This is a genomic window from Pseudomonas sp. NFACC45, assembly GCF_900113505.1.
GTDB lineage: Bacteria > Pseudomonadota > Gammaproteobacteria > Pseudomonadales > Pseudomonadaceae > Aquipseudomonas > Aquipseudomonas tehranensis.
In genome coordinates, this window is the sequence record NZ_FOPO01000006.1 from 57,672 (window position 1) to 115,342 (window position 57,671).

47 protein-coding genes and 1 tRNA gene (1 of these 48 only partly in view) are annotated in these 57,671 nt (G+C 60.5%); 30 read left to right on the forward strand and 18 right to left on the reverse strand.

Annotated features, from left to right (window positions below; genetic code table 11):
• The 14 genes from rpoD to BM132_RS12575 form a co-directional block, all read left to right on the forward strand.
• Positions 1 to 1,182, forward strand: the 3' portion of a protein-coding gene (gene rpoD, locus BM132_RS12510; RefSeq protein ID WP_092400887.1) for an RNA polymerase sigma factor RpoD. 666 nt of this gene lie to the left of the window's left edge; only the last 1,182 of its 1,848 coding nucleotides appear in the window; its start codon lies beyond the left edge, outside the window; it ends in the stop codon at positions 1,180 to 1,182.
• 124 nt (positions 1,183 to 1,306) lie between these two features.
• Complete coding sequence (locus BM132_RS12515; RefSeq protein ID WP_092400884.1) at positions 1,307 to 5,050, forward strand: bifunctional diguanylate cyclase/phosphodiesterase; 3,744 nt, start codon at positions 1,307 to 1,309, stop codon at positions 5,048 to 5,050.
• A 15-nt stretch (positions 5,051 to 5,065) separates the two neighbouring features.
• Positions 5,066 to 5,142 (forward strand) — tRNA-Ile (locus BM132_RS12520).
• 475 nt (positions 5,143 to 5,617) lie between these two features.
• Positions 5,618 to 7,048, forward strand: coding sequence for an alanine/glycine:cation symporter family protein (locus tag BM132_RS12525; protein WP_092455660.1), 1,431 nt, complete (start codon positions 5,618 to 5,620; stop codon positions 7,046 to 7,048).
• A 200-nt stretch (positions 7,049 to 7,248) separates the two neighbouring features.
• The gene (locus BM132_RS12530) at positions 7,249 to 7,710 is read left to right on the forward strand and encodes an Lrp/AsnC family transcriptional regulator (RefSeq protein ID WP_092455661.1); all 462 of its coding nucleotides are present in this window, start codon (positions 7,249 to 7,251) and stop codon (positions 7,708 to 7,710) included.
• Between the two features lie 259 nt (positions 7,711 to 7,969).
• On the forward strand, positions 7,970 to 9,652 hold the full coding sequence (locus BM132_RS12535) for a flavin monoamine oxidase family protein (protein WP_092455663.1): 1,683 nt from the start codon (positions 7,970 to 7,972) through the stop codon (positions 9,650 to 9,652).
• A gap of 12 nt (positions 9,653 to 9,664) precedes the next feature.
• Complete coding sequence (locus BM132_RS12540) at positions 9,665 to 10,459, forward strand: carbon-nitrogen hydrolase family protein (RefSeq protein ID WP_092400873.1); 795 nt, start codon at positions 9,665 to 9,667, stop codon at positions 10,457 to 10,459.
• 55 nt (positions 10,460 to 10,514) lie between these two features.
• On the forward strand, positions 10,515 to 12,953 hold the full coding sequence (gene pqqF / locus BM132_RS12545) for a pyrroloquinoline quinone biosynthesis protein PqqF (RefSeq protein WP_092455664.1): 2,439 nt from the start codon (positions 10,515 to 10,517) through the stop codon (positions 12,951 to 12,953).
• A 171-nt stretch (positions 12,954 to 13,124) separates the two neighbouring features.
• Positions 13,125 to 13,199 (forward strand): pyrroloquinoline quinone precursor peptide PqqA, encoded by a 75-nt coding sequence (gene pqqA / locus BM132_RS12550; RefSeq protein WP_003177660.1) that lies wholly within the window; start codon positions 13,125 to 13,127, stop codon positions 13,197 to 13,199.
• 81 nt (positions 13,200 to 13,280) lie between these two features.
• Positions 13,281 to 14,192 carry a pyrroloquinoline quinone biosynthesis protein PqqB gene (gene pqqB / locus BM132_RS12555; protein ID WP_092400867.1) on the forward strand — a complete coding sequence of 304 codons (912 nt, stop codon included), beginning with the start codon at positions 13,281 to 13,283 and terminating at the stop codon, positions 14,190 to 14,192.
• A gap of 209 nt (positions 14,193 to 14,401) precedes the next feature.
• Positions 14,402 to 15,154 (forward strand): pyrroloquinoline-quinone synthase PqqC, encoded by a 753-nt coding sequence (gene pqqC / locus BM132_RS12560; RefSeq protein WP_092455666.1) that lies wholly within the window; start codon positions 14,402 to 14,404, stop codon positions 15,152 to 15,154.
• Positions 15,151 to 15,426, forward strand: coding sequence for a pyrroloquinoline quinone biosynthesis peptide chaperone PqqD (gene pqqD, locus BM132_RS12565; RefSeq protein ID WP_092455668.1), 276 nt, complete (start codon positions 15,151 to 15,153; stop codon positions 15,424 to 15,426). Before pqqC ends, pqqD begins: the two co-directional genes overlap by 4 nt.
• Entirely contained in the window at positions 15,398 to 16,567 is a 1,170-nt protein-coding gene (pqqE, locus tag BM132_RS12570) for a pyrroloquinoline quinone biosynthesis protein PqqE (RefSeq protein WP_092455670.1), read from the forward strand. The genes pqqD and pqqE overlap by 29 nt, the downstream gene beginning before the upstream one ends.
• Positions 16,533 to 18,362, forward strand: a complete 1,830-nt coding sequence (locus tag BM132_RS12575) for a S9 family peptidase (RefSeq protein WP_092455672.1) — start codon at positions 16,533 to 16,535, stop codon at positions 18,360 to 18,362. The genes pqqE and BM132_RS12575 overlap by 35 nt, the downstream gene beginning before the upstream one ends.
• 131 nt (positions 18,363 to 18,493) lie before the next feature.
• Here the strand turns inward: BM132_RS12575 and BM132_RS12580 are convergent, their stop codons facing one another.
• The 11 genes from BM132_RS12580 to bioB all read right to left on the reverse strand — a co-directional run bounded on the left by BM132_RS12580 (position 18,494) and on the right by bioB (position 31,589).
• Entirely contained in the window at positions 18,494 to 18,652 is a 159-nt protein-coding gene (locus BM132_RS12580; RefSeq protein ID WP_092400858.1) for a YqaE/Pmp3 family membrane protein, read from the reverse strand.
• A gap of 332 nt (positions 18,653 to 18,984) precedes the next feature.
• Positions 18,985 to 20,763: an acyl-CoA dehydrogenase C-terminal domain-containing protein gene (locus BM132_RS12585; protein ID WP_076383422.1), complete on the reverse strand. Its 1,779-nt coding sequence runs from the start codon at positions 20,761 to 20,763 to the stop codon at positions 18,985 to 18,987.
• 218 nt (positions 20,764 to 20,981) lie between these two features.
• Positions 20,982 to 22,778 carry an acyl-CoA dehydrogenase C-terminal domain-containing protein gene (locus tag BM132_RS12590; RefSeq protein ID WP_092400855.1) on the reverse strand — a complete coding sequence of 599 codons (1,797 nt, stop codon included), beginning with the start codon at positions 22,776 to 22,778 and terminating at the stop codon, positions 20,982 to 20,984.
• Between the two features lie 91 nt (positions 22,779 to 22,869).
• Complete coding sequence (locus BM132_RS12595) at positions 22,870 to 24,159, reverse strand: GGDEF domain-containing protein (protein WP_092400853.1); 1,290 nt, start codon at positions 24,157 to 24,159, stop codon at positions 22,870 to 22,872.
• A 330-nt stretch (positions 24,160 to 24,489) separates the two neighbouring features.
• Positions 24,490 to 26,295 carry a phenylacyl-CoA dehydrogenase gene (locus BM132_RS12605; RefSeq protein WP_047228111.1) on the reverse strand — a complete coding sequence of 602 codons (1,806 nt, stop codon included), beginning with the start codon at positions 26,293 to 26,295 and terminating at the stop codon, positions 24,490 to 24,492.
• Positions 26,296 to 26,570: 275 nt separating this feature from the next.
• Complete coding sequence (locus BM132_RS12610; protein ID WP_092400848.1) at positions 26,571 to 26,867, reverse strand: pyrroloquinoline quinone biosynthesis protein PqqE; 297 nt, start codon at positions 26,865 to 26,867, stop codon at positions 26,571 to 26,573.
• 108 nt (positions 26,868 to 26,975) lie between these two features.
• On the reverse strand, positions 26,976 to 27,659 hold the full coding sequence (gene bioD / locus BM132_RS12615) for a dethiobiotin synthase (RefSeq protein WP_092400845.1): 684 nt from the start codon (positions 27,657 to 27,659) through the stop codon (positions 26,976 to 26,978).
• Positions 27,656 to 28,468: a malonyl-ACP O-methyltransferase BioC gene (bioC, locus tag BM132_RS12620; RefSeq protein ID WP_092455674.1), complete on the reverse strand. Its 813-nt coding sequence runs from the start codon at positions 28,466 to 28,468 to the stop codon at positions 27,656 to 27,658. The genes bioD and bioC overlap by 4 nt, the downstream gene beginning before the upstream one ends.
• A complete protein-coding gene (locus BM132_RS12625) occupies positions 28,461 to 29,192 on the reverse strand; it encodes an alpha/beta fold hydrolase (RefSeq protein ID WP_092455675.1) in 732 nt (243 codons plus the stop codon). Before BM132_RS12625 ends, bioC begins: the two co-directional genes overlap by 8 nt.
• A complete protein-coding gene (bioF, locus tag BM132_RS12630; RefSeq protein ID WP_092400835.1) occupies positions 29,185 to 30,363 on the reverse strand; it encodes an 8-amino-7-oxononanoate synthase in 1,179 nt (392 codons plus the stop codon). Before bioF ends, BM132_RS12625 begins: the two co-directional genes overlap by 8 nt.
• Positions 30,364 to 30,533: 170 nt before the next feature.
• The gene (gene bioB / locus BM132_RS12635) at positions 30,534 to 31,589 is read right to left on the reverse strand and encodes a biotin synthase BioB (protein ID WP_092400832.1); all 1,056 of its coding nucleotides are present in this window, start codon (positions 31,587 to 31,589) and stop codon (positions 30,534 to 30,536) included.
• A gap of 91 nt (positions 31,590 to 31,680) precedes the next feature.
• On the opposite strand from bioB, the gene BM132_RS12640 reads away from it, so the two are divergent.
• From BM132_RS12640 to rarD, 5 genes are all read left to right on the forward strand, one after another.
• Positions 31,681 to 32,421, forward strand: a complete 741-nt coding sequence (locus BM132_RS12640) for a ComF family protein (protein WP_092455676.1) — start codon at positions 31,681 to 31,683, stop codon at positions 32,419 to 32,421.
• A gap of 59 nt (positions 32,422 to 32,480) precedes the next feature.
• The gene (locus BM132_RS12645) at positions 32,481 to 33,257 is read left to right on the forward strand and encodes a TOBE domain-containing protein (protein WP_092401004.1); all 777 of its coding nucleotides are present in this window, start codon (positions 32,481 to 32,483) and stop codon (positions 33,255 to 33,257) included.
• Positions 33,258 to 33,323: 66 nt separating this feature from the next.
• Positions 33,324 to 35,219 carry a PhoX family protein gene (locus BM132_RS12650; protein ID WP_092455677.1) on the forward strand — a complete coding sequence of 632 codons (1,896 nt, stop codon included), beginning with the start codon at positions 33,324 to 33,326 and terminating at the stop codon, positions 35,217 to 35,219.
• Between the two features lie 189 nt (positions 35,220 to 35,408).
• Positions 35,409 to 36,383 (forward strand): serine/threonine protein kinase, encoded by a 975-nt coding sequence (locus BM132_RS12655; RefSeq protein WP_092400823.1) that lies wholly within the window; start codon positions 35,409 to 35,411, stop codon positions 36,381 to 36,383.
• 222 nt (positions 36,384 to 36,605) lie between these two features.
• Positions 36,606 to 37,493 carry an EamA family transporter RarD gene (gene rarD, locus BM132_RS12660; protein ID WP_092400820.1) on the forward strand — a complete coding sequence of 296 codons (888 nt, stop codon included), beginning with the start codon at positions 36,606 to 36,608 and terminating at the stop codon, positions 37,491 to 37,493.
• Positions 37,494 to 37,710: 217 nt separating this feature from the next.
• Here the strand turns inward: rarD and BM132_RS12665 are convergent, their stop codons facing one another.
• Positions 37,711 to 38,229 (reverse strand): glycine cleavage system transcriptional repressor, encoded by a 519-nt coding sequence (locus BM132_RS12665; RefSeq protein ID WP_092455680.1) that lies wholly within the window; start codon positions 38,227 to 38,229, stop codon positions 37,711 to 37,713.
• A gap of 541 nt (positions 38,230 to 38,770) precedes the next feature.
• On the opposite strand from BM132_RS12665, the gene BM132_RS12670 reads away from it, so the two are divergent.
• Positions 38,771 to 40,948, forward strand: a complete 2,178-nt coding sequence (locus BM132_RS12670) for a malate synthase G (protein WP_092400814.1) — start codon at positions 38,771 to 38,773, stop codon at positions 40,946 to 40,948.
• A 148-nt stretch (positions 40,949 to 41,096) separates the two neighbouring features.
• Here BM132_RS12670 and BM132_RS12675 read toward each other — a convergent pair whose 3' ends face one another.
• The gene (locus BM132_RS12675; protein WP_047228125.1) at positions 41,097 to 41,543 is read right to left on the reverse strand and encodes a response regulator; all 447 of its coding nucleotides are present in this window, start codon (positions 41,541 to 41,543) and stop codon (positions 41,097 to 41,099) included.
• A 251-nt stretch (positions 41,544 to 41,794) separates the two neighbouring features.
• Here BM132_RS12675 and BM132_RS12680 point away from each other — a divergent pair, with 251 nt between their 5' ends.
• From BM132_RS12680 to BM132_RS12715, 8 genes are all read left to right on the forward strand, one after another.
• The gene (locus tag BM132_RS12680; protein ID WP_092400811.1) at positions 41,795 to 43,735 is read left to right on the forward strand and encodes a putative nucleotidyltransferase substrate binding domain-containing protein; all 1,941 of its coding nucleotides are present in this window, start codon (positions 41,795 to 41,797) and stop codon (positions 43,733 to 43,735) included.
• Positions 43,732 to 44,439, forward strand: a complete 708-nt coding sequence (locus BM132_RS12685; protein ID WP_092455682.1) for a 3'-5' exonuclease — start codon at positions 43,732 to 43,734, stop codon at positions 44,437 to 44,439. Before BM132_RS12680 ends, BM132_RS12685 begins: the two co-directional genes overlap by 4 nt.
• A 243-nt stretch (positions 44,440 to 44,682) precedes the next feature.
• On the forward strand, positions 44,683 to 45,201 hold the full coding sequence (locus BM132_RS12690; protein ID WP_092400806.1) for an RNA polymerase sigma factor: 519 nt from the start codon (positions 44,683 to 44,685) through the stop codon (positions 45,199 to 45,201).
• Positions 45,198 to 46,178 carry a FecR domain-containing protein gene (locus BM132_RS12695; protein ID WP_092455684.1) on the forward strand — a complete coding sequence of 327 codons (981 nt, stop codon included), beginning with the start codon at positions 45,198 to 45,200 and terminating at the stop codon, positions 46,176 to 46,178. The genes BM132_RS12690 and BM132_RS12695 overlap by 4 nt, the downstream gene beginning before the upstream one ends.
• Before the next feature lie 214 nt (positions 46,179 to 46,392).
• The gene (locus BM132_RS12700; RefSeq protein WP_092455686.1) at positions 46,393 to 48,831 is read left to right on the forward strand and encodes a TonB-dependent siderophore receptor; all 2,439 of its coding nucleotides are present in this window, start codon (positions 46,393 to 46,395) and stop codon (positions 48,829 to 48,831) included.
• A 65-nt stretch (positions 48,832 to 48,896) separates the two neighbouring features.
• Complete coding sequence (locus BM132_RS12705) at positions 48,897 to 50,027, forward strand: PepSY-associated TM helix domain-containing protein (RefSeq protein ID WP_092455688.1); 1,131 nt, start codon at positions 48,897 to 48,899, stop codon at positions 50,025 to 50,027.
• Positions 50,024 to 50,203, forward strand: coding sequence for a hypothetical protein (locus BM132_RS12710; RefSeq protein WP_092455690.1), 180 nt, complete (start codon positions 50,024 to 50,026; stop codon positions 50,201 to 50,203). The genes BM132_RS12705 and BM132_RS12710 overlap by 4 nt, the downstream gene beginning before the upstream one ends.
• A 190-nt stretch (positions 50,204 to 50,393) precedes the next feature.
• Positions 50,394 to 51,023: a glutathione S-transferase gene (locus tag BM132_RS12715; RefSeq protein ID WP_092400792.1), complete on the forward strand. Its 630-nt coding sequence runs from the start codon at positions 50,394 to 50,396 to the stop codon at positions 51,021 to 51,023.
• A 183-nt stretch (positions 51,024 to 51,206) separates the two neighbouring features.
• On the opposite strand, the gene creD is transcribed toward BM132_RS12715, so the two are convergent.
• From creD to BM132_RS12735, 4 genes are all read right to left on the reverse strand, one after another.
• Positions 51,207 to 52,577 carry a cell envelope integrity protein CreD gene (gene creD, locus BM132_RS12720; RefSeq protein WP_092455692.1) on the reverse strand — a complete coding sequence of 457 codons (1,371 nt, stop codon included), beginning with the start codon at positions 52,575 to 52,577 and terminating at the stop codon, positions 51,207 to 51,209.
• 177 nt (positions 52,578 to 52,754) lie between these two features.
• Positions 52,755 to 54,173, reverse strand: coding sequence for a two-component system sensor histidine kinase CreC (gene creC / locus BM132_RS12725; RefSeq protein WP_092455693.1), 1,419 nt, complete (start codon positions 54,171 to 54,173; stop codon positions 52,755 to 52,757).
• Positions 54,173 to 54,853 (reverse strand): two-component system response regulator CreB, encoded by a 681-nt coding sequence (gene creB, locus BM132_RS12730; RefSeq protein ID WP_092455695.1) that lies wholly within the window; start codon positions 54,851 to 54,853, stop codon positions 54,173 to 54,175. Before creB ends, creC begins: the two co-directional genes overlap by 1 nt.
• Positions 54,854 to 54,922: 69 nt before the next feature.
• Complete coding sequence (locus BM132_RS12735; protein ID WP_092455697.1) at positions 54,923 to 55,426, reverse strand: retropepsin-like aspartic peptidase RloA2; 504 nt, start codon at positions 55,424 to 55,426, stop codon at positions 54,923 to 54,925.
• A 196-nt stretch (positions 55,427 to 55,622) separates the two neighbouring features.
• Here BM132_RS12735 and BM132_RS12745 point away from each other — a divergent pair, with 196 nt between their 5' ends.
• The gene (locus BM132_RS12745; RefSeq protein ID WP_092455700.1) at positions 55,623 to 56,510 is read left to right on the forward strand and encodes an acyltransferase; all 888 of its coding nucleotides are present in this window, start codon (positions 55,623 to 55,625) and stop codon (positions 56,508 to 56,510) included.
• On the opposite strand, the gene BM132_RS12750 is transcribed toward BM132_RS12745, so the two are convergent.
• On the reverse strand, positions 56,511 to 57,092 hold the full coding sequence (locus BM132_RS12750) for a DUF2780 domain-containing protein (RefSeq protein ID WP_092455702.1): 582 nt from the start codon (positions 57,090 to 57,092) through the stop codon (positions 56,511 to 56,513).
• A gap of 318 nt (positions 57,093 to 57,410) precedes the next feature.
• Between BM132_RS12750 and BM132_RS12755 the strand changes: the two genes are divergently transcribed.
• Positions 57,411 to 57,623, forward strand: coding sequence for a cold-shock protein (locus BM132_RS12755; RefSeq protein WP_092456029.1), 213 nt, complete (start codon positions 57,411 to 57,413; stop codon positions 57,621 to 57,623).
• The last annotated feature ends 48 nt before the right edge of the window (positions 57,624 to 57,671 follow it).

Genomic DNA, 57,671 nt, shown 5'->3' on the forward strand with positions numbered 1-57,671 from the left:
TTCGGCGCTGTGGCCGACCAGATGGAAATCACCCGCAAGGCGCTGAAGAAGCATGGCCGCAACAACAAGCAGGCAATTGCCGAGCTGTTGGCACTGGCCGAGCTGTTCATGCCGATCAAACTGGTGCCAAAGCAATTCGAAGGCCTGGTCGAGCGTGTCCGCGGCGCCCTGGATCGTCTGCGTCAGCAAGAGCGCGCGATCATGCAACTGTGCGTGCGTGATGCCCGCATGCCACGTGCTGATTTCCTGCGTCAGTTCCCTGGCCACGAAGTCGACGAAAGCTGGACCGATGCACTGGCCAAAGGCAAAAGCAAATACGCTGAAGCCATTGCCCGCCTGCAACCGGACATCGTCCGTTGCCAGCAGAAACTGACCGCGCTGGAGGCCGAAACCGGTCTGACCGTCGCTGAGATCAAGGACATCAACCGTCGCATGTCGATCGGTGAGGCCAAGGCCCGCCGCGCGAAGAAAGAGATGGTCGAAGCGAACTTGCGTCTGGTGATCTCCATCGCCAAGAAGTACACCAACCGCGGCCTGCAATTCCTCGATCTGATCCAGGAAGGCAACATCGGCCTGATGAAAGCGGTGGACAAGTTCGAATACCGTCGCGGCTACAAGTTCTCGACTTATGCCACTTGGTGGATCCGTCAGGCGATCACTCGCTCGATCGCCGACCAGGCCCGCACCATCCGTATTCCGGTGCACATGATCGAGACCATCAACAAGCTCAACCGCATTTCCCGGCAGATGTTGCAGGAGATGGGTCGTGAACCGACCCCGGAAGAGCTGGGCGAACGCATGGAAATGCCCGAGGACAAAATCCGCAAGGTATTGAAGATCGCCAAAGAGCCGATCTCCATGGAAACCCCGATCGGTGATGACGAAGACTCCCATCTGGGTGACTTCATCGAAGACTCCACCATGCAGTCGCCGATCGATGTCGCCACCGTTGAGAGCCTCAAGGAAGCGACTCGCGAAGTACTCTCCGGTCTCACTGCCCGTGAAGCCAAGGTACTGCGCATGCGTTTCGGCATCGACATGAATACCGACCACACCCTTGAGGAAGTCGGGAAGCAGTTTGACGTAACCCGCGAGCGGATTCGTCAGATCGAGGCCAAAGCCTTGCGCAAATTGCGCCACCCGACGCGAAGCGAGCACCTGCGCTCCTTCCTCGACGAGTGACGTTAAAAACCCCCGGCCCTGCCGGGGGTTTTGTTATGTGCAGATAAAATCCCCCCGTTACGCCCCCCCGCCCTATTGCCCGTCTACACTCGAAACATCCTCCCCAAGCCATGACGAGACCGTGATGCCCAGACTGACGGCCGTGATTTTGCTGTCATTGATGACCTGGACCGCAACGGCTGGCGCGCTGACGCTCACCGAAGAAGAGCGCCGCTGGCTCAAGGACCACCCCGACCTGCGCCTGGGTGTCGACGCCTCCTGGCCACCGTTCGAGTTTCGCGACGATCAGGGGCGATATCAGGGCCTGGCCGCCGACTACGTGGATGTTATCCGCGAGCGGCTGGCTGTCACGCTCACGCCTATCGAGCCCGTCAGTTGGACGATGGTGCTGGAGCAGGTCGCACAGGGCAAAATCGATCTTTTACCCGGCATCATGTCCACGCCCGAACGTCAGAACTACCTGGCCTTCACCCGCCCATATCTGGACTTTCCCATCGTCATCCTGGCCCATCATGGCGGTGCAGAACCTCATAATCTTGAGGATTTGTACGGGCTGAAAATCGCCGTGGTGGAAAACTATGCGCCCCACGAACTGTTGCGCAACCACCATCCCGACCTGAATCTGGTGGCGCTGCCCAATGTCAGCTCAGCCTTGCAAGCCTTGGCCACAGATAAAGTGGATGCGGTGGTGGGCGATCTGGCTTCCAGTGTCTGGAGCCTGCGCCAACTCAAGCTAGACGGGCTCTATGTCAGCGGAGAAACACCCTATCGCTATCAACTGGCCATGGGCGTCCCCCGGGAGAACAAGATACTGGTGGGCATCCTGGACAAGGTGATAGCGGACATGACCCCGGCCCAAATCAGCGAAATTCAGGAGAAATGGGTCGGCAATGTCCGAGATTACCGAAGGTTCTGGTCAGACCTACTGGTTTACGGCTTGCCTGCACTGCTCCTCTTGAGCGGCATACTCGCGGCGGTGATCCGCATCAATCGCCGCCTCAGCTCAGAGATCGCGCGGCGAGTCGATCTGGAACAAGAACTGCGCAGCAGCGAATACCACTATCGCGGGCTGGTGGAGAGCCTTTCAGCAATTGCCTGGGAGGCAAGGGTCAGTGACTTCACCTACAGCTACGTGTCCCCTCACGCTGAAGAACTGCTCGGCTATCCCCTCTCCCACTGGTTGATTCCAGGGTTCTGGCGCAACATTATTCATCCCGCCGATCTGATCCGCGCCCAGACCTATTGCGACCATGAAGTGCTGGCGGGCCGCGACCATTGCATCGATTACCGCGTGATCACTGCTGACGGCCGCTGCCTGTGGGTGCGCGATATTGTCAGCCTCATCCAACACGGGCACGAACCGGTGATGCGCGGGTTGATGATCGACATCAGCGAAGCCAAACGTACCGAGGAAGCGCTGCGCCTTTCCGAGCAAAAATTCGCCTCGGTATTCCGTCAGTGTCCGGACATCCTGGTGATCGCGCGCCTGCTGGACGGTTGCCTGCTGGAGGTCAACAAGGCCTTCGAGGAGCAGATTGGCCTGGGCGCCGCGGAGGTGGTGGGCCGGACCGCGACCGAACTGAACATCTGGGGCATCCAGGACGTCGGCCCGAGCCTGCTGCAACGATTACAGGCCGGCAGCATCCGCAATCTGGAGATGCCTTTTCGCCGCAGCAATGGCCAGGTGTTCACCGGGCTGATCTCGGCCGAACCCTTCGATCTCGACACCACCCCAGCGCTGGTCGTGGTCGTCCGTGACATCAGCCAGCTCAAGGAAACCCAGCAGCAGCTGCAGACCTCCGAAGAGAAGTTCGCCAAGGCTTTTCATGCCTCGCCCGACGGCCTGCTACTGTCCCGGCAAAGCGACGGCCTGCTGATTGAGGTCAACGAAGGCTTCAGTCGCATTACCGGCTTCAACAGCGCCTTGTCGGTGGACCGCTCCACCCTGGACCTGGGTATCTGGGTCAACCTCAATGAGCGCAAACAGATGCTCGACCTATTGCAACGAGACGGTTATGTCAGGGACTTCAGGTGTCATATCCGCCGTAACGATGGACAGATACGGCTCTGCGAAGTGTCCAGCCGCCCTCTGCCCATCGGCGACGAAGACTGCATGCTGACCATCGCCCGGGACATCACCGAACGCCACCTCATGCAGGAAAAACTGCAACAGGCCGCCACCGTGTTCGAGAGTACCGCCGAAGGAGTGCTGATCACCGATACGCAACAGCACATCAGCGCGGTAAACCGCGCCTTCAGCGAAATCACCGGCTATAGCGAAACCGAAGCCTTGGGTCACACACCGCGGTTGTTGGCTTCCGGCCTGCACGACAGCGCGTTCTATGCCGCGATGTGGCACCAGTTGACGGCCGAGGGACACTGGCAGGGGGAGATATCCAACCGGCGTAAAAACGGCGAGCTGTATCCCAGTTGGCTGACCATCAGCGCGGTGCGTAACCGGGATCGGGAAATCACCCATTTCGTTGCGGTCTTTGCCGATATTTCCAGCCTCAAGCACGCTCAGGCCCGACTCGATTACCAGGCGCACCACGACCCGCTCACCGGCCTGCCGAATCGCACATTGTTCGAAAGCCGATTATTGATGGCGCTCAACAGCCAGCAGGAAGATGGCGGTCAGGGTGCGGTGCTGTTCCTGGACCTGGACCGCTTCAAGCACATCAATGACAGCCTGGGGCACCCGGTGGGGGATCTGCTGCTCAAGGGTATCGCCGTGCGCCTGCGTGAGCAGTTGCGCGATATCGATACCGTGGCGCGCTTGGGTGGCGACGAATTCATCATCCTGCTGCCAGGCCTGCAACAACCCAGCGATGCCGAACACATTGCCCAAAAGCTGTTGAATTGCTTTGCGGCACCGTTCCAGGCTGGCGAACATGAATTTTTCATCAGCGCCAGCATCGGCACCAGTCTGTACCCCCAGGATGGCTGCGACGTTGCCACGCTGGTCAAAAATGCCGATGCGGCGATGTACCGCTCCAAAGCCAAGGGTCGCAACCGGGTTGAAAGCTACACCCGCGACCTCACCGCCCAGGCCAGTGAGCGGGTGGCACTGGAGCACGAGCTGCGACGCGCCATCGAGCGCAACGAATTATCGTTGTCCTTCCAACCCAAATTCAGCCTTGCCGACAATCGCCTGGTGGGTGCCGAGGCGCTGATTCGCTGGACCCACCCCACGTTTGGCGACGTACCGCCGGAACATTTCATCCCGCTGGCTGAAGAAAACGGCATGATCCTGCAGATTGGTGACTGGGTACTGGAACGTGCCTGTCGGCAACTGTCCGAATGGAACGCCGCCTACGAAAGCCTCGGCCCGCTGTCAGTCAACCTGGCCGGAGCCCAATTGCGCCAACCCAACCTGCTGGGGCGTATCGAGCAACTGCTGCGTGAGCACCATCTCAAGCCCGGCTTATTACAACTGGAAATTACCGAAAACTTCATCATGAGCCAGGCCGAAGAAGCCCTCGCAGTGCTGCACCAGCTGAAAAAACTCGGCGTGCAACTGGCGATAGACGACTTTGGCACCGGCTACTCCTCCCTGAGCTATCTCAAGCGTTTGCCATTGGACTTCCTCAAGATCGACCAGTCCTTCGTCCGTGGCCTACCCGATGACCCGCACGACGTGGCCATCGTGCGGGCAATCATCGCCCTGGGCCGCAGTATGCAATTCACCATCATCGCCGAAGGCGTCGAGACCCTGGCCCAACAACAATTTCTGGCTGAAGAAGGGTGCGAACAGATTCAGGGCTACATCGTCAGCCTGCCCCTGTGCGCCGAAGAGTTCGCCGCAACGTTTCTTCGTATGACCGTATCGGATTTTTCGGATAGCACAGCCGAGAAACCGTCGCTATAATCCGCGGCCTACTGAGGGCCTATAGCTCAGTTGGTTAGAGCAGAGGACTCATAATCCTTTGGTCCACGGTTCGAGTCCGTGTGGGCCCACCATACAAAAAGCCGCGCATTGCGCGGCTTTTGCGTTTTTGAGCGGCGAGACTGGGCGCACTGGCCAAAGGTCTTCATAGACGGTTGCACAATAAGGACGTCATCCGTGCGGTGTTTACCCGCCCAGCTATAGTGAATTGCGCCTATACCGGATGTTTAGAAGATCAAACCGGCAGTAGCACTCAACTGAACAGGCATTGGGCAGCCCCTGAGGCTGATTAAGCACAACTCTCAGGGCGCCGAAACTACCGCTCTGTAGTACAGTTGCGCCCGCCAGGGCCCGGCCACTGCCAGTGATAAAGGCCGGTGCTGCCCTCGAACGACTCGACGGTGCCATATTGCGGGTTTTCGGATCGGGAACGGTCGGCGGCATCGAAACGTCCGAAGACGCGAAATCGGATGTAAAACCAGGCATAAACTGATCGCGGAACGCTCAAGAGAGCGGCTCCGCCGATAATAAGAAATATAGGAGAAACAGATGGAATTCCTGCAAACGCTGTTTGGGTATGTCGACAGCCTCACGTGGGGGTGGTCGCTCATACCCATTCTCGTAGTCTTCGGCGTGTTCATCACGATTATGTCGGGTTTCGTCCAGTTCGAATTCTTCGGCCGGATGTTCCGCGTGCTCTCAGGCAAGAACCAGAACAGCGACCCCAACAACCTCAGTGCGCGACAGGCGCTGCTGGTATCTGTGGGCGGTCGTGTGGGCGGCGGAAACATTGCCGGTGTAGCCGTCGCGATTACGCTCGGTGGGCCCGGCGCGGTTTTCTGGATGTGGTGTATCGCGCTCGTCGGCATGGCGACCAGTCTCGTCGAATGTACGCTTGCCCAGGTTTATAAGCGCACTGACGGGGAGCACTCCTTCCGTGGCGGCCCAGCCGACTACATCCGGCACGGCCTCGGGTCGAACTACAACTGGCTTGCGATCGTTTATGCAGTCTGCCTGCTGGCGGCCTTCGGCCTTGGCTTCAACGCCTTTCAAGGCAACACTGTGGCCGGCGCGATGCAGGATTCGTTCGGGATCAGCCGCTTGGTGACCGGAGCGCTCCTGGTGCTTGTCACCGGGTTTGTGATCTTTGGTGGAATCAAGCGCATCGCCAAGGCGGCCGATGTCGTGGTTCCCGTCATGGCGTTGGGTTACCTGGCGCTTGCCCTGATCGTCATCGTGATGAACATCGGTGAAATTCCGGCGCTCTTCGTACGCATCGTCTCCAGTGCCTTCGGCTATGAAGAAGCCATTGCCGGCGGCATGGGGGCGGCGATTGCACAAGGCTTGCGCCGCGGCCTGTTCTCAAACGAGGCGGGGCTTGGTTCCGCACCGAACGTCGCAGCGACTGCGCTGGTACATCACCCGGTCAGCCAGGGCATCACCCAATCGTTCTCAGTCTTCATCGACACGATCGTGATTTGCTCGTGCACGGCTTTCATCATCCTGCTGGGTGACGTCTATGTTGCCGGTGCCACAGGTATTGACGGTGTCGTGCTGACACAGCAGTCACTGGCCAACCATTTTGGTGAGTGGTCGCGCTACGCGTTGAGCCTGGCGATCCTGCTCTTCGCCTTCTCGTCCATCATCTACAACGTCTACCTGGGCGAAAACGCACTGGCAGCCATCACCCCATCCAAACCGGCCCTGCTGGTGCTACGCGTGTTTATCCTGGGCTTGATTTTCCTCGGCGCCGCGGCCCCGAACGCCACCTCGGTGTTTTTCTTCTCAGACCCGATGATGGGCATTCTGGCACTTGTGAACCTGATTGCGATTCTGATGCTGTTCCCTACTGCAATACGGGTGATCAACGACTTCCGCGCGCAGTTGAAAGCCGGTGTGGCAAGGCCGGTATTCGATCCGGCAAAATTCCCCGATCTCGATCTCGACCGCAAGGCATGGGATATCAATCGCTGGAAATGACCCTGGCCCGGTCGCAGCCTGGATTGGGCTGCGGCCACATCTGAAACGGGTTGATACCCGCATCGTCAACTCTGCGGATACTGCCGCCATGGCCAACGTCATGGCGGCAGGCATTTCCCGACCGCGTCCCAATGGAGTAGGTGGCAAAGGCATGCGAGCCTGTAACATGCCAGCCACCGATATCCACGCCGGAGCCCATCTTGTCTGACACCCGCCCTCCCGTCCTCGACGAAATCGACCGCCAACTGATCGCCGCCCTGCAAATCAATGCCCGGGAAAGCGTCGCCATGCTCGCCCGACAATTGGGCATCGCCCGCACCACGGTGACGTCGCGGCTGGCGCGGCTGGAAAAAACCAGGGTCATTACCGGATACGGCGTGCGTTTGGGGCAGCGGGTGATAGACGGCGGGTTACAGGCTTATGTCGGCATCAAGGTTCAACCGCGCTCCGGCAAGGACGTGCTGCGGCGCTTGAGTGCGATGGCCCAGGTCCAGCAACTGTGTGCGGTCAGCGGCGAATTCGACTATGTGGCCTGGCTGCGCACGGATTCACCGGAGCAGCTGGATCAGTTACTGGATCAGATTGGCAGCGTGGATGGGGTGGAGAAAACCACCACTTCGATCATCCTCAGCAGCAAGATCGATCGAGGGCAGCCGGTCTAGAGTGTGCGACTCAACGTGCACGCGATGCCGTCGGGCCGGCTACGTCTCCATGACCGGCATGCCGCTATCGCGTGACGGTTCGCTCCCCCCGAGCTGCGTTTCGTCATTAAGATCAATGAACACATCAAAATGACTATAAATCATCCAAATCGACGACACATTGCGTCTTATTAACGTGTTTCTCCCTCTCTAAAATGGCTGGCATCTTTCCTATACTCAGACGCGAAAGTCGCGTCGAGTCGCCCAATCAAGGTCAGCCATGAACAAGAACAATCGCCACCCAGCAGACGGCAAGAAGCCCATCACCATTTTCGGGCCGGACTTTCCTTTCGCTTTTGACGACTGGATCGAGCATCCCGCCGGCCTGGGCAGTATTCCCGCCCACAACCACGGGGCGGAAGTCGCGATTGTCGGTGCCGGGATCGCCGGCCTGGTGGCGGCCTACGAGTTGATGAAGCTGGGCCTCAAGCCGGTGGTCTACGAAGCGTCGAAAATGGGTGGGCGCCTGCGCTCACAAGCGTTCAACGGCGCCGAGGGTGTCATTGCCGAGCTGGGGGGCATGCGGTTTCCGGTGTCGTCCACGGCGTTCTATCATTACGTCGACAAATTGGGCCTGGAGACCAAACCGTTTCCCAACCCTTTGACCCCGGCCTCGGGCAGCACGGTCATTGATCTGGAAGGCCAGACCTACTACGCACAAAAGTTGGCAGACCTGCCGGCATTGTTCCAGGAAGTGGCCGACGCCTGGGCGGATGCGCTGGAGGACGGTTCGCGCTTCGGCGATATCCAGCAGGCGATTCGCGACCGCGACGTGCCACGCCTCAAGGCACTGTGGAACACCCTGGTCCCCCTGTGGGACGACCGCACTTTCTACGACTTCGTCGCCACCTCCAAGGCGTTTGCCAAACTCTCGTTCCAGCACCGTGAAGTATTCGGCCAGGTTGGTTTCGGCACCGGCGGCTGGGATTCGGACTTTCCCAATTCGATGCTGGAAATCTTCCGCGTGGTGATGACCAATTGCGACGATCATCAGCACCTGGTGGTTGGCGGTGTCGAGCAGGTGCCCCATGGCATCTGGAAACATGTGCCGGAGCGCTGCGCGCATTGGCCAGAAGGTACCAGCCTCAACTCGTTGCACCTGGGCGCCCCGCGCAGCGGTGTGAAGCGCATCGCGCGCGCCGACGATGGCCGGTTCAGCGTGACCGACGTGTGGGACAACACCCGCGAATATGCTGCGGTGCTGGTCACCTGCCAAAGCTGGCTGCTGACCACTCAGATCGAATGCGAAGAGGCGCTGTTCTCGCAAAAAATGTGGATGGCCCTGGACCGCACCCGCTACATGCAATCGTCGAAGACTTTCGTGATGGTCGACCGACCGTTCTGGAAGGACAAGGACCCGGACACCGGCCGCGACCTGATGAGCATGACCCTCACCGATCGCCTCACCCGTGGCACCTATCTGTTCGACAACGGAGACGACAAGCCAGGGGTCATCTGCCTGTCGTACTCGTGGATGAGCGACGCGCTGAAAATGCTCCCCCATCCGGTGGAAAAACGCGTGAAGCTGGCGCTCGATGCCTTGAAGAAGATTTATCCCAAGGTGGACATCGCCGCACGGATCATCGGCGATCCGATCACCGTGTCCTGGGAAGCCGACCCGCATTTCCTCGGCGCATTCAAAGGTGCTCTGCCCGGCCACTATCGCTACAACCAGCGCATGTACGCACATTTCATGCAGGACGACATGCCGGCCGAACAGCGAGGGATCTTTATCGCCGGCGATGACGTCTCATGGACACCGGCCTGGGTTGAGGGCGCGGTACAAACCTCACTCAATGCCGTGTGGGGAATCATGAAGCACTTCGGCGGTGAAACTCACCCCGAGAACCCGGGGCCAGGTGACGTGTTCGACGAAATCGGTCCGATCGCCCTGCCCGAATAAAAGGAGTTTTTGATGCGTGTAGCCCTTTACCAATGTTCACCGCTGCCGCTGGATCCGGCCGCCAACCTGCAACGCCTGCATCAGGTGGCGCTGGAGGCCAGGGGTGCCGATGTGTTGGTGTTGCCGGAAATGTTCCTGACCGGCTACAACATTGGCGTCGACGCGGTGAATGTATTGGCCGAGGTCTACAACGGCGAATGGGCGCAGCAGATCGCTCGCATCGCCAAGGCGGCCGGTCTGGCGATCGCCTATGGCTACCCGGAACGTAGCGAAGATGGGCAGATTTACAACGCGGTGCAACTGATCGACGCCCACGGCGAACGCCTGGCAAATTATCGAAAAAGTCACCTGTTTGGCGATCTGGACCACGCGATGTTCAGCGCTGGCGATAGCGAACTGCCCATCGTCGAGCTTAACGGCTGGAAGCTCGGCTTTCTGATCTGTTATGACCTGGAGTTTCCGGAAAACGCCCGGCGCCTGGCCCTGGCCGGCGCCGAACTGATCCTGGTGCCCACCGCCAACATGCAGCCCTACGAGTTCATCGCCGATGTCACCGTGCGCGCCCGGGCCATCGAGAACCAGTGTTTTGTGGCTTACGCCAACTATTGCGGTCATGAAGGTGAATTGCAGTACTGCGGCCAAAGCAGCATCGCCGCCCCGGATGGCAGCCGCCCTGCCCTTGCCGGGCTGGACGAGGCCTTGATCGTAGGTGACCTGGATCGGCAACTGATGGAGGATTGCCGTGCGGCCTACAACTACCTGCATGACCGCCGCCCTGAGCTTTACGACGACTTGAACAAACACTGATTGAGAACGCCCCCTAATCCGCTAGCATGAGCGCTTCTCTGTTCTGGAAACGCTCATGTCGGCCGTCGATTCCTTTCGCCCCCACACTGAAACCCTGGCCAACGGCTTGCGAGTGACATTGCGCCATGTCCCCGGCCTCAAGCGCAGCGCTGCGGTGTTGCGGGTGGCGGTCGGCAGCCATGATGCGCCGCTCGCCTGGCCGGGACTGGCGCACTTGCTCGAACATCTTTTCTTCCTCGGCACTGAGCGGTTTCCCACAGAGCAGAACCTGATGGCCTACGTGCAACGGCATGGTGGCCAGGTCAATGCCCGCACCAGCGAACGCACCACCGATTTCTTCTTCGAATTACCGCCGGCGGCCTTTGCCGGCGGTCTGGAACGACTGGGGGACATGCTCTCCCATCCGCGCCTGGATGAAGCCGACCAATTGCGCGAACGGGAAGTGCTGCACGCGGAATTCATCGCCTGGTCCCAGGATCCAACGGCCCAGCGGCAGGAGGCCTTGCACGAAGGACTGTCCGCAGCTCATCCATTGCGGGGTTTCCATGCGGGCAATCGCGACAGTCTCGCGGTGCAACAGGCCAAGTTCCAAAGGGCACTGCAGGACTTTTATCGAAGGTTCTACCAGAGCGGCCAAATGACGCTGAGTCTGGCGGGCCCGCAAAGCATCGACGCCTTGAAGGCACTGGCCGAGCAGTTCAGCTGCGATGTGCCTGCGGGTGAAGCGGTCACCCGGCAGCCAGCGCCGGAGCTGATGGCATCGCACCAGGCCGGTTATCAACAGGTCAGTACAGGACGACTCGACCTGCTGTGCGCCTTCGAAGGTTTACCGGTCGCCTCGCCGCAAGCCATGGACTTTCTCTGCACCTGGCTGAACAACAGTAAACCGGGCGGCCTGCTCGCGACCTTGCGTCAGCGCGGTCTGGCTGACAGCCTCAAGGCTTCGACGCTGTACGAGTTTGCCGAGCAAGCGCTGTTGCACATCGAGTTCAAACTCGACAACGACCAAACGCCGAACGACATTCGGCCATTGCTGCACGATTGGTTGGGTTTTTTCGCTGCCCAGGACGACTGGGCGCCCTTGCGCAATGAGTTCACCGCACGGCTGCAACGTTGGCAGGAGACGGCGACGGCCTTGCAACTGGCCCGTTGGGACAATGAAGATCGCGATGTTCGACTGTCGGAAAACGATCTGTCACGGCTCAGGGAAATCCTCAAGCAATTGCACGCGGCGCAGAGCGTCACCGGGCAATGGCAACTGCCCGCGCCCAACCCGTTCCTGCAAATGGCCAGCGAAGCCCCCCGTACCGGGTTGATACGCGGCCAGACCAGCGCCCATCGCGGTCTGCGCACCTTCGCCCAGGACCGTTCCCGCGGCCGACGGGAACGCTCCCCCATGCAGTTCAGCCAAGGGCTGGCGGACAACACCCCGCAAGGCGCGGTGTACCTGCGCTGGCGACTGACGACGCTGCCCCCGCTCGACCTCTCGACCAGACTTGATCGGCATCTGCAGGATCTGCGTGAAGATGCGCGTCAGGCCGGCGTGGAAGTGACCTTTGAGCCCTGCGCCAACCAATGGCTGCTGAAGCTGGTTGGCCTGCAGGCACCGATGCCCTTGGTGCTTGAGCACATTCTGACGAAGCTGGAACAACCGCTGCCGCCGACGCCAGCGAGGAACGAAACGCCGCTGATGCCGATTCGGCACCTGTTGAAGGAGCTGCCGAATCATTGCCAGCGAAACGCCCAATCATCAGCCTTGGCGCTGACCGAGAGCGCCCCCAACGTGTGGACGACGGCGCAATGGGACGGACTGGCCATCGGCCTGTCGGCCGCCACCCAGGGAGCAATGGGCCCGGCGCTGGCCCGGGTGCCCGGCATTGCCGCCCAGCAAGCCCAACCGACCTCCCCTTGTGGGCAGCCGATCTGGCACACCCTTCAGACCAATGGCGACGAACAGGCCGTGTTGTTGTTTTGTCCCACGCCTACTCGAACCCTGCCCGACGAAGCCGCATGGCGGTTGCTGGCACAGCTGTGTCAAACACCGTTTTACCAACGCCTGCGGGTCGAGTTGCAGTTGGGTTATGCGGTGTTCAGCGGTGTGAAGCAGATCGATGGGCAAACCGCTTTGTTGTTTGGTGTCCAATCACCCAACACCTCGGCGGCCCAGTTGATCGCCCATATCGACCAGTTCCTGAGCGGCCTGCCGGACCTGCTCCGGCAGCTCGACGATTCGACGCTAGCCAGTCAGCAGCAGGCCCTCGCCGCCCAGTTCCAGAGCGCCACCCTGCCCTGCGCCCAAGCGGCCGAACTGCTCTGGCAGGGCAAACTCGCTGGCCACCCGTCGGATTATCTTGAGCAATTGTCCGATGCCATCATGCGTGTGGATCGAAAACAGCTGATGGACGCCGTGCGGCATCTGCTTAGCGCTGAAAGTGCACGCTACTGCCTGACTAATGGAGCCTGCCCTGGAGAGCCCTGGAACGCGGTGCCGTGATCATTACCGTCTGTGCAATGAGCTTTCTCAGAGAATTGCGGCCAACGAATATGTCAGATTTAGTAACATAGCCGCCTAAGCATCTGAACATCTCCCTTCGGAGGTGGACTATATGTATAGGTCTCAACCGACCCATCCTGATGACAACATCCCACCTAAAGGAGTATTTCCATGTCTTGGTCCAAACCCGCATATATCGACCTGCGTATCGGTTTCGAAGTCACCATGTACTTCGCCAGCCGTTGATTGCTGCAGGCGGTTGAACGCGCAGCACAACGCCTCGGTCAGCCGGGGCGTTTTTTATTTCGGTTTGCAAATGGAGCGGCCATGTTTGTCCAGATTCTAGGTTCCGCCGCCGGCGGCGGTTTCCCTCAGTGGAATTGCAACTGCGCCAATTGCGCAGGTTTTCGCAACGGCAGCCTGCGAGCCCAGGCACGCACCCAGTCGTCCATCGCCATTTCCGATGATGGCGTGAACTGGGTGCTGTGCAATGCCTCCCCGGACATTCGCGCCCAGCTCCAAGGGTTCGCCCCGATGCAACCGGGTCGGGCACTGCGGGACACCGGTATCGGCGCCATTATTCTGATGGACAGCCAGATCGACCACACCACCGGCCTGCTCAGCCTGCGCGAAGGCTGCCCGCATCAAGTCTGGTGCACCGACATGGTTCATGAAGACCTGAGCACGGGTTTTCCGCTGTTCAACATGCTGACCCACTGGAACGGCGGGCTGAGCTGGAACCGCATCGAACTCGACCAGCCGTTCACCATCCCGGCCTGCCCGAACCTGCGCTTCACTCCCCTGCCGCTGCGCAGCGCCGCGCCGCCCTATTCACCGCATCGCTTCGATCCGCATCCGGGCGACAACATCGGCCTGATCGTCGAAGACCTGCGCACCGGCGGCAAACTGTTCTACGCCCCGGGCCTGGGCAAGGTCGACGGGCCGTTGCTGGAGATCATGGCCGCCAGCGATTGCCTGCTGGTGGACGGCACGATGTGGGACGACGATGAAATGCAGCGTCGGGGCGTCGGCACCCGCACCGGTCGGGAAATGGGCCACCTGGCACAGAACGGGCCTGGCGGGATGATCGAAGTGCTGGAGCAACTGCCCAATCAGCGCAAGGTCCTTATTCATATCAACAATACCAACCCGATTCTCGACGAAGACTCGCCCGAGCGAGCTGAGCTTGTACGTCGAAAGATCGAAGTGGCTTACGACGGAATGAGTATTGAGTTGTAGGACGGGCGCGACGATTGTGGGAGTGGGTGCGCTGTGTCAGCCAATCGCTGCTGGCTGATGAGACGCCATCGCGAGCAGGCTCGCTCCCACAGTAGTTTGAGTCGTACCGGATATTTCATGCGCTACAGATCGAGTGTGGGAGCGAGCCTGCTCGCGATGGGACCAACCCTGACGCCACAGAATCCACGGGAATTACCCGGAGAACCGAAATGACTGACACCCCCCTGTCCCCCGCCGAGTTCGAAGCGGCCCTGCGTGCCAAGGGCGCGTATTACCACATTCATCACCCGTATCACGTGGCGATGTATGAAGGCCGCGCCACTCGCGAGCAGATCCAGGGCTGGGTCGCGAACCGTTTTTACTACCAGGTGAACATCCCGCTCAAGGATGCCGCGATCCTGGCCAACTGCCCGGACCGGGAGATCCGCCGCGAGTGGATCCAGCGCCTGCTCGACCATGATGGCGCGCCCGGCGAAGACGGCGGCATCGAAGCCTGGTTGCGGCTGGGTCAGGCGGTTGGCCTGGATCCCGATCAACTACGCTCCCAGGAACTGGTGCTGCCAGGCGTGCGCTTCGCGGTGGATGCCTACGTCAACTTCGCCCGCCGCGCCTCTTGGCAGGAAGCCGCCAGCAGCTCCCTGACCGAAATGTTCGCACCGCAGATCCATCAGTCGCGCCTGGACAGCTGGCCGCAGCATTACCCCTGGATCGACCCCGCCGGCTACGAATACTTCCGCACCCGCCTGGGCCAGGCCCGGCGAGACGTGGAGCATGGCCTGGCGATTACCTTGCAGCATTACACCACCCGCGAAGGCCAGGAGCGCATGCTGGAGATTCTCCAGTTCAAACTGGACATCCTCTGGAGCATGCTCGATGCCATGAGCATGGCCTACGAATTGAACCGCCCGCCCTATCACAGCGTGACCGGGCAACGGGTGTGGCACAAAGGAATTAGCTTATGAGCTTCGACCGCAGCAAGACCCCACGCTGGCGCCCCGGCTATCGTTTCCAGTACGAGCCGGCACAGAAGGGCCACGTGCTGCTCTATCCTGAAGGCATGATCAAGCTCAACGACAGCGCTTCGCTGATTGGCGGCCTGATCGACGGTGAACGGGATGTGGCCGCCATCATTGGCGAGTTGGCCAAACAGTTCCCCGACGTGCCGGAACTCGGTGACGACATCGAGCAATTCATGGAGGTCGCCCGTGCAGAGCATTGGATCGAACTTGCCTGAAGTCCCTGGCTTGCCACCCAAGCCAGAAGTCGGCCTGCCGCTGTGGCTGCTGGCCGAGCTGACCTACCGCTGCCCGTTGCAATGCCCGTACTGCTCCAATCCGCTGGACTTCGCCGAGCAGGGCAAGGAGCTGAGTACCGAGCAGTGGTTCAAGGTGTTTCGCGAGGCTCGTGAGATGGGCGCCGCTCAATTGGGCTTTTCCGGCGGCGAGCCGCTGGTGCGCCAGGACCTGGCCGAACTGATCGCCGAGGCGCGCAGGCTGGGTTTCTACACCAACCTGATCACCTCCGGCATCGGCTTGACCGAGCAGAAGATCAGCGATTTCAAAAAGGCCGGCCTCGACCACATCCAGATCAGTTTCCAGGCCAGCGACGAACAGGTGAACAATCTACTGGCCGGTTCAAAGAAAGCCTTCGCGCAAAAACTGGAAATGGCCCGGGCGGTCAAGGCCCACGGCTATCCGATGGTGCTGAACTTCGTCACCCATCGGCACAACATCGACAAGATCGATCGCATTATCGAGCTGTGCATCGCCCTGGAAGCCGACTTCGTCGAGCTCGCCACCTGCCAGTTCTACGGCTGGGCGCAGCTCAACCGCGTCGGCCTGTTGCCCACCCGGGAGCAATTGGTGCGTGCCGAGCGTGTCACCAACGAGTATCGCGCCAAGCTGGAAGCTCAAGGCAATCCGTGCAAGCTGATCTTTGTCACCCCGGACTATTATGAAGAACGCCCCAAGGGCTGCATGAACGGCTGGGGCAGCATTTTCCTGACCGTCACCCCGGACGGCACCGCACTACCCTGCCACGGCGCCCGCCAACTGCCGGTGCAATTTCCCAACGTGCGCGACCACAGCATGCAGCACATCTGGTACGACTCGTTCGGCTTCAACCGCTTCCGCGGCTATGACTGGATGCCCGAGCCATGCCGCTCGTGTGATGAAAAAGAAAAGGACTTCGGCGGCTGTCGCTGCCAGGCCTTCATGCTCACGGGCGATGCCAGCAATGCCGACCCGGTGTGCAGCAAATCCGAGCATCACGGGATGATTCTTAAGGCTCGGGAAGACGCCGAGCATGCCACTCAGACGATTGAACAACTGGCCTTTCGCAATGAACGAAACTCACGCCTCATCGTTAAAGGCTGATTCTTTCAGCGCCACCCAGGCCGTTGCGGCAGGTATCGATTTCGCTGAGCTGCAGGCCGGGCCCCTTGGACTGTTCTGGAATGAATACCGTCCCCAAGACGGTGCCTGCCGGATCTGGCACTGGCAGGAGGCCAAGGCCCGATGCCTGACCCCGGACGGGTTCAGTGCGCGTAGCCGGGTTTATGAGTATGGCGGCGGAGCGTTCTGCCTGAGCGACGACGGTGTGCTGTTCGTCAATGAAGCCGACCAACAGGTGTACTACCAATCGCTGGCCGGCGAACAGCCCGTGGCGCTGACCTCAGGGGAGTGTCGATATGGTGATCTTCACTTCGCTTGCGGCCAGGTGCTGGCGGTGGAGGAGCAGGCCAATCAGCATCGCCTGATCGCGATCGGCCTGGCAGATCGTCAGCGCCATCTGCTGGCCGAAGGTGCGGACTTCTACGCTGCGCCGACCTTGAGTCCGGATGGTCGACGGCTGGCCTGGATTGAGTGGAGCCGCCCCCATCAACCGTGGACGTCAACGAGACTGATGCTGGCCGAGCGCAACGCGGGTGCCTGGGGCGAACCGCGTTGCGTAGCGGGCAGCGCTAACGAGGAGTCCATTCAGCAACCGCGTTTTGATGATTGCAGTCGCCTCTATTGCCTGAGCGATCGTGACGGTTATTGGCAGCCCTGGATTGAATCCGCCGACGGCCTGGAGCCGCTGCCCGCCGCCGAAGCCGATCACGCCCCTGCGCCCTGGCAACTGGGCGGCTGTACGTGGCTGCCGCTGGGCGAACGAGATTACCTGGCGAGCTGGACCGAGGCGGGGTTCGGACGACTGGGCCTCTGCCGCAGCGACGGCGTATACGAGGATTTCACCGGCCCCTATTCGCGTTTCCGCAGCCTGGCACTCGATGAGCGGTTCATTTATGCCATCGCCGCTTCGCCAGTCAGCCCGTCGGCGGTGATTGCCATTGACCGGCAAAGCCATGCAGTGGTGACGCTTGCCGGTGGCGTCGCACCGCTGCCCGCCGAACACATCAGTCGCCCCCGAACCCTGCGCTATCCCTCGGCTTCCAGCCTAGCCCACGGGTTCTTTTACCCGGCCATGAACGCCGAAGAAAAGCCGCCGCTGGTGGTGTTCATCCATGGCGGACCGACCTCGGCGTGTTATCCCATCTTTGATCCGCGCATCCAGTACTGGACCCAGCGCGGCTTTGCCGTCGCCGACCTCAATTATCGCGGCAGCAGCGGTTACGGCCGAGCCTATCGACAGGCGCTGTATTTGAACTGGGGCGTGGTGGATGTCGAGGATGCCTGTGCCGTGGTTGCATACCTGGAGGAGCAAGGCCTGATCAATGGCCGTTGCGCGTTCATTCGTGGCGGCAGTGCCGGGGGCTATACCACTCTTTGCGCCCTGGCGTTCCATGACGTGTTCCGTGCCGGCGCCAGTCTCTATGGCGTCAGCGACCCCATCGCCCTTAGCCGCGCCACGCACAAATTCGAAGGCGATTATCTGGACTGGCTGATCGGCGACCCGCAACAGGACGCCGCACGCTACCGGGACCGCACACCACTGCTGCACGCTGATCAGATCCGCGCCCCAGTGATATTTTTCCAGGGTGAACTGGATGCCGTGGTCGTGCCACAGCAGACACGCGATATGGTCGAGGCACTGGAGGACAACGGTATCGCGGTAGAAGCACATTACTACGCCGATGAGCGCCATGGCTTTCGCAAGGCGATCAACCAGGCTCATGCGCTGGAGCATGAATGGTTGTTCTATCGCAGGGTGATGGATGGGCCCCTATAGGGCAAATGCAAAACCAAATGTGGGAGCGAGCCTGCTCGCGATAGCGGTGGATCAGTCCATGGAGATGTTGACTGGATCTACCGCTATCGCGAGCAGGCTCGCTCCCACAGGTTATCTACAGCTATGAATTCTCAACGCTTGGCGATGATGTACACCGCGTGCACGATGCCCGGGATGTAACCCAACAGAGTCAGCAGAATATTCAGCCAGAACGCCCCGGCGAAACCGACTTGCAGAAACACACCCAACGGCGGCAGCAGAATGGCGATGATGATTCGAATGATATCCATGGATGACTCCTGAGGGGCGATGGCCACATTGCCATATAGCTCATGGACACCCGACCGCTCGTCAGGGTTCAGTGAGAAGCCATCCAGAAGGGATAAAGCGCGGAAAAATAAAAACGCGGACAAAAGAAAACCCCGCCGAAGCGGGGCTTTGCAGACTGTTTCCCTGACATCCATTTCGCTCCGCCATCCTGGCAGAATCCTACGTGTCCGTGTTGTTGCTTTGCGCATCCTGCGCGACGTCCATGTGAAGTAGATTAGCCCTGGATCCAATTGGCCGATAGAGGGAAAACGCCAGCACGCGATGTAAGCATTTGCTTACATCGCGGTGAATTTCAGAATTGCCCAGCGTCCAGCAGGAACAGCGACTCGCTACCCGCCTTCACTGAAGCACTCAACGAATGAATACGCGGCAGCAAGCGGGCGAAGTAGAACCGCGCCGTACCCAATTTGCTCGCATAGAAATCATCCTGCGCTTCTTTGCCCAAGGCGGCCTTGGCCATCAGTGCCCACATATAGGCATAGGCGGTGTAGCCGAACGCCTGGAGGTATTCCACTGAAGCCGCGCCGATTTCGTTCGGGTTGCTTTTGGCCCGGTCCAGCAGCCATTCGGTCAGTTCATCCAGCGTACCGACAGCGTCGTTCAACGGCTTGGTGAACTCGGCCAGATCACTGCTCGCGGTAGCCGTGAAGTGGCGGATTTCGTCAGCGAACAGCTTGTAGAACACCCCGCCACTGCCGACGATCTTGCGCCCTACCAAATCCAGCGCCTGGATACCGTTGGTGCCTTCGTAGATCTGGGTGATGCGCACGTCACGCACCAGTTGCTCCTGACCCCATTCGCGAATGTAACCGTGACCGCCGAAAATCTGCTGGCCATGGACAGTGGTTTCCAGTCCCAGATCCGTCAGGAACGCCTTCGCCACCGGGGTCAGCAAGGCCACCAGATCTTCGGCGCGCTTGCGGGTGGCCGGGTCTTCGCTGAACTTGGCGGTGTCCAGTTGCATCGCCACGTATGTGGAAAATGCCCGGCCACCTTCGTTCGAGGCTTTCATGGTCAGCAACATCCGGCGCACGTCCGGGTGGACGATGATCGGGTCAGCGACTTTGTCTTTGTTCTGCGCACCGGTTGGCGAACGACTTTGCAGGCGGTCACGCGCGTATTCGATGGCGTTCTGGTAGGAACGTTCACCGGTGGCCAGGCCTTGGATACCCACACCCAAACGCTCGTAGTTCATCATGGTGAACATCGCCGCCAGGCCTTTGTTCGGCTCGCCCACCAGATAACCCACGGCGTCGTCAAAGTTCATCACACAGGTGGCGGACGCCTGGATGCCCATCTTGTGTTCGATCGACCCGCAATTGGCCGCGTTACGCGCACCCAGACTGCCGTCGGCATTGACCATGAACTTGGGCACCAGGAACAGCGAGATGCCTTTCGGGCCTGCCGGTGCGTCCGGCAACTTTGCCAGCACCAGGTGGATGATGTTTTCGGTGAGGTCGTGTTCGCCACCCGTAATAAAGATCTTGGTGCCGCTGACCTTGTAGGAACCATCGGCCTGAGGTTCGGCCTTGGTGCGAATGATGCCCAGGTCTGTACCAGCATGCGGCTCGGTCAGGCACATGGAACCGGCCCAGACACCGGCGTACATGTTCGGCAGGTAGGCTGCTTTGAGCTCTTCACTGGCGTGGGCATTGATCGACAGGCAAGCCCCGGCGGTCAGCATGGGATACAGGCCGAAGGACAGGCTGGCGGAGTTGACCATTTCTTCGACCTGAGCCGAAACAGCCTTGGGCATGCCCATGCCGCCGTAGGTCGGATCACCACCGACGCCGACCCAGCCGCCTTCGGCGTAAGTCTTATAGGCCTGTGGGAAACCGGCGGGCGTGGTGACGGCACCGTCAGCCCAGTGGCAACCTTCTTCGTCCGCCGCACGGCTGAGGGGGGCGACGCTTTTGCTGGTGACTTTGCCGGCTTCCTCGAGAATCGCCTCGACGGTTTCAGCATCTACGGTCTCGGCCAGCGCCGGCAGTTGAGCCCAGAGTTTCGCGACCTCGAACACTTCATTGAGGACGAAGCGCATATCGCGCAGGGGCGCTTTGTAGTCAGCCATGGCAAACCTCGCAGGATCTAAACAATTGGTTCGTAAGAAAACGGTTTTTGCAGTGGTCCGAGTGTACCCCAACAACTTTTGCGACACATAGGGTCAGCCAGTGACTGTTTTGTTATTTTTAGTCATTACGGAAAAGATCGCAGGCTTCGCCAGCTCCTACAGAAGAGCGCGTACTCCCTGTAGGAGCTGGCGAAGCCTGCGATCCTTGTCCCCTCATATCAGAGGGCAAACAACTCCGCTGGCAGCTTCATCAAGCAATCGCTCCCCGCCTCAACCGCGGCCCGATGAGCGGCGGTCCTGGGCAGCAGGCGCTTGAAGTAAAACTCACAGGTCGCCAGTTTGCCCCGACAGAAATCCGCGTCACCTTCGCCCGCGTCAAGTTGCGCCTGGGCCACCAACGCCATGCGCAACCACAGATAGGCCAGGATGATGTAGCCGCTGTACATCAGATAGTCCACGGAGGCGGCACCCACTTCATCCGGATTCTTCATGGCCGCCATGCCAACCCGGGTGGTCAGTTCGCCCCATTGCTGGTTGAGCCCGTTGAGTTGCGCGACGTAATCCTTGAGCTGCGAATGTTCAGCGTTGGCGGCGCAGAACTTATGGACGATTTTGGTGAACCCTCGCAGCAACTTGCCCTGGCTGCCCAACACTTTGCGCCCCAGCAAATCGAGCGCCTGGATACCATTGGTGCCTTCGTAGATCGGCGCAATGCGACAGTCTCGCACCAGTTGCTCCATGCCCCATTCGCGTATGAAGCCATGACCGCCAAACACTTGCATGCCGTGGTTGGTCACCTCCAACCCCGTGTCGGTCATGAAGGCCTTGCAGATCGGGGTGAGGAACGCCAGCAGGTCTTCGGCCTCCTGGCGGGCGGTTTCGTCGCTGCTCAGGTGGGCGATGTCCAACAGTTGCGCAGTGAAGTAAGTCAGTGCCCGGTTGCCTTCGTTGAAGGCTTTCATGGTCAGCAACATCCGGCGCACATCGGGGTGGACGATGATCGGATCGGCGGCTTTTTCCGGCGCCTTGGGACCGGTCAGCGAGCGCATCTGCAAACGGTCGTTGGCATATTTGATTGCGCCCTGGAAGCTCGCTTCCCCGAGGCACAGGCCCTGCATGCCGGTGCCCAGCCGGGCATGGTTCATCATGGTGAACATGCAGTTCAGCCCCTTGTTCGGCTCGCCGATCAAGAATCCCTTGGCCCCGTCGAAATTAAGCACGCAGGTGGCGGAAGCCTTGATGCCCATTTTGTGTTCGATCGACCCGCAGGAAACGCCATTGCGCGGTCCCGCTTCGCCATTGGCGTCAGGCAGGAACTTGGGCACGATGAACAGCGAGATGCCCTTGGTCCCGGCAGGTGCATCCGGCAGTTTGGCGAGCACCAGATGAATGATGTTGTCGCTCATGTCGTGTTCGCCGGCGGAAATGAAAATCTTGCTGCCGGTAATCGCGTAGCTGCCGTCGGCCTGAGGCAAGGCGCGGGTTTTGATGATGCCCAGGTCCGTGCCGCAATGAGCTTCGGTGAGGCACATCGTGCCGGTCCATTGACCGGCCGTGAGCTTGGTGAGGTAGGCCTGTTTCTGTTCTTCGGTGCCGTGGGCATGAATGGCCGACATGGCACCGTGGGTCAGGCCTGGGTACATGCCCCAGGACGTGTTGCTGGAGCCGACCATTTCGCTGATGACCAGGCCCAGGGAACTGGGCAATCCTTGGCCGCCGTAAGCCGGGTCCGCCGCCAGCCCGTGCCAGCCGCCCTCCACGTACTGTGCAAACGCCTGCTTGAAGCCGGTAGGCGTGGTGACCACGCCATTGTCGAAATGGCAGCCTTCTTCGTCACCGGAGCGATTGAGCGGCGCCAGCACGTTCTCACAGAACCTGGCGCCCTCTTCGAGAATGGCGCTGACCATGTCCGGGCTGGCATCGCCGGCTCCCAGTTCAGCATAGCGGCCATGGAAATCGAAGACGTGATCGATCAGAAAGCGCATGTCGCGCAGCGGGGCTTTGTACTCGGGCATGGTGGTCTTCTCCGGTAACAGGTCGTTCAAACCTACTGCCGGCCACCGAGGCTCACAATCACAGTCCAGACGCTGAATGCGCCGTCATCACTCAACCCGCGGCAGCTTCCATGCGTACCGCACCGCGACGGTTCTGCCCATAGGCCATCACACAGTTACGCCCGGCCCCCTTGGCGTTGTAGAGCGCCTGGTCGGCGGACTTGAGCACTTCTTCGGGGGTGCGCTGTTCGATGCGTTCGGCCACGCCGATGCTGACCGTCACCGATACACTGGATGCCCCGGCACCGGCACGACGCTGGCGACCTTGTTGATCATCCTGGGGACGACTGTCGGGATTGCGTAGTTGGATGCTGTAGTTCGCGATGGATTCGCGAATGACCTCCAGATGAGGCATGCACTCCTCGATGGTCTTGCCTGCAAATACCAGCGCAAATTCCTCTCCACCGTAGCGATAAGCCCTACCGCCGCCGCTGATTTTCGACAGTTTGCTGGCGACCAGCCGCAGCACCTGATCACCCACGTCATGGCCGTGGGTGTCGTTGAATTTCTTGAAATGGTCCACGTCGCTCATCGCCAAAACATAATTGCGACCCAGGCGCTGCATGCGCTCATTCAGCGCCCGACGCCCCGGCAGGCCGGTCAGTTCGTCACGGAACGCCATCTGATAAGCCTCGTGGGCGACCGCCGCCGCGATCATCAGCATCACCTGGCTGCACATGATGTTCAGGGTAAATGGCAGGATGAAGGTCTTGGGCAACATCCAGAACACCCCGAGCAAACCCACCAATTGCGCGGCATGCAACGGTCGCGGATGGCGCCAGTATTGCCAGGCCAGCAACACAAAGGCTGCGATGAACACCGGGTAGGACAACTGGATCAGGCTCATCCAGGCACCGTGCAACGCCGGCCAGCGGATCTCGGAAAGCCACAACAGCAGAGCCTGGGGATAACTTTGTTCCAGGGCCAGCGCCACGCTGCCAAAGATCAGCAGCACCGCGAACCGCGCCACCATGTCCTGGAACAAATGAGTCCGCTCCTGCCACGCGGCGAACAGGCCAAACAACAGCGGCAACAACAGGCAGACGAGGTGAAACACCACCGCTGCGTCTTCGCGCACCTTGCCGTTGTCGCGGTAGAAGTCGGTCTGGGTGTCCAGCAGGAAGTAGGCGATGTACACCGTGATCATCAGAAACAGCTCACGCTGACGTCGGTAAACGGCGCAATACGCACCTCCTAGCAACAACACCAATGTAGGAAGGACGTTGAACAGGGAGGTGAAAAAGACATTGAGATCCTTGACGTAGGCAGCCGCAAGCCCCGCCAGCAACAGCACCAATGACGGTAGGAAATGACTGAGACGTACAGCGGAAGAACGCGGCAAGGGTAAAGCTCCGACCCGGCTGATCAAAGATGGCATTGTGCCTGCTACTGGAGCATTAAGGCACGCGAGATGTGACAGATATCACACTGCCATCCTTGTAACGGCAGGAAGGAGTGATTTCTTAGGGTTCAGTTTGATGAATGTTTTCCCATGGCTGCGCAGATTCTCTGTGGGAGCGAGCCTGCTCGCGATAGCTATAGGTCAGTTGATACTAATGTGTCTGACCCACCGCTATCGCGAGCAGGCTCGCTCCCACAGGAGGACGGAGGCGGACATAAAAAAAGCCGCTGCTCCCGAAGAAACAGCGGCCTGTGAAGAATCGCTTAAGGCTTAGTAGCCCAGTGCGAAGTCTTCTTCTTTCATGTCCATCAGGTTGTTGGCGCCCGACAACATGGTTGCCACGTGAGTGCGGGTACGTGGCAGGATGCGCTGGAAGTAGAAGCGCGCGGTCTGCAGCTTGGCGGTGTAGAAAGCTTCTTCGGTGGTGCCGGCGGCGAGTTTTTCCGCCGCCAGGCGCGCCATGTCAGCCCAGAAGTAGGCCAGGCAGGCGTAACCGGAGTACATCAGGTAGTCCACCGAGGCCGCGCCAACTTCTTCGCGGTCTTTCATGGCCGCCATACCGACCTTCATGGTCAGTTCGCCCCATTCCTTGTTCAGCGCAGCCAGAGGTTCTACGAACTCTTTGACCGCGTCGTTGCCTTCGTTGCTTTGGCAGAACTTGTGAACGATCTTGGTGAAGCCCTTGAGCGCTTCGCCCTGGGTCATCAGCACTTTGCGGCCCAGCAGGTCGAGGGCCTGGATGCCGGTGGTGCCTTCGTACAGCATCGAAATGCGGCTGTCGCGAACGTTCTGCTCCATGCCCCACTCGGCGATGAAGCCGTGACCACCGTAGATCTGCACACCGTGGTTGGCCGATTCGAAGCCGACTTCAGTCATGAACGCCTTGGCGATCGGCGTCATGAACGCCAGCAGCGCATCGGCTTTTTTCTTCTCTTCTTCGTCGACGCCGTATTTGACGATGTCCACTTGCTTGGCAGTGAAGTAAACCATCGCCCGGTTACCTTCGGCGAAGGCCTTCATGGTCAACAGCATGCGACGCACGTCAGGGTGCACGATGATTGGGTCGGCGGCTTTGTCCGGCGCTTTCGGGCCGGTCAGGGAACGCATTTGCAGGCGGTCACGGGCGTACTTCAGGCCACCCTGGAAACCGATTTCGGCGTGGGCCAAGCCTTGCAGCGCGGTGCCCAGGCGTGCGGTGTTCATGAAGGTGAACATGCAGTTCAAGCCTTTGTTCGCCGGGCCGATCAGGAAACCGGTGGCCGCGTCGAAGTTCATCACGCAGGTGGCGTTGCCGTGGATGCCCATCTTGTGTTCCAGCGAACCGCAGCTCACCGCATTGCGCTGACCGATGGAACCGTCTGCGTTAGGCAGGAACTTGGGAACGATGAACAGCGAGATACCTTTGGTACCGGCCGGGGCGTCCGGCAGACGTGCCAGAACGATGTGGACGATGTTGTCGGCCATGTCGTGTTCGCCGGCCGAAATGAAGATCTTGGTGCCGCTGACCTTGTACGAACCGTCGGCCTGTGGCTCGGCCTTGGTGCGCAGCATGCCCAGGTCAGTGCCGCAGTGCGGCTCGGTCAGGCACATGGTGCCGGTCCATTCGCCGGAAACCAGCTTGGTCAGGTACGCCTCTTGCTGCTCGGGCGTACCGTGCTCGGAAATAGTGTTCATCGCACCGTGGGACAGGCCTGGGTACATGCCCCACGACCAGTTGGCTTCGCCGACCATCTCGCTGACCGCCAGGCCCAGGGACTCCGGCAGGCCTTGACCACCATGCTCCACGTCGTGGGCCAGGCTTGGCCAGCCGCCTTCGACGAATTGCTTGTAGGCTTCCTTGAAGCCGCTCGGGGTCTTCACACCGGATTCGCTCCAGGTGCAGCCCTCAATGTCGCCCACACGGTTCAGCGGTGCCAGCACCTGCTCACAAAACTTGGCACCTTCTTCAAGAATGGCGTCAACCATGTCTGGAGTTGCGTCCTGGCAAGCCGGAAGGCTCTGATAGTGCGCTTCATAGCCAAGCAGTTCGTCACGAACGAAGCGAATATCACGCAAGGGGGCCTTGTAGTCAGGCATAGCGATAAACCTCTGCTGATGTAACCGGGAATGAACGACCGCATGGATTTGTTGTGACGGTCAAACAGTTGTTTGAAACATACGTTTACGCCTAAATCTTGTCAAGCGCCGATCTTTTGCCGTTCGTCATCGTCCCGGAAAAAATCCCAGGCACAGCCATTCACCGCAGCGAAACACTCACAGCGTCCGTAGGAAAAGATTAGTTGAGCCAGAAGGAGTTAGAGACGAAAACGCCGCGAATAATCGCGGCGTTTTGACAAACCTGAGGTGGGGAATCAGGCGAAAGTGTCGATCAACGTACCGAGCATTTCATCGGATGCCTTGGCCACGTTCACGCCCAGTTCGACCTGAAATTTGCCTTGGGACATTTCAACCATGTTGCTGGCCAGGTCCGATTGCTGGCTGCGATCCACCGACCGCAACCGATCAGCTTGCAGTTCGGACGACTGGCTGGTGACCGAACGCTCGATGGTATTGTTGGCGATCTGGCTCGAAGCCTGATCGACACGGTTCTGCCCTGTCTGAATCGTGCTCAGACCGGCATAGAACGCGGTATTTCCTGAGATTTCCATGGCAGAACTCGTCTTCTTGAAGGGTAGACAGCGGTCATTGAAACAGAAGCCTGGGTAAAAGGCCCGACAAAAACACTAATGGCACAGTGCCTCGCCATAGTGAAAACCTTAGTAGTCCAGCAAATCCAGGTGCAGATGCGCAGCCACGGCTTCGGCAGTGACACCCTTGATTTTCGGCACGCGCCCCAAACATGGCGCCGGCAGGCGTTCGGCCAGGGTCGCCAGATTTTCTTCCAGGCGCGATGTCTTTGGGTCGATGATATTGGCCACCCAACCGGCCAGTTGCAGGCCGTCCCGGGCGATGGCCTCGGCGGTCAGCAGGGCGTGACTGATGCAGCCCAGACGCACGCCCACCACCAGGATCACCGGCAGCCCCAGCGCCATGGCCAGGTCCGAGAGGTTGTCCTGATCGGCCAACGGAACACGCCAGCCGCCTGCGCCTTCGATCAGCGTGAAATCGGCCTCCAGGGCCAACACTTCACGCATCGGTCCCAGCAACGATTGCACGGTCAGGGCCACGCCGGCTTCCCGCGCGGCCAGGTGAGGCGCGATGGCCGGTTCGAACGCCAGCGGATTGACCTGGGCATACTCAAGCGGCACCGAGCATTCGGCCAACAGCGCCAAGGCATCGGCGTTGCGCAGGCCCTTGGGCGTTACTTCGCAACCGGAGGCCACGGGCTTACCCGCAGCGGTGCTCATGCCAGCCTGTCGCGCAGCATGCAGCAGGCCAGCCGCGACGGTGGTCTTGCCCACGTCGGTGTCGGTACCGGTGATGAAATAAGCCTGGCTCATAGCGGTTTCTCCAGCACGGCGTAAACCACCCGGTAGGTCGCGGGCAAACCCTGTAGCTGACGAAACTGTTCGTAAGCGTCAACCAGCGCGAGGATCCGCGCCCTGCCCGTCAACCCACCGGGCCGGCCGGGGTTCAGATTGTGGGCGCCGAGGGCTTTCAATTCATGGGTCAGACCGCGCACGTCCGGGTAATACATCACATGGGGACGGTTTTCCAGGCTGATAACGTTCAGCCCGCTGGCCGCACATAGCTGTCGATAGGTTTCAAAACCGCGAAAACGGTTGACGTGCACCAGGCCATCCACCTGACGCCAGCTGTCGCGCAATTCGTACAACGTGCCGACGCAAAGGCTTGTGAAGGCAAACACGCCACCGGGTTTCAAAATCCGATGGACTTCGTTCAACACCGAGGCAAAATCCGCGCACCACTGCACCGCCAGGCTGGAGAACACCAGATCGCAGCTGGAGGCCTGCAAGGGCAAGTGCTCGGCATCACCGGCTATAAAGTGCGCAGCCCCGCCCTGAGGGCGAGCATGGTTGAGCATACCTTCGGCGATATCCAGCGCCAACCCGGTCGCCTCGCCGAAGCGCGTACCCAGCGCCCGCGTGAAATAGCCGGTGCCACAACCCAGGTCCATCCAGCGCTCAGGCACGATCGAAGCGGTCAACCGGTCCAGCAACTGCTGGCCTACGTCGCGCTGCAGCTCGGCCACGCTGTCGTAACTGGTCGCAGCCCGGGAAAACGAGGCTGCCACCTGGCGCTTATCCGGCAAGGCACCAGGCAATTTGGCAACAGACAAATCAGTCATCATCGGACTCATGCAAAAAAGCCTGAATCGCCCCCGCCACACCGTGGGGGTCTTCCAGAGGGAATCCGTGGCCGGTCTGCTCGATCAGACCGATTTCAACATCTGGCAGCAACACCAGCAATTCAGCCGCTGCCTCAGCCGGTACCAGGGCGTCGAGCCCGGCAAACAAGTGAAGCTGCGGGCCACCGAAGCCCTGCAAGGCGGCGCGGGTATCCAGTTGCGCCAGCAGCTCGAGCCCAGCCATCAACACATCGGGCGAAGTGACAGGCGCACCCGCCAGCAACAATCGCGACAGGCCGCGCGGATCGCTGCAGCCTTGGGCGCACAACAGACTGAAGCGCTTGAGGGTCTGACGCGGGTCGGCGGCGCACCCGGCGAGAAACCCATCAAAGGTTTCACCGGCCATCGCGCTCGGCCATTGATCATGGGCAACGAAAGAGGGGTTGCTCGCCAGGGTCAACAAGCCGCAACAGCGCTCGCCCCGACGCGCCGCCAGCTCGCTGGTCAGCATGCCGCCCAGCGACCAGCCACCCAACCAGGCATCCTGGGGCAATGTGGCGTCCAGCTCCTCGAGCCATTCATTGAGGTCGCTTGAGGCCAGGGCCGGCAACGGCTCGATCTCGACCCGCAAATGTTCATCGAGCCCTTGCAGCGCAGCCGCCAGAGGCTCCAGCGGGGAAACGCCCAAGCCCCAACCAGGCAGCAATATCAGTCGATCACGCATGGCTTGGCTCCGGTCCCAATTGTGCAAAACACTCGGCCAATGCCTCCAACAGCAGCTGCACCTGAGCCTCACTGTGAGCGGCGGTCAAGGTCACGCGCAGACGGGCGCTGCCGGCTGGCACGGTGGGTGGGCGGATCGCAGTGACCATCAGTCCCCGCTCACGCAGCATCTGCGACAAGCGCATCGCTCGCCCCGCATCGCCGATCAGGATCGGCTGGATCGGCGTGAAACTGTCCATCAATTGCAGGCCGATCTGCTCGGCACCGTGGCGAAACTGGCGGATCAGCACCTGCAAATGTTCACGCCGCCAATGCTCGCTGCGCAGCAGCTCAAGGCTCTTGAGCGTAGCGCAGGCCAGGGCCGGCGGTTGACTGGTGGTGTAGATGTAGGGACGAGCGAACTGGATCAGGCTTTCGATCAGGTCTTCACTGCCGGCGACAAACGCGCCGGCAGTGCCGAAAGCTTTGCCCAGGGTGCCGACCAATACCGGCACGTCATCCTGGCTCAGGCCAAAATGTTCGACGATCCCGCCACCATTGGCCCCTAACGGGCCGAAACCGTGGGCATCATCGACCATCAGCCAGGCGCCCTTGGCCCTGGCTTCACGGGCCAGGGCCGGCAGATCGGCGATGTCGCCGTCCATGCTGAACACACCATCGGTGACCACCAACGTATTGCCGGTGGCTTTCTCCAGACGGTTGGCCAGGCTCTGGGCATCGTTGTGCAGGTAACGGTTGAAGCGCGCGCCGGACAGCAACCCGGCGTCGAGCAACGAAGCGTGGTTGAGCCGGTCCTCCAGCACCGTATCGCCCTGCCCCACCAGTGCGGTGACAGCGCCAAGGTTAGCCATATAGCCGGTGGTGAACAGCAGCGCCCGCGGGCGGCCGGTCAAGTCAGCCAGGGCTTCTTCCAGGGCGTGATGTGGACCGCTGTGGCCGATCACCAGATGGGAAGCCCCGCCTCCGACGCCCCATCGCGCCGCACCGGCGCGCCAGGCTTCGATCACTTGCGGATGATTGGCCAGGCCCAGGTAATCATTGTTGCAGAACGCCAGCAGCGGCTGGCCGTCCACCACCACCTCTGGCCCCTGCGGGCTTTCGAGCAGCGGGCGTTGGCGATAGAGGTTTTCGGCACGACGGGCAGCCAGGCGTGCGGCGAGATCGAAGGGCATGCAGGCCTCGGGGTGAATCGTTAATCAAGACTGGATGAGATCCATTGTGGGAGCGGGCTTGCTCGCGAAGGGGCCATCACATTCAACATGTGTGCTGACTGTTACACCGCCTTCGCGAGCAAGCCCGCTCCCACAGGGTTCTGCATTTCAAACAAAAGTCGATGGAGTATTCAAACAGCCGCGTTATAGAACTGCTCGCTGCTCTTCTGCTCCACCAGCGCCTGTTCAATAGCCGCCTGATGCACTTCGTCGGCATGTTCTTCCCGGGCTTCGGGCTGGATACCCAGGCGAGCGAACAGTTGCATGTCCTTGTCGGCTTGCGGGTTGGCAGTGGTCAGGAGTTTGTCGCCATAAAAAATCGAGTTGGCACCGGCGAAAAATGCCAGGGCCTGCATCTGTTCGTTCATCGCTTCGCGGCCGGCGGACAGGCGCACATGGGACTTGGGCATCAGGATCCGCGCCACGGCGAGCATGCGGATGAAATCGAACGGATCGACGTCTTCGGCGTTTTCCAGCGGCGTGCCGGCGACTTTTACCAGCATGTTGATCGGCACCGATTCCGGGTGCTCTGGCAGGTTCGCCAGTTGGATCAGCAGGTTGGCGCGATCGTCCAGGGACTCGCCCATGCCCAGGATGCCACCGGAGCAGATCTTCATCCCCGAATCTCGCACGTAAGCCAGGGTTTGCAGGCGCTCGCTGTAGGTACGAGTGGTGATGATGCTGCCGTAGAACTCCGGCGAGGTGTCGAGGTTGTGGTTGTAGTAGTCCAGGCCGGCCTGGGCCAGGGCTTGGGTCTGGTCCTGATCGAGGCGGCCCAGGGTCATGCAGGTCTCCAGGCCCATGGCCTTCACGCCTTTGACCATTTCCAGTACGTAAGGCATGTCCTTGGCCGACGGATGCTTCCAGGCCGCGCCCATGCAGAAACGGGTCGAGCCGATGGCCTTGGCACGGGCGGCCTCTTCGAGGACTTTCTGCACTTCCAGCAACTTTTCTTTTTCCAGCCCGGTGTTGTAGTGGCCGGACTGCGGACAATATTTGCAATCTTCCGGGCAGGCGCCGGTCTTGATCGACAGCAGCGTGGACACCTGAACGCGGTTGGCGTCGAAATGCGCGCGGTGCACGGTCTGCGCCTGGAACAACAGGTCATTGAAGGGCTGGACGAAGAGAGCTTTGACTTCGGCCAAAGACCAGTCATGACGCAGGTTGGCAGTGGTGCTGGCGCTCATGGGCATTTCCTTGATTATGCTTGGCTGGCACCTGGGGACATGGAATACCCACAGGCGCGACACGGATGTTCGGCATATTTAAGGAAGAGTCATGCGCTGTCAACCACGATACGATAGACTGGTTTACATCTGGTTAAAAAACAAACAATCTTGCCTGTTGTGTGGCGAAACCACCGACACGCCCCAGCCCATTTGCACCCCCTGCGAGAGCGAACTGCCCTGGCTGGGTGACCAGTGCAGTATCTGCGCCTTGCCATTGCCCATGGCCGGGCTACGTTGCGGTCAGTGCGCCAGGCAGCCGCCGGCCTTCGAGCGGGTCCTGGCGCCATGGGCCTACGACTTTCCTATCGATAGCCTGATCGCACGTTTCAAACATCAGGCCAAATGGCCGCTGGGGCGATTGATGGGCGAACTGCTGGCGCAGTCCCTGCAACATCACTTCAATGAAGGGTTGGAGCCACCGGACGCACTGGTGCCGGTGCCGCTTGCCAATCGGCGCTTGCGTCAGCGCGGCTTCAATCAGGCCTCAATGCTTGCCCGTTGGCTCAGCGCGACATTGAAGATCCCTTGCGAAGAGCAACTGCTGCGGCGCGTCCAGGACACCCCCGCTCAGCAGGCACTCGATGCCAGGGCTCGGCGCCAAAACCTGCGCCAAGCCTTTGCCGTCACACCCCACGCGGTGCTTGGCAACCGGCATCTGGCGTTGGTCGACGATGTGCTCACTACCGGCGCCACGGCCCAGGCACTGGCTCGCCTGCTACTGGATGCCGGTGCTGCCCGGGTTGATGTGTATTGCCTGGCCCGCACGCCGAAACCCGGTGAGCCGGCTTGACGCGCCGCTTGCGAGGCGCCAACGTCCAACTCCATGATTCCTTTGCACAGTTGTCCATCATGTCATTGCCCCCGCTCCTGACCCAGCACATCGTCCGGCGCCCACAACGCATCGCCTTGTTGCAGCACATCGCCGAACAAGGCTCGATCACCCGCGCCGCCAAAAGCGCCGGCCTGAGCTACAAGGCGGCGTGGGATGCCATCGACGAATTGAACAACCTGGCGGACCAACCGCTGGTGGAGCGTAGCGTTGGAGGAAAAGGCGGTGGCGGTGCGAAACTGTCCGAGGAAGGGCTGCGTGTGCTGCGCCTGTATCAGCGCCTGCAAGCCTTGCAGGCGCAGTTGCTGGAGGCGAGCGAAGATGCCGGGGATCTGGGCCTGCTCAGTCGCTTGATGCTGCGCACCAGCGCGCGCAATCAGTTGCACGGCAAAGTCCTGAACATCGAGACTCAGGGTCATAACGACCGAATTTACCTGGAACTCGCTCGGGGCCTGGTCATCCAGGCGCAGATCACCCATGACAGCACGGTACGCCTGGAACTGGGTATCGGCACCGCCGTAGTTGCCCTGATCAAGGCCGGATGGCTGGAATTGCACCCTGTCGATCCGCCGGAAAAAGCAGGCAACAACCCTGGGAAAAACGCTCTGCGCGGCGTCATTGAACACGTTGCCGCCGCCCAAGACGGCCCCAGCGAAGTGCGCATCGGCCTGCCCAACGGCCAAACGCTGTGTGCCTTGGCCGATCCGCTTCATCTGCACGCGCGAAAGCTGGCTGCCGGCTCACCGGTGCAAGTGGAGTTTTCGGCGACAAATGTGCTGCTCGGCACACCGTTGTAGCGCGCTGCAACAAAAGCGTCATCGACCGGCTTTAAGGTGGCTGCCAAAACCAGCAGGGAGCCTCAGATGAGCCTTTTAGAAGAAAACCAATCCACCGACCTGGAAAAGATCGTCGGCCTGAGCCGTCGAGGTTTCATTAGCGCAGGTGCCCTGTGCGGCGCGGCGATGTTTCTGGGCGGCAACCTGCTGAGTCGCAGCGTACTGGCCGCCGCCGTCAGCGAAGGCAACAGCAAGCTGCTGGGCTTCGAAAGCATTGCCGCCGCCACGGCCGACACCCTCACTCTGCCGCCGGGCTACAAGTCCTCGGTGCTGATCAGTTGGGGTCACCCCCTGCAGAAAAATGCACCGGCGTTCGATCCAAGTGGCAATGGCACCGCCCGCGCCCAGGAAGTGCAGTTTGGCGACAACAACGACGGCATGAGCCTGTTCCCGTTTCCCGGCGACGACAACCGCGCGCTGATGGCGATCAACAACGAATACACCAACTACCAATACCTCTTCCCCCATGGCGGCCAGCCGAAGTCGGCCGAAGACGTGCGCAAGGCCCAAGCCTGTGAAGGTGTGTCGGTGATTGAAATACGGCGTCAGGGCGGACAATGGCAGTTCGTCCAGGACTCGCGCTACAACCGCAGGATTCATGGCAATACCCCCATTGACCTCAGCGGTCCCGCCGCCGGCCATGACTTGATGAAAACCAGCGCCGACAAGAGCGGCAAAAAAGTGCTGGGTACTTTCCAGAACTGCGCCAACGGCATGACGCCGTGGGGCACCTACCTGACCTGCGAAGAAAACTTCACCGACTGTTTTGGCAGCAGCAAGGCGGACTTGCAGTTCGATACGGCGCAGAAGCGTTACGGCGCCACCGTCGCCAGCAGCGAAATCGACTGGCACCTGCACGACCCGCGTTTCGACCTGGCGAAAAACCCCAACGAACTCAATCGCCATGGCTGGGTGGTGGAGATCGACCCGTTCGACCCTAAATCCACCCCGATCAAGCGCACGGCCCTGGGTCGCTTCAAGCACGAGAACGCCGCCCTGACACAAACCAGCGACGGTCACGCCGTCGTGTACATGGGCGATGACGAGCGCGGCGAGTTCATTTACAAGTTCGTCAGCCGGGACAAGATCAACCACAAAAACCCCAAGGCCAACCGCAACCTGCTGGATCACGGCACCTTGTACGTGGCGCGCTTCGATGCCGGCGACGCCAACCCGGACCATCCCAAAGGCATGGGCCAGTGGATTGAGTTGACCCATGGCAAGAACGGTCTTGACGCCAGTAACGGTTTCGCCGACCAGGCCGAAGTGCTGATCCACGCGCGTCTGGCCGCCACCACTGTCGGCGCCACTCGCATGGACCGTCCGGAGTGGATAGTCGTCAGCCCCAAAGACGGCCAGGTCTATTGCACCCTGACCAACAACTCCAAGCGCGGCGAAGCCGGTCAGCCGGTGGACGGGCCCAATCCCCGGGCCAAGAACGTCTACGGGCAGATCCTGCGCTGGCGCACCGACCGCGACGATCACGCTTCCAGTACTTTCGCCTGGGATTTGTTTGTGGTCGCCGGCAACCCGGTAGTACACGCCAACACGCCAAAGGCCGGCTCGTCCAATATCAACCCGCAGAACATGTTCAATAGCCCCGATGGCCTGGGTTTCGACAAGGCTGGGCGGCTGTGGATTCAGACCGACGGTGATTTCAGCAATACCGGGGACTTCGCCGGCATGGGCAACAACCAGATGCTCTGCGCTGACCCCGACAGTGGTGAAATCCGTCGATTCCTGGTCGGACCGGTGGGTTGTGAAGTAACCGGGATCAGCTTCTCGCCGGACTACAAAACCCTGTTCGTCGGCATCCAGCATCCCAGCGGCGGCTCGACGTTCCCTGAGCATCTGCCCAACGGTAAGCCGCGCTCGTCGGTGATGGTGATTACCCGTGAGGACGGTGGGGTCATCGGCGCCTGATCGGGCCTTATCGCGAGCAGGCTCGCTCCCACATTGATTCCAGTGCACCTACAATCTACGGTGCGCCACAAAATCCAGTGGGAGCGAGCCTGCTCGCGATGGCATCAGTACAGCCGTCACCTATCTCCCTCCGTCTGCGCTACCATGCTGGGCCGGACGCGGCAGCCCTGCCGCTGCGCAGGAGTCAGCATGTCCCATCCGTTTGAAACCCTCACACCCGATCTGGTGCTCGATGCTGTTGAAAGCATGGGCTTGCTTAGCGACGCCCGTGTGCTGGCCCTCAACAGCTATGAAAACCGTGTCTATCAGGTGGGTATCGAAGACGCCGAGCCGCTGATCGCCAAGTTCTATCGCCCTCAGCGCTGGACCAACGAAGCGATTCTGGAAGAGCACCGCTTCACCTTCGAACTGGCCGAATGCGACGTGCCGGTGGTAGCGCCGCTGATTCACAACGGCGTCAGTCTGCACGAACACGCCGGGTTTCGTTTCACCCTGTTTCCCCGTCGCGGTGGCCGCGCGCCTGAGCCGGGCAACCTCGACCAACTCTATCGCCTGGGGCAACTGCTCGGGCGCCTGCACGCGGTTGGGTCGACCCGTCCGTTCGAACATCGTGAAGCGTTGGGGGTAAAAAATTTCGGCCATGATTCGCTGGCCACCGTGCTGCAAAGCGGTTTCGTGCCCCGCAGTCTGCTGCCGGCCTACGAGTCGGTGGCCAGGGATCTGCTCAAGCGGGTCGAAGAGGTCTATGCCGCCACGCCCCATAAGAACATCCGTATGCACGGCGATTGCCACCCCGGCAACATGATGTGCCGCGACGAGGTTTTTCATATCGTCGACCTGGACGACTGCCGCATGGGCCCGGCGGTACAGGACTTGTGGATGATGCTCGCCGGTGACCGCCAGGAATGTCTGGGGCAGTTGTCGGAATTGATGGACGGTTACCGCGAGTTTCATGACTTTGACCCGCGTGAACTGGCCTTGATCGAGCCACTGCGCGCCCTGCGCCTGATGCACTACAGCGCCTGGCTGGCGCGCCGTTGGGACGATCCGGCGTTCCCGCGCAGCTTCCCTTGGTTCGGCAGCGAACGCTACTGGGGCGACCAGGTGTTGGCGCTGCGCGAGCAACTGGCGGCGCTCAATGAGGAGCCGTTAAAGTTGTTTTGATTGGGCTGGGTTCCAACAACCACTGAAACCCTGTGGGAGCGAGCCTGCTCGCGATAGCTGTGGAGCAGTCGCCATTTATGTTGACTGACACATTGCTATCGCGAGCAGGCTCGCTCCCACATGAGGACATGGGTGGAACTACTTCCTAACAAGGTTCACAGCACAATCTGACAAATCTCCTTACAATCACTCTTTTGTTAGCTGCCTAAGCAAGGATTCTGCATGCAAGCCGCCAACCCGCGTCGCGGGTATATCCTGGGCCTGAGTGCCTACATCATCTGGGGTCTGTTCCCGATCTATTTCAAAGCCATCGCCAACGTGCCGTCCGTGGAAATCATCATCCACCGGGTGCTGTGGTCGGCGCTGTTCGGCGCGGCGTTGCTGATGGTCTGGAAACACCCGGGCTGGTGGCGCGAACTGCGGGACAATCCACAACGGCTGGCAATCCTGGCCCTGAGCGGTACGTTGATCGCGGCCAACTGGCTGACCTATGTCTGGGCGGTGAACAACGGGCGCATGCTCGAAGCGAGCCTGGGGTACTACATCAACCCGCTGGTGAACGTATTGCTCGGCATGTTGATCCTGGGTGAACGGTTGCGGCGCATGCAGTGGCTGGCAGTGGGATTGGCCGCGGTCGGTGTGGCGCAGCAGGTCTGGCAAGTGGGCAGCCTGCCGTGGGTGTCGCTGATGCTGGCGCTGACCTTCGGCTTTTATGGGCTGATCCGCAAACAGGCCCCGGTCAAGGCTTTACCCGGGCTGGTGGTGGAAACCTGGATGCTGGTACCGATCGCCGTTGCCTGGTTGTTGTTCAACCCGGCGGCGACCAGTGCCCAAGCCGTTTTCTGGACCACTTCCGAAGCCTGGTGGCTGGTGGCGGCAGGGCCCGTGACACTGGTGCCACTGGTGTGTTTCAACGCCGCTGCACGGCACTTGCCGTACACCACGCTGGGTTTTTTGCAGTACATCGCCCCGACGCTGGTGCTACTGCTGGCGGTGTTGCTGTTCGACGAACACCTGTCGTCCAGCACGTTAGTGGCGTTCCTGTTCATCTGGGCCGGGCTTGCGGTGTACAGCATCGATGCCGTGGTGAGCATGCGCCGACGTAATTGATCAAAAATCGAACAACCCTGCGCAGGCCACAGACGACGTGGTCTGCGTCGATCCGCCCCAAGGTTATCCACAGCCTGATCCCCGCCGTTTGTGCACAAGCCATTGAAAACTGGTGATTTTTTAATCACTCATCATCAAGCCCCGGCCCGTATGGGCTGGCGGCGTGTCTCTACAGGTTATCCACAGGCAGGCGCAGTTTTTCCTTGGATAACCCGTATCAGCTTTCGTCGCTGAGTTTCAGCTCCACCATCAGCTCATCGGCCAGGGTTTCCAGACGCTCCTGCAACGTCTCCAAGGACAGGGTCACCGGCACCCCGAGAAGCGCTTCGGCATGAAACAGCAACTCGCTGCTCATCGGCGCCGGCCGCACGTCCGTGACCAGTCGTTCGACGTTGACGCCCTGCTCACTCAGCAAGCGCGTGATGTCGCGCACGATGCCAGGGCGATCATTGCCCACCAGTTCCATCGCAATAGGCTTCCACGTGCAGGACTCTTCGACGATGCCCTCGGCGATCAGCACGCGGATGTTGTGGGCCGATAGCCCTTGTAGAGCTTCGATCAGTTCATCATGGGACTCGGCCGGAACACTCAGGCGCAGGATGCCGGCAAATTGTCCCGCCAGACGGGACATGCGGCTTTCCAGCCAGTTACCGCCGTGCTCGGCGATGCAAAGGGCGATTTGCTCGACCAACCCAGGCTTGTCCGGGGCGAAAACAGTGATGACGAGATGGTCCATGGCGCGAGCCCTCTGGTTGTGGAAAGAAGAGTATAGGCAGGTGGTCGCGGACAGGCTGGTGGCCTAAAGATATATACCTCGCCCCTGGGGGGGCAAAGCTTGCTCGCGATGAAAACAACTCGGTCCTTCTGAAACCACGGCGCCTGTATCGCGAGCAAGCTTTGCTCCCACGGGACTGACGCGCCAACATTATCGTGTACAACTTTAAATATTTAACTGGAACAATCTGTCATTTTTTTGAGAACATTCCGTGCCTCGTTGTGACCGTAGCACTTTAGTGGGTCGCGGAACGACGCAATTAGTCTAATTTTCACAACCGCAATTGATCATGTAGTATGCCGCGGCGCGCACTACATAACGTTGTAACGATGTCTGCCCTGGCGCAGTCGCATCCCTGAAAAGCCCCGTCAGCAAGGCTAAAAACCCAGCCGCCAGCGATGGCATGTACTGGTTCCGGGGTTTGTGGTTTAAATGTCCCGAGGCTTCATTGTCAAAATCGAAGAGCTGAAAAGCGAAATAGCTGAGCAGAGTGAGGCAAGCAATGACTGAACACGTTCAAGTCGGTGGCCTTAAGGTCGCCAAAGTCCTGTTCGACTTCGTGAATAACGAAGCCATTCCCGGAACCGGCCTCACCGCCGATGCGTTCTGGGCCGGTGCCGACAAAGTCATCCACGACCTGGCCCCGAAGAACAAAGCCCTACTCGCCAAACGCGACGATTTCCAGGCGCAGATCGATGCCTGGCACCAGGCCCGTGCCGGCCAGGCCCACGACGCCGTGGCTTACAAAGCCTTCCTGCAAGACATCGGTTATCTGCTGCCAGAAGCGGCGGATTTCCAGGCCACGACCCAAAATGTCGATGACGAAATCGCCCGCATGGCCGGCCCGCAGCTGGTCGTCCCGGTGATGAACGCCCGCTTCGCCCTCAATGCCTCGAACGCCCGCTGGGGTTCGCTGTACGACGCACTGTACGGCACCGATGCCATCAGCGAAGCCGACGGCGCGGAAAAAGGCAAAGGCTACAACAAGGTTCGCGGCGACAAGGTCATCGCCTTTGCCCGTGCCTTCCTCGACGAAGCGGCGCCGTTGGCGGCCGGCTCTCATGTTGATTCCACCGCTTACAAGATCGTCGATGGCAAACTGGTGGTTGCCCTCAAGGGCGGCAGCAACAGCGGCCTGCGTGACGACGCGCAACTGATCGGTTTCCAGGGCGACGCTTCGGCACCGACCACCGTGCTGCTGAAGCACAACGGCCTGCACTTCGAAATCCAGATCGACGCCAGCACCCCCGTCGGACAGACCGATGCCGCCGGCGTCAAAGACATCCTGATGGAAGCCGCGCTGACCACCATCATGGACTGCGAAGACTCGGTCGCCGCCGTCGATGCCGATGACAAAGTGGTGATCTACCGTAACTGGCTCGGCCTGATGAAGGGCGATCTGTCGGAACAGGTCTCCAAAGGCGGTCAGACGTTTACCCGCACCATGAACCCCGATCGTGCGTACACGACGGTCGACGGTTCGGGCCTGACCCTGCATGGCCGCTCGCTCCTGTTCGTGCGCAACGTCGGTCATCTGATGACCATCGACGCGATCCTGGACAAGGACGGTCATGAAGTACCGGAAGGCATCCTGGACGGACTGATCACCAGTCTGGCAGCCATCCACAGCCTCAACGGCAACACTTCGCGGCGCAACAGCCGTACCGGCTCGGTGTACATCGTCAAACCGAAGATGCACGGGCCGGAAGAAGCGGCGTTCACCAACGAACTGTTCGGTCGCGTCGAGGACGTGCTGAACCTGCCGCGCAACACCCTCAAGGTCGGGATCATGGACGAGGAGCGCCGGACCACGGTCAACCTCAAAGCCTGCATCAAGGCCGCCAGTGAGCGCGTGGTGTTCATCAACACCGGCTTCCTGGACCGCACCGGCGACGAAATCCACACCTCCATGGAAGCCGGCCCGATGGTGCGCAAGGCTGATATGAAAGCCGAGAAATGGATCGCCGCGTATGAAAACTGGAACGTCGATATCGGCCTGAGCACCGGCCTGCAGGGTCGCGCTCAGATCGGCAAGGGCATGTGGGCCATGCCGGACCTGATGGCGGCGATGCTGGAGCAGAAAATCGCTCATCCCATGGCGGGTGCCAACACTGCATGGGTTCCGTCGCCGACCGCTGCCGCCCTGCACGCGCTGCATTATCACAAAGTCGACGTGTTCGCCCGTCAGGCGCAACTGGCCCAACGTGCTCGCGCCTCGGTGGACGACATCCTGACCATCCCGTTGGCCGTGAACCCGAACTGGACGCCAGAGCAGATCAGGAACGAACTGGACAACAATGCCCAGGGCATCCTCGGTTACGTGGTGCGCTGGATCGACCAGGGCGTAGGTTGCTCCAAGGTGCCGGACATCAACGATATTGGCCTGATGGAAGACCGTGCGACGCTGCGTATTTCCAGCCAGCACATCGCCAACTGGCTGCGCCATGGCATCGTCAGCCAGGATCAGGTGATGGAAAGCCTCAAGCGCATGGCGCCGGTGGTGGACCGCCAGAACGCCAGCGACCCGCTGTACCGGCCATTGGCGCCGGACTTCGACAGCAACATCGCCTTCCAGGCGGCGGTGGAGTTGGTGATCGAAGGCACCCGGCAGCCTAACGGCTATACCGAGCCGGTGCTGCACCGTCGTCGTCGCGAGTTCAAGGCAGCCAATGGGTTGTGATTGAGGGGTAAAAACGCAGCACAAGAAAAAGCCCTGGTCGAAAGATCAGGGCTTTTATTTTCGGAGCCAGATCAAAAGATCGCAGCCTCCGGCAGCTCCTACAAGGGACCGTGCTCGTCTGTAGGAGCTGCCGAAGGCTGCGATCCTTTCAAAGATCCATCCCCAACTCATGCTTGACCAGACCCAGCAATTTTTCCGTATCAATAGGCTTGAGCAAAAAATCCACTACGCTCAGGTGCATCGCTTCGATGGCGTCCTTCACGTCGGCATCGCCGGAGACGAGGATGATCGGCAGCGCTGCCCGCTCCGACTCACGGACCAGGCGGACCAGTTCAAGGCCATCGACATTGCCCATACGCAAGTCAGTGATCAACAGGCCAATCGACGGCTTGGTTTCCAGCAACTTGAGCGCCGTTTCACCGCTGGCGGCGGTCATGCAGTGAATACCGTCCAGGGCCAGAATTTCCGAGAGCAGCTCACGGGCGTCCTTGTCGTCATCGACAATCAAGACTCGTTGCGGCGGCAGGTCGGGTTCCAGCATGACGGCACTCAGCGCCTCGCGCTCGGCGTCACTCAAAATATCGTGGTCGGACATGGTGCTCTCTACGTTCTTTAATCGATCCCCTGGCACAGTGGTCAGACATCGTTCTGCGTCGCTTCAATGTGCACTTCGTCGGATTTTTTTCCAAGTACATTTATTGCAGGCTTCGGATAGACCACACCCAGGATTTTTCTATCGTTCCCAGCCTTTTGCGTTGACCTAGACTTACGTCCAATGGGCACCCTACCCTCAGGGGTTGACCATGGGGACAGATCCGACCACAACAATTCAAAAAAGACTGCGCCATGGTGATGAAAAAAACGGACGCCTTTACCCAGGCTGGGAAAACCGCGGTGTTGCAGAACATCCAGGGAACGCTGCAATTCCTTCAGCGTTTTCCCCCGTTCAACCAAATGGAAAACGCTCACCTGGCTTATCTGGTGGAGCAATGCCTGCTGCGTTTTTACGCGCCGGGGGAAACCATCATCAAACCGGCCGACGGCACGGTGGAACACTTTTATATCGTCAAGCAGGGCCGGGTCGTGGGCGAGCGTCCGCATTCGGCAAAAGGTGGCACCGAAACCACCTTCGAAATCACCACCGGCGAATGCTTCCCCCTTGCTGCGCTGCTGGGTGAGCGGGCTACGCGCACCGAACACCGTGCCGGCGAGGACACCTTCTGCCTGCAGTTGAACAAGCAGGCATTCATCAAGCTGTTCGCCCTGTCGAGCCCGTTTCGTGATTTCGCGCTGCGTGGAGTCAGCAGTCTGCTCGACCAGTTCAATCAGCAAGTCCAGCAGAAATCCGCGCAAACCCTCGGCACCCAATATTCCCTCAACACCCGGCTGGGCGAGCTGGCGATGCGTCATCCAGTGAGTTGCAATCCCGACATGCCCCTGCGCGAAGCCGTGAAACTGATGCACGAACAGCAGGTCGGAAGCATTGTGGTGGTGAACGAGCAAAAAGCGCCGGTAGGGATTTTTACCCTGCGCGACCTGAGGCATGTGGTCGCCGACGGCTCCGGGGACTTTTCCGAAGCCATCGCCGCGCACATGACCCCGACACCCTTTTACCTCTCGCCGGACCACAGCGCCTTCGACGCGGCCATCGCCATGACTGAGCGCCATATCGCCCATGTTTGTCTGGTCAAGGACCATCGCTTGTGCGGCGTGGTGTCCGAGCGCGATCTGTTTTCCCTGCAGCGGGTCGACCTGGTGCACCTGGCACGGACCATCAGCAGCGCCCCGAAAGTCGAGAGCCTGGTGGCCCTGCGCGGCGAGATCGGTCAATTGGTCGAGCGCATGCTGGCCCATGGCGCGTCATCGACGCAGATCACCCAGATCATCACCCTGCTCAACGACCACACCGTGTGCCGGGTCATCGAACTGACCCTGGCCGACAAGGGTGACCCGGGCGTGCCGTTCAGTTGGTTGTGTTTCGGCAGTGAAGGCCGGCGCGAGCAGACCCTGCACACCGACCAGGACAACGGCATCCTGTTCGAAGCCCGGGACGCCGCCCATGCGGCGCAGATCCGCGGGCTGCTGCTGCCCATCGCCCAACAGATCAACCAGAGCCTGGCCCTCTGTGGTTTCACCTTGTGCAAGGGCAACATCATGGCCGGCAACCCGGAGCTGTGCCTGTCCCGCGCCGAATGGGCCCGACGCTTTGCCGCCTTCATTCGTGAAGCGACGCCGGAAAACCTATTGAGTTCGAGTATTTATTTCGACCTGCGGGTGGTCTGGGGCGATGAGCAAGGCTGTGAGCAGTTGCGCCAGCAAGTGCTCGAACAGGTGGCCGATAACCGTTTGTTCCAGCGCATGATGGCCGAGAACGCGCTGCGTCATCGTCCACCGGTGGGACGCTTCAGGGATTTCGTGCTCAGCCGCAAGAACGGCGAAAAAGCCACCCTGGACCTGAAAGTGCAAGGCCTGACGCCTTTTGTCGACGGCGCCCGCCTGCTGGCCCTGGCCAATGGCATCGAAGCCAACAATACCCTGGAGCGCTTGCGGCAACTGGTCATCAAGGACGTGATCCAACCGCTCGATGGCGCGGCCTATGAAGAGGCCTATCACTTCATCCAGCAAACCCGCATGCAACAACATCAGCTGCAAACCCGCGAAAACCTGCCCTACTCCAACCGGGTCGATCCCGACAGCCTTAATCATCTGGACCGGCGCATTCTGCGCGAATCCCTGCGCCAGGCCCAACGGCTGCAAAGCAGCCTGACGCTGAGGTACCAGTTGTGAGCATTTTTTCCTGGTTACGCCCGGTCCAACCGATGTTGCCTGAAGACGTGCAACAGCGCCTGGAACGCCTACCAGCCCCCGCGCCCCTGGGTGAATGCAGCCTGAGGGAGCAACGCTGGGTAGTGCTGGATCTGGAAACCACGGGGTTGAACCTGAGCAAGGATCAGGTGCTGTCCATCGGGGCCGTGGTCATAGAAGACGGCGCCATCGATTTCAGCCAACAGTTCGAACGCACCTTACAGTGCGACAAGCAGAAGCTGGGACCGAGCGTATTGATCCATGGCCTGGCGCCGAGTGAAATTGCCGCCGGCAGCGACCCCGCCGAGGCGCTGCTGGCGTTCATGGAATTCGTCGACGACAGCCCTCTGCTGGCATTTCATGCGCCGTTCGACTCCCACATGCTCGGGCGGGCACTGAAGGATTACCTCGGTTACCGCTTGCAGCATTCGTTTCTGGATGTCGCTGACCTGGCACCGATGCTCTGCCCTCAAGCGCACCTGCGCAAGGCCGGCCTGGACGACTGGATCGACTGGTGCAAACTGCAAGTCTTCGACCGTCATAACGCCAGCGCCGACGCCCTGGCCACCGCCGAACTGGCGCTCATTCTGTTCAGCCGTGCCCGTCAGCAGCAGATCCATAGCCCACTGGATCTGCAACAGCGCGTAAGCCAATGGAAGCGACGGCAACGGGCACCTTCGCTCTAAATCCTCTGCTCCGAGGGTGGTTTACCTGTGGGAGCAAGGCTTGCCCGCGATGGCATCGCCTGGTTTGACAGCCAAACCGAGTCGCCTGCATCGCGGGCAAGCCTTGCTCCCACAGACCTGTTTAGGCCCACAGACTTATTTGGGCCCACAGACCGGGTCCCGACCAGCGCCAATTGCTTTCCCTCCCCCGCCTCTGCGACAATCGCGAACAATTCTCGTTACTTAAAACGTCGGTGATGCTTCGTGTCGTCAGTCCCAAGCCCCCACAGTGATCTGGTTGGTGCGTTGTACCGTGACCATCGCGGGTGGCTATTGGCATGGCTGCGCCGCAACGTGGCCTGCCCACAGCGGGCAGAAGATCTGAGCCAGGACACCTTCGTGCGCCTGCTGGGCCGGGAGGAACTGACAGCGCCCCGGGAGCCCAGGGCGTTTCTGGTGGCGATCGCCAAGGGACTGCTATTCGATTATTTCCGTCGGGCAGCGCTGGAGCAGGCCTACCTCACCGAGCTGATGCTGATCCCGGAAAACGAACAGCCGTCGTTGGAAGAGCAGCAACTGATCCTCGAAGACCTCAAGGCGATTGATCGGCTGCTTGGCAAATTGTCGAGCAAGGCTCGCGCTGCTTTTCTTTATAACCGCCTCGACGGCCTCAGCCATGCAGAAATCGCCGAGCGCCTGGGGGTTTCCGTGCCCAGGGTGCGGCAGTACCTGGCCCAGGGCATGCGCCAGTGCTACATCGCCCTTTATGGTGAGCCGACATGAGCACGCCTTCTTCCAAACCCGTCTCGACCGGGGTTCTGGATGCGGCCATTGCCTGGCAACTGTCCCTGGACTCAGGCGGCGGTAGCGCCCAGGAGCGTGAAGCGTTCGCCCAATGGCATGCCGCCGACGAAGAACATGCCCGGGCCTGGCGGCAACTGGGCATGCTCGACCAACGCTTCAGTGTCGCCAATGGCCCTGGGCGAGCCGCGTTGTTGCAATCCAGAGCAAACATTCGTCGCCGGGTGCGCAAGCTCGGCAGCAGCCTGGCCAGCATTGTTGCAGTGATCGGTCTGGCGTTGTTTGCCGGGGATCGTTACTTGCCGCTGGATTACTGGCTGGCCGACCAACGCACCGCCACCGGCGAGCAACGCGTCCTGCGCCTGGCCGACGGCACGCTGATCAACCTCAACACCCACAGTGCGCTGGACGTGCGTTTCGATGACAAGCAGCGACGCATTGTCCTGCAAGAAGGCGAGATCCTGGTGGAAACCGGCCACAACGATCCGCGTCCGTTTATCGTTGAAACCCGCGAAGGCAACATGCGCGCCCTGGGCACCCGGTTTTTGGTCAAGCGAGAAGCAGAAGGCACGCGCTTGAGCGTGTTGAAGTCGGCGGTGGCGGCGCATCCACAGGCCACCGACGAAGAGCAGATCCTGCGTGAAGGCCAGCAGGTGTTGATGCGCCGCGACGGTCTCGGACCGACGATGGCCCTCAGTCCAGGCGCCGATGCCTGGACCCGCGGCATGCTGGTGGTGGACAACGCCCGCCTCGAAGACCTGGTCCATGAGCTGGGGCGTTACCGTCGCGGCTACCTGGGCGTCGAGCCACAAGTGGCAGACCTGCGCATCACTGGCAGCTTCCCGCTGCACAACACCGATCTGGCACTCAGCGCCCTGCTCCCGACCTTGCCGGTGCAGGTCGAGCATCACACGCGCTGGTGGGTGGTGGTGGGGCCGAGGGTCGAGACTAAGCCTTGAGGGCGCCATCGCGAGCAGGCTCGCTCCCACAGGGGTTCACTGAAGATCAAATGTGGGAGCGAGCCTGCTCGCGATGAAGCCGTCCCGATCCGAAGACCCGTTGGACACCTCACCCACAATCTGAATCTAAATTATTTTCATCCAGCCCTATCACTTTTGAATTTTCATCCGGCACCAAGGCAATTGAGAAATATTTCCATTCAGGAGCCGCCGTATGTCCCGCCCGCTAGACACCCTGTTGCGCCCCAGTCTGTTGGCCGTTGCCATCGCTTTTGCCGCCCCGTTGGTCAGCGGCCCGTCGCTGGCCGCCGAACAAGCCACAAGCGTGCGCACCTACAACCTGCCCGCCGCACCATTGGCCAGCACCCTGAACCAGATCGCCAGTCAGGCCGGGCTCGCCCTGAGTCTGACCCCGTCCCTGGCCTCGGGCAAAACCTCGGCACCGGTCCAGGGCCAGTTCGATGCCATTGGCGCATTACGTGAGGCCTTGCGCGGCACCGGCCTTCAACTGCAACAAAGCAGCGCCGGCACCTACAGCCTGGTGGCCGTGCCCGAGGGCGTAATGGCTTTGCCGGAAACCAGCGTGATCGGCGCCGGCCTCAGCGAAACCGCGTGGGGTCCGACCGACGGCTATGTCGCCACCCGCACGGCGGCCGGCACCAAGACGGATACGCCGATTGTCGAACTGCCGCGCTCGGTTTCCGTGGTCACACGCCAGCAGATGGAAGATCGCTCGGTCCTCAACCTCAATGACGCCCTGCGCTACACCGCTGGCGTGCAGAGCAGCGGCTACGGCTCGGACTCACGCAACGACTGGTTGCTGGTACGCGGCTTTGTACCGACGCAGTTCCTCGATGGCCTGCCGCTGCCCAAAGGCAACTACGTCACGCCGAAAATCGAGCCCTGGAACCTCGAACGCATCGCCGTGCTGCGTGGCCCAGCGTCTTCGGTCTACGGCCAGACACCACCCGGCGGCATGCTGGACATGGTCAGCCGTCGCCCGCAAGCTGAAAGCAGTCACGAGGTCGAACTGCAAGCCGGCAGCTACGAACACAAGCAGATCAACTTCGACAGCACCGGCAAGGTCGATGACGAAGGCCAGTTCCTGTATCGGGTCAGCGGCACGGTGCGCGACAGCAACGCCCAGGTCGATCACATCCCGGACAAACGCTACAACATCGCCCCAAGCCTGACCTGGAACATCAACGACGACACCCGACTGACATTCCTGTCTCAATACACCCGCGACGACACCGGCATCACCGGGCAATTCCTGCCGCTGCAAGGCACCAAGCTGTCGTCGCCGGCCGGCAAGATTTCCCACCACAAGAACCTGGGTGACCCGGACTGGGAATTCTACGACCGCACCTACTACGCCCTCGGCTATGCGTTTGAACATCGTTTGAACGACACCTGGCAGTTCCGCCAGAACCTGCGCTATACCAAGAGTGACCTGGAGTTCCAGGGTATCACTGCGGGCGGGCAGATCTGGCCGGCCGGCCCCGACGAAGCGGTCAGCGCCGACGGAACCGTGCAGCGAACAGCGGGTATCGTCGATGAAGACGTCAGTCAGTTCGCCGTGGACAACAACTTCCAGGCCGACTTCCAAACCGCAGCCCTGAGCCACACCTTGTTGCTGGGCCTGGATCACCAGCGCTCCAACAGCAACTCGCGCTGGCTGTGGGGCTCGACCGGCGTACCGGCCAGCAATATCCACAACCCGATCTACGGACAGGATTTTTCCAACGTTCAGTATTTCACCATGTACGACTACAACCAGAAGACTCAGCAAACCGGTCTCTACGTCCAAGACCAGATCGCCCTGGACAACTGGCGCCTGACCCTTGGTGGTCGTGAAGACTGGATCCACACCGGCACCGAGTTCCACAACCAGGCCGGTGCGACCAACACCCAGCGCGACAAGAAATTCAGCGGCAACGCGGCGCTGAGCTACGTCTTCGATAATGGCGTGACGCCGTACATTTCTTTCGCCCAGTCCTTCCAGGCAGCGGCCGGCACCAACGTCAACAGCACCGATGCATTCAAGCCGACCGAAGGCGAACAGTACGAAGCGGGCATCAAGTACCAGCCGCCCGGTACCAAAACCCTGCTGACGGCGGCGGTGTTCGACCTGACCCAGAAAAACAACTCCGTCACCGAAAACAGTGTGACCCGCCAGGTGGGCGAAGTGCGCGTTCGCGGCCTGGAACTGGAAGCCTCGGGCGATGTGACCGACAACCTGAAACTGGTCGGCTCCTACACCTACAACGACAGCGAAATCACCAAAGGCACCGCGGCGGAAGAAGGCAAGCGCATGGCCCAGGTGCCGCGTCACCAGGCTACCGCGTGGGCCGATTACACCTGGCACAACGGCCCGCTGGACGGCTTTGGTGTCGGTGCGGGTGTGCGTTACGTCGGCGACACCTATGGCAACACCACCAACACCGACTGGGGACATGTCGGTTCCTATACCGTGTACGACGCCTCGGCCCATTACGACTTGGGTCGCCTGAACAACTCGCTCAAAGGGGTATCGGTGGCGGTGGATGCAAAAAACGTCTTCAACAAGGACTACCTGTCCACGTGTGACGGTTTCTACTGCTACTACGGCGACCAACGCAGCGTCGTCGCCAGCGTGAATTACAAATGGTAAACGGTTAGCATTTGCGCAAACCTTTTGAAGGGCCACCTGTGGCCCTTTTTGCATTCGGATCAATCATGAAAAGCAAAACCATCCGCCGCTGGTCCTTCGTCCACACCTGGACCAGCCTGATCTGCACGGTATTTCTGCTGATGCTGGCGATCACCGGGCTGCCGTTGATTTTTCATCACGAAATCGAGCATTTGCTGGGCGACGCCCCCGAGCTTCGGGAGATGCCGGCCGACACCCCGCAATTGGACCTTGCGCAACTGGTGGAAAAAGCCAAGGCCCATCGCCCCGGTGAGGTGGTCCAGTATTTTGGCTGGGACGAGGATGATCCCAACGGTGTCATCACCATCATGGCGCCGACGCCAGACACCGAACCCAATTCCTCCCACACCTTCATGCTCGATGCCCGCACCGGCGAGGCCCTGGAAATGCCCTCGGCCAACGGCGGTTTCATGATGGTGATGCTGCGCCTGCATGTGGACATGTTCGCCGGCTTGCCAGGCAAGTTGCTGTTGGCGTTCATGGGCCTGTTGTTCGTGATCGCCATCGTTTCCGGTGTGGTGTTGTACCTGCCGTTCATGCGCCGCCTCAAATTCGCCACGGTGCGCCAGGACAAATCCACGCGCCTACGCTGGCTCGATTTGCATAACCTGATCGGCGTGGTCACGCTGGTCTGGGCGCTTACGGTGGGCGTGACCGGCGTCATCGCTGCCTGCGCCGACCTGATCATCGCTGCCTGGCGCAATGACAGCCTCAGCGCCATGGTCGAGCCCTACCGCGACGCCCCACCGCTGACGCAATTGGCCCCGGCGACCCGCTTGCTGGACATCGCCAAAGAGGTTGCGCCGGGCATGGAACCCAGCTTCATCGCCTTCCCCGGTACGCTGTTTTCCAGCGAACACCACTACAGCGTGTTCATGAAGGGTGACACCCACCTGACCTCCCATCTGCTGACACCCGTATTGATCGATGCCAGCACCCTGGACGTCACCGCCGTGGCTGAACGCCCTTGGTACATGGATATGATGAGCCTGTCCTTGCCGCTGCACTTCGGCGACTACGGCGGTCGGCCGATGCAGATTTTCTGGGCGACCCTGGACGTGCTGACCATCATCGTCCTCGGCAGCGGCGTCTACCTGTGGGTCGTGCGGCGCAAAGCGGCCAAGCGCGCAGCGGTCGCAGCGCAGGTGGTCTCGTGAGGCCCCGGCAGTCGAGTTTCTGGAGAGTCTTTGGTATTCCCGTGGCGATCGGCGTGCTGAGCGCGGCAGGTTTGTTTTCAGCATTGCTGGGCGACGGGGCCTGGGATGCCGTGAGCTGGGTGGGACTGGGAATACCGACGGTGCTGGGGGCCTGGGGGTTGCTCAAGCGCGGCTGACTTACGCCGAGCGCGGAAAGAACCTGTGGGAGCGGGCTTGCTCGCGAAGGCGGAGCGTCAGACACATTTTATTCTTCTGACGTGCCGCTTTCGCGAGCAAGCCCGCTCCCACATTGGAGTCCACCCGACCTCGCCAGCCGAACCGGAACTGTCTAGGCTAAGCTCTTGCCCGCCAATCGAGGATACCTGCATGTCGGCTCCCAGCATGACGTTGTTCCACAACCCCGCTTCACCTTTCGTGCGCAAGGTCCTGGTGCTGTTGCACGAAACCGGCCAGCAGGACCGCGTGGCCTTGCAGCTCAGCCAGCTTACGCCGGTCAAACCGGATCCGGCGCTCATGGATGACAACCCCCTGAGCAAGATCCCGGCCCTGCGCCTGGCCAACGGAACGGTGATCCATGACAGCCGCGTCATCCTCGACTACCTCGACCACCAGCACGTCGGCAATCCGCTGATCCCCCGGGACGGCGCAGCCCGGTGGCGACGCCTGACCCTGGCATCCCTGGCTGACGGAATCATGGATGCCGCGGTGATGATTCGCTACGAAACCGCCCTGCGACCTTCAGAAAAACACTGGGCCCAGTGGCTCGATGCGCAACGGGACAAGATCCGCCGCGCCCTGGGCATGCTCGAAGCCGAGGCAATCGCCGAACTGGCCTGCCATTTCGACATTGCGTCCATCAGTGTGGCCTGCGCCCTGGGTTATCTGGACCTGCGCCATCCCGATCTGGAATGGCGCAAGGCCAATCCCCAATTGGCCGCGTGGTTTGCCGAAGTAAGCTTGCGGCCTTCGATGGTCGAGACAGTGCCCAGGGTCTAACTTTGCGGTGACTGCACCGACGTCATCGCGGGCAAGCCTTGCTCCCACAGCCTGAGCGCGGTTCCTGTGGGAGCAAGGCTTGCCCGCGATGGCAGCGCCCCGAATCCAAGGGAAACAACTGCGCTATGCGCATCACCAACACTTCCCGCCATTGCCGATCTTCGCGCAACCCCAGCGACCGGCTCATTTCACCTCTCCCAGATCGAACGTCATCGCCGCCGGCTTCGCTCCCACCCGGTACCAGTCCAGCTTACGGGTCAAGACCATGAACACACCGAGTAGACCGAACAGCAGCAGCGAACCCATCAGCAAGGCGTAGTCCTCGGCACTCAACAATCCATAGAGCAAACCGTACAAGCCCGCCAACCCCGCCGAAAACCCCAAACCATGGCTCACGCTGCGCAGCACATGGCAGACATAGAACCCGATCAGCAGCACACAGGCGCTGGCTGACAGCAGATACGCCAGGGCGAAGCCGATGTGTTCCGACAGGGACAGCAGCAACAGGTAAAAGAACGCCAACGCCACGCCCACCAAGGCGTACTGGACCGGATGCACCGCCAGGCTCTTGAGCACTTCGAAGAGAAAAAAACCGGCAAACGTCAGCGCAATGAACAGCAGTGCATATTTGATTGCCCGGTCGCTCTTGAGGTATTGGTCCACCGGGTCGATGAAACTCACCCCAAAGGCACGGCTGCGAAACGCTTCACAGCCATCGCTTGGCTCGCAGGCTTGCAGGGTTTCCAGCAGGTTGGTAGAGAAGAACGACGTCTGCCAGTCGGCGCTGAAGCCCTGCTCATTGATGTCGCGCTGGGTAGGCAGGTAGTTGCCGATGAAGCTGGGGTGCGGCCAGTCGGCCGACAGGTGCACTTGGGTGGATTTACCTACCGGCAGAATCTGTAACTGACCGGTGCCTTGCAGCCGCAGGTCGAAACCGAAGGTCAGCTCAGTGCTGCCCTGGGCCGTGACCATTGGCAGCGGCACATGCACACCCTGCCCCAGCCAGCCGATCCGCGAGCCGGGCAGGAAATCGACGGTCTGCTGGTTGAGTGTCAGGGTCAGTGCGTTCTCGATGCCGCGGATGTCGCTGATGCCCACGCTCAGGTACGGCTCGTCAAAGCGGTAGTCGGCAAAATCCTTGGTGGCCACGCCGAAACGCTCAGGCACCTTGAAGTGGCCGTCGATCCGGTTGTCGGCATGAAACAACCGCGCCTCGTAGATCCCGCGTGCACGGGTTTCTGTGCGGATCTGGCCGTCGATGTCCAATTGCTCCGGCAGAAAATACAACTCACCGCTTTGCTCGACGGTTTCCAGGAAACGCACGCCGGTCTTCTCGTTGGTGTTCCAGACCCGCACATCCTTGCGAAACGGCACCACGATCATCGGCCCGATCAGTTGCTGGCTGTGACTGGAACTGCGGGCGATATCCTGCAGCACATCGTCGCGCAGCTCCTGACGCTCGTCGATGAGGCCGTTGATCATCAACAACGGGATCATCAGCAGGAGGATCAATAGGGCGATCATGCCCAGTTTTATGGCGAGGCTGCGGTTCATGTGGGGCTCTCCCTGTTCGAATGAGAGAGAGTCTGGGGTGGCTGTGTGCTGGGGTTATGGAGAGATTGTGGAGATTGTGTGGAGACTGAACGGGCCCCTTCGCGAGCAAGCCCGCTCCCACAGGTTCAGCGCAGTCCTTGTGGGAGCGGGCTTGCTCGCGAAGGCCGCGCCTCGGCTTCAGGGCAACCGCAAAACCACCTCAACCCCACCCTCGACATTGCCAATACTGAATTGCCCGGCATGCAACTGCACCACTTCCTCCACAAAGTTGAGGCCCAGACCCGTGCTCTTGCGGCCACTGTCGGGGCGCGGCAGGGAGTAGAAGCGTTCACTCAGGCGCGGCAGGGCGTAGTCGGGAATCGGTTCGGCCTGATTGAACAGCCGGATCTCGACGCGGTTGCCGATACGCTCGGCACTCATGCGCAACAACCCGTTGACGGGCGTGAAGTCCAGCGCGTTTTCCAGCAAATTGCCCAGGGCCTGACGCAACAGAAACGGCTCCCCGGTCAATGTCAGGTCCACAGCAATGTGCCGCTCGATCCGCAACTGCCGGCTTTCGATCCAGCCGCTGCGGGCTTCCAGCAGTTCGTCCATCAATGCCGCCAGCGGTACGGCAATCTTTTCTTCCAGTCCCTGTCGCTGCTCGACCTGGGCCAGGTTGAGCAAACGCTCGATCAAGTGCTGCATGCGCACGCTTTCGTTGTCGATGTTGCTGACGAAACGCTGGCGCTGGGCCGTCGGCATGTCGCTCTGGAGCAGCTCGGCGGCACCACGGATCGCCGCCAGCGGGCTTTTTAGCTCGTGAGTCAGGGTGTGCACGTAGCGCTCGACGTAAGCCTTGCCTTCCAGTTGGGTACGCATGTGTTCAACCGCACCGGCCAGTTGCTCGAACTCGCCGCCACGATAATGCGGCACCTCCACCCGTTGCCCCTGGCTGACGGCCTCGGCATAAGCGGTCAAGCGCCGCAACGCCGCGCTCAGCCACCACGACAGCACAGCGCCCAACAGCAGACCGAGGCCGATCAACCCCACACCGTAAGCCAACAGGCGCCGCTCGGTGCGGTCGACATAGGGTTGCAGCGAACTGTTGGGCTTGGCCACGGTGACCACGCCGATAATCCGGCCGTTGTCGCGAATCGGCGCGCCAACGTGCATCACCGAAGACGTCGGATCATCGGCAACGCTGCGGGTCGAGCGCGCGCCGTACTGTCCGCGCAGGGTCAGGTAGACGTCGTTCCAGCGCGAATAGTCCTGGCCCACCGCCACACCGCTGGAGTCGAGCACCACGATGCCCTTGCCGTCCGTGACGTAGATGCGATGGTTGACCTGATTCTTTGGCAAACCCCAGATCGATGCCGCCGGCTGGCGCTCACCGTAAGCCTTGAGCAGTTGCGGCCAGCGGTTCTGGTTGAGGGTGCCGGCCTTGAAATCGTCCCGCAGGATCTCGGCCATCAGGTTGGCGGTGTCCACCAGGGTTTCTTCGGTGGACTGGCGCACGCCGGGGCGTATTTCTTCCATCACCGTGTTGAGGACGAAATACCCGGTCAAACCGATGAACAGCACATACACCAGGAAAATCCGGATGCCCAGCGACATCAGCTATGCCCCGGGCTGTAGCTGTAACCGAGGCCACGGTGAGTCTGGATCGGCTCAGCCTCGGCTCTGACCAGACGCAACTTGGCGCGCACGCTCTTGATGTGGCTGTCGATGCTGCGCTCGTAACCGGCATCACTGGCCACACCCAGGGCGTCGAGCAGTTGTTCGCGGCTGAACACACGCTCGGGTTGCTCCAGCAGACAGTTCAACAGGCGAAATTCGTGGCGGGTGAGGTTCAGGGGTTTGCCGCGATAGTTGATCTGCACCCGCTCGGTGTCGACATGAAATAGCCCGGCGCCCAAATCGGGGGACGGTCGCGGCGCGACCCGCTTGAGGATCGCGCGGACCCTTGCCGCCACTTCCCGAGGGCTGAACGGTTTGACCACATAATCGTCGGCCCCGATCTCCAGCCCCACCACCCGGTCGATCTCAGCATCCCGGGCTGTAAGAAAGATGACCGGAACGTCGCTGAAACGTCTGAGATTTTTGCACGTCTCGAACCCACTGATATCCGGCAGGCCCACGTCGAGGATGATCAGGTCTGCCGGGGTATTTTTCTGATGCTCAAGCGCCGCAGCGCCGAGGCTCAGCCAGGTGGTGCCGAAGCCCTCCCCTTGCAGGGCAAACACCAGCGTATCGGCAATGGCCGCTTCGTCTTCGACAATCAGAATGTGAGGCATGGCGTCCGCGCCCGACAGTAAAGTTGCCGGAACGGTGCCCCAACCCCGGGGGCACGTCAATCAGGGAAATCAGCAGTCGGGCTTGTCTGCGGTGTAGCGTCGGGCCGGGTTCACCGCCGCGTCGAACTCACGCAGAGCCTTGGCGCCGATCAGCAGCGGGTAGTTGAAGCTGCTGCGGTCCGTCAGGTTGACCTCAACGGTACGCTTGACATCACCCAGGCACATTTCAAGCTCCACCACCGGACGTTTGCTGGGCGCAGCCGATTCGTCGTCTTCGTCCTCCTCGGAACGGGTCTTGATCTTGCTGATGCGGGCGACTTTATGCTCAAAGAGCTTGTTGCTCGCGCCTTTGGTCGCTAGGCGGAATCGCACCCAGTCCTCGCCGTCGCGGGTAAAGGTTTCGATGTCCTTGGCGGACAGCGAGGCCGTCAGGGCGCCGGTGTCCATCTTGGCCTTGAGCACTTCACCACCGATTTCCGGCAGCGCGATGTATTCGTAGCGCCCGTACAGGGTCGGCTCGGCGGCCAGCACTGGCAGGGCCACCAGGGAAAGCAGGGCAAGAAGGGATTTCACGTAATGGACTTCCTTTGTAAGGGTGGGCAGCGGGATTTTAGACCGTGGTTCATCAATTCGTTCGGTTGAACGCTAACCGTGGCGAGGGAGCCGATGCAGCCTCTGCCAGACGAAGTGAAACATTCGTCCATGTCGATTTGGCCTGCCGCCCGAAGCTGCTTATCATGGCCCGCCCACCTGTTTGCAAGAGTCATCTATGCGCCGCCTGCTCACCGGCTGTTTTGTCACCCTGCTGCTGTTGCTCAACACCCTGGTGCTGTTCGGGCCGTTGATGGTGTTCGCGTTGCTCAAACTGGTCCTGCCCGGGCGTCTTCGCGACTACGCCTCGTGGGCAGTGATGTGGATCGCCGAAACCTGGGCCGAAATCGATAAATTGATCTTTGCCCTGTGCATCCCCACCCGCTGGGAAATACGCGGCGGTAGCGACTTGCGCCGCGACACGTCCTATCTGGTCATCAGCAATCACCAGTCCTGGGTCGACATCCCCGCGCTGATCCAGGCCCTCAACCGGCGTACGCCGTTCTTCAAGTTCTTCCTCAAGAAAGAGCTGATCTGGGTACCGTTCCTGGGCCTGGCCTGGTGGGCGCTGGATTACCCGTTCATGAAGCGCTACACCAAGGCCTTCCTGGCAAAAAACCCGGAACTGGCCGGCAAGGACCTGGAAATCACCCGTCAGGCCTGCGAGCTGTTCAAGCGCCAACCGGTCACCGTGGTGAACTACCTCGAAGGCACACGCTTCACCACCGCCAAAAGCCAACAGCAACAGTCACCCTTCACCCACCTGCTCAAACCCAAGGCCGGTGGCGTGGCATTCGTGCTGGCGGCGCTGGGCGAGCAACTGGACGCGGTGCTGGACGTGACAGTGGTGTACCCCCAGGAACGGACGCCGGGATTCTGGGATTTGATCAGCGGTGCGGTGCCGAAGGTCATTATCGACATCCAGACCCGCGAGCTGGACCCGGCGCTGTGGCAAGGTGATTACGAAAACGATCCGGTGTTTCGCCAGCACGTCCAGAACTGGGTGAACCAGCTCTGGATCGAAAAAGATCAGCGCATCGCCGCCTTGCGCAGCGAGCGCGGCTGATCAGATGCCTGCGCCGGCGCCCCAGATGCCGCCCAGATTCTGCAGCAGCGAACTGGCCACGCCCTGCTGGCCGAGGTATTGGAGGATCACCGGGGCAAACTGGCCGATCATGCCGCTGTCCATGCCCAGCGCGCTGAAGGCGTTGTTCAGGTCGTGGGTGTCCTTGACGTTACCCAGCAGGCCATCGAGCAAAGCGTTTTTTTCCGACCCGCCACCGAGCAAACCGCCCAGGCCGCCCAAGCCGTTCAGCCCGCCGATGGCGCTGTTACCGGCGATCTGATCGAGGCCCGGCACGCTTTTGCTCAACTCGGAAAACTGCGGTTCGCTGAGCTGGTTCTTCGCCAGTCCCAACATCGCACCGGCGCCGCCGATGGCCTGTTCCGGGGTGATCTTGAGCTCCGAGCCCAGGGTATTGAGTAACCCGGCGGCTTGCGGCGCAGCTGCCACCGCGCCCTTCCCCTGCTGATCGCCCTGCATCGCCGCCACCGCATTGGCCGCATCACTGCGGCTGAACTGCGCGAAGGCCGGGCTGGTTGCCAGCGTCAGCAGGCAAGACAGGGCAAAACCACGTGAAACCTTCATTCCGAACATCCTCTGAACCCTGAAAAAACCGCCCCTGAGGGGCGGTGCAAAACCGAGCGTTGGACTGGGTTGGGCGAGGATTGTTCCTCCTCTGGGATTTGCATGTGAATCCGCTTCCTATGCTTGAAAACTTGGCATGACTGCCTCATGACCGTCATCTGAATATCATCTGCAATCGGTTATTTCCTCTCGGTATTGCCTACTGTCAACTCTGACAGTAGGCAACGATTTTCGCCGCACCTAAGCTCCCGTTGTGTCAACGAAAACAAGGTCATGTGCAACCAGGCCTTTATTCATTCGGGCAAACAGGACAATAAAATGAACGACCGAATCAAAGGAACCGTTAAATGGTTTAACGATGCGAAGGGCTATGGCTTCATTACTTACGGCAAAGGCGGCGAGGAATTGCTTGTTCACTACTCGGCGATATCCGGGGAGGGTTATAAAACCTTGAAAGGGAGACAAACCGTCTCCTTTGAAATCGAGCAGGGAGCCAAAGGCATGCAGGCTACGAGAGTGATGTCGGAATAATGACCGGACCCTCCGGTCGACGATCGCGTCATGAAAGACAGTCCAGTT

What these genes read in the sequence shown, in the direction of transcription:
- BM132_RS12515 (WP_092400884.1), top strand. Translation starts at nt 1,307, where the DNA reads ATGCCCAGACTGACGGCCGTGATTTTGCTGTCATTGATGACCTGGACC.
- BM132_RS12525 (WP_092455660.1), top strand. Translation starts at nt 5,618, where the DNA reads ATGGAATTCCTGCAAACGCTGTTTGGGTATGTCGACAGCCTCACGTGG.
- BM132_RS12535 (WP_092455663.1), top strand. Translation starts at nt 7,970, where the DNA reads ATGAACAAGAACAATCGCCACCCAGCAGACGGCAAGAAGCCCATCACC.
- BM132_RS12540 (WP_092400873.1), top strand. Translation starts at nt 9,665, where the DNA reads ATGCGTGTAGCCCTTTACCAATGTTCACCGCTGCCGCTGGATCCGGCC.
- pqqF (WP_092455664.1), top strand. Translation starts at nt 10,515, where the DNA reads ATGTCGGCCGTCGATTCCTTTCGCCCCCACACTGAAACCCTGGCCAAC.
- pqqB (WP_092400867.1), top strand. Translation starts at nt 13,281, where the DNA reads ATGTTTGTCCAGATTCTAGGTTCCGCCGCCGGCGGCGGTTTCCCTCAG.
- pqqC (WP_092455666.1), top strand. Translation starts at nt 14,402, where the DNA reads ATGACTGACACCCCCCTGTCCCCCGCCGAGTTCGAAGCGGCCCTGCGT.
- pqqD (WP_092455668.1), top strand. Translation starts at nt 15,151, where the DNA reads ATGAGCTTCGACCGCAGCAAGACCCCACGCTGGCGCCCCGGCTATCGT.
- BM132_RS12575 (WP_092455672.1), top strand. Translation starts at nt 16,533, where the DNA reads ATGAACGAAACTCACGCCTCATCGTTAAAGGCTGATTCTTTCAGCGCC.
- BM132_RS12580 (WP_092400858.1), bottom strand. Translation starts at nt 18,652, where the DNA reads ATGGATATCATTCGAATCATCATCGCCATTCTGCTGCCGCCGTTGGGT.
- BM132_RS12585 (WP_076383422.1), bottom strand. Translation starts at nt 20,763, where the DNA reads ATGGCTGACTACAAAGCGCCCCTGCGCGATATGCGCTTCGTCCTCAAT.
- BM132_RS12590 (WP_092400855.1), bottom strand. Translation starts at nt 22,778, where the DNA reads ATGCCCGAGTACAAAGCCCCGCTGCGCGACATGCGCTTTCTGATCGAT.
- BM132_RS12605 (WP_047228111.1), bottom strand. Translation starts at nt 26,295, where the DNA reads ATGCCTGACTACAAGGCCCCCTTGCGTGATATTCGCTTCGTTCGTGAC.
- BM132_RS12610 (WP_092400848.1), bottom strand. Translation starts at nt 26,867, where the DNA reads ATGGAAATCTCAGGAAATACCGCGTTCTATGCCGGTCTGAGCACGATT.
- bioD (WP_092400845.1), bottom strand. Translation starts at nt 27,659, where the DNA reads ATGAGCCAGGCTTATTTCATCACCGGTACCGACACCGACGTGGGCAAG.
- bioC (WP_092455674.1), bottom strand. Translation starts at nt 28,468, where the DNA reads ATGACTGATTTGTCTGTTGCCAAATTGCCTGGTGCCTTGCCGGATAAG.
- BM132_RS12625 (WP_092455675.1), bottom strand. Translation starts at nt 29,192, where the DNA reads ATGCGTGATCGACTGATATTGCTGCCTGGTTGGGGCTTGGGCGTTTCC.
- bioF (WP_092400835.1), bottom strand. Translation starts at nt 30,363, where the DNA reads ATGCCCTTCGATCTCGCCGCACGCCTGGCTGCCCGTCGTGCCGAAAAC.
- bioB (WP_092400832.1), bottom strand. Translation starts at nt 31,589, where the DNA reads ATGAGCGCCAGCACCACTGCCAACCTGCGTCATGACTGGTCTTTGGCC.
- BM132_RS12640 (WP_092455676.1), top strand. Translation starts at nt 31,681, where the DNA reads ATGCGCTGTCAACCACGATACGATAGACTGGTTTACATCTGGTTAAAA.
- BM132_RS12645 (WP_092401004.1), top strand. Translation starts at nt 32,481, where the DNA reads ATGTCATTGCCCCCGCTCCTGACCCAGCACATCGTCCGGCGCCCACAA.
- BM132_RS12650 (WP_092455677.1), top strand. Translation starts at nt 33,324, where the DNA reads ATGAGCCTTTTAGAAGAAAACCAATCCACCGACCTGGAAAAGATCGTC.
- BM132_RS12655 (WP_092400823.1), top strand. Translation starts at nt 35,409, where the DNA reads ATGTCCCATCCGTTTGAAACCCTCACACCCGATCTGGTGCTCGATGCT.
- rarD (WP_092400820.1), top strand. Translation starts at nt 36,606, where the DNA reads ATGCAAGCCGCCAACCCGCGTCGCGGGTATATCCTGGGCCTGAGTGCC.
- BM132_RS12665 (WP_092455680.1), bottom strand. Translation starts at nt 38,229, where the DNA reads ATGGACCATCTCGTCATCACTGTTTTCGCCCCGGACAAGCCTGGGTTG.
- BM132_RS12670 (WP_092400814.1), top strand. Translation starts at nt 38,771, where the DNA reads ATGACTGAACACGTTCAAGTCGGTGGCCTTAAGGTCGCCAAAGTCCTG.
- BM132_RS12675 (WP_047228125.1), bottom strand. Translation starts at nt 41,543, where the DNA reads ATGTCCGACCACGATATTTTGAGTGACGCCGAGCGCGAGGCGCTGAGT.
- BM132_RS12680 (WP_092400811.1), top strand. Translation starts at nt 41,795, where the DNA reads ATGGTGATGAAAAAAACGGACGCCTTTACCCAGGCTGGGAAAACCGCG.
- BM132_RS12695 (WP_092455684.1), top strand. Translation starts at nt 45,198, where the DNA reads ATGAGCACGCCTTCTTCCAAACCCGTCTCGACCGGGGTTCTGGATGCG.
- BM132_RS12700 (WP_092455686.1), top strand. Translation starts at nt 46,393, where the DNA reads ATGTCCCGCCCGCTAGACACCCTGTTGCGCCCCAGTCTGTTGGCCGTT.
- BM132_RS12705 (WP_092455688.1), top strand. Translation starts at nt 48,897, where the DNA reads ATGAAAAGCAAAACCATCCGCCGCTGGTCCTTCGTCCACACCTGGACC.
- BM132_RS12715 (WP_092400792.1), top strand. Translation starts at nt 50,394, where the DNA reads ATGTCGGCTCCCAGCATGACGTTGTTCCACAACCCCGCTTCACCTTTC.
- creD (WP_092455692.1), bottom strand. Translation starts at nt 52,577, where the DNA reads ATGAACCGCAGCCTCGCCATAAAACTGGGCATGATCGCCCTATTGATC.
- creC (WP_092455693.1), bottom strand. Translation starts at nt 54,173, where the DNA reads ATGTCGCTGGGCATCCGGATTTTCCTGGTGTATGTGCTGTTCATCGGT.
- creB (WP_092455695.1), bottom strand. Translation starts at nt 54,853, where the DNA reads ATGCCTCACATTCTGATTGTCGAAGACGAAGCGGCCATTGCCGATACG.
- BM132_RS12745 (WP_092455700.1), top strand. Translation starts at nt 55,623, where the DNA reads ATGCGCCGCCTGCTCACCGGCTGTTTTGTCACCCTGCTGCTGTTGCTC.
- BM132_RS12750 (WP_092455702.1), bottom strand. Translation starts at nt 57,092, where the DNA reads ATGAAGGTTTCACGTGGTTTTGCCCTGTCTTGCCTGCTGACGCTGGCA.
- BM132_RS12755 (WP_092456029.1), top strand. Translation starts at nt 57,411, where the DNA reads ATGAACGACCGAATCAAAGGAACCGTTAAATGGTTTAACGATGCGAAG.